At 73.8% G+C, this 57,122-nt stretch carries 50 protein-coding genes (1 of these 50 running past the window's edge); 34 read left to right on the top strand and 16 right to left on the bottom strand.

The window, feature by feature from the left end; genetic code table 11:
- The 5 genes from AC0IVP_RS13805 to AC0IVP_RS13785 all read left to right on the top strand — a co-directional run.
- Window positions 1-963, top strand: the 3' portion of a protein-coding gene (locus tag AC0IVP_RS13805; RefSeq protein WP_471757231.1) for an FtsK/SpoIIIE family DNA translocase. 1,617 nt of this gene lie to the left of the window's left edge; the window shows 963 of its 2,580 coding nt (coding positions 1,618-2,580); its start codon lies off the left edge, out of view; its stop codon occupies window positions 961-963.
- Window positions 964-985: 22 nt separating this feature from the next.
- Window positions 986-2,437 (top strand): 30S ribosomal protein S12 methylthiotransferase RimO, encoded by a 1,452-nt coding sequence (rimO, locus tag AC0IVP_RS13800; protein WP_471757229.1) that lies wholly within the window; start codon window positions 986-988, stop codon window positions 2,435-2,437.
- An 18-nt stretch (window positions 2,438-2,455) separates the two neighbouring features.
- Window positions 2,456-3,127: a CDP-diacylglycerol--glycerol-3-phosphate 3-phosphatidyltransferase gene (pgsA, locus tag AC0IVP_RS13795; protein ID WP_056291497.1), complete on the top strand. Its 672-nt coding sequence runs from the start codon at window positions 2,456-2,458 to the stop codon at window positions 3,125-3,127.
- Window positions 3,128-3,131: 4 nt separating this feature from the next.
- A complete protein-coding gene (locus AC0IVP_RS13790; RefSeq protein WP_471757227.1) occupies window positions 3,132-3,602 on the top strand; it encodes a CinA family protein in 471 nt (156 codons plus the stop codon).
- A gap of 158 nt (window positions 3,603-3,760) precedes the next feature.
- Window positions 3,761-4,123 (top strand): helix-turn-helix domain-containing protein, encoded by a 363-nt coding sequence (locus tag AC0IVP_RS13785; RefSeq protein ID WP_056291502.1) that lies wholly within the window; start codon window positions 3,761-3,763, stop codon window positions 4,121-4,123.
- A 15-nt stretch (window positions 4,124-4,138) separates the two neighbouring features.
- Here the strand turns inward: AC0IVP_RS13785 and AC0IVP_RS13780 are convergent, their stop codons facing one another.
- Window positions 4,139-5,224: a glycoside hydrolase family 6 protein gene (locus tag AC0IVP_RS13780; RefSeq protein WP_471757225.1), complete on the bottom strand. Its 1,086-nt coding sequence runs from the start codon at window positions 5,222-5,224 to the stop codon at window positions 4,139-4,141.
- A 183-nt stretch (window positions 5,225-5,407) separates the two neighbouring features.
- Between AC0IVP_RS13780 and AC0IVP_RS13775 the strand changes: the two genes are divergently transcribed.
- The 6 genes from AC0IVP_RS13775 (at window position 5,408) to AC0IVP_RS13750 (ending at window position 12,208) form a co-directional block, all read left to right on the top strand.
- A complete protein-coding gene (locus AC0IVP_RS13775) occupies window positions 5,408-6,103 on the top strand; it encodes a TetR/AcrR family transcriptional regulator (RefSeq protein WP_471757223.1) in 696 nt (231 codons plus the stop codon).
- 140 nt (window positions 6,104-6,243) lie between these two features.
- Window positions 6,244-7,485 (top strand): DUF4032 domain-containing protein, encoded by a 1,242-nt coding sequence (locus tag AC0IVP_RS13770; protein ID WP_056291507.1) that lies wholly within the window; start codon window positions 6,244-6,246, stop codon window positions 7,483-7,485.
- A 305-nt stretch (window positions 7,486-7,790) separates the two neighbouring features.
- Window positions 7,791-9,092: an extracellular solute-binding protein gene (locus AC0IVP_RS13765; RefSeq protein ID WP_235564574.1), complete on the top strand. Its 1,302-nt coding sequence runs from the start codon at window positions 7,791-7,793 to the stop codon at window positions 9,090-9,092.
- Complete coding sequence (locus tag AC0IVP_RS13760) at window positions 9,089-10,051, top strand: carbohydrate ABC transporter permease (RefSeq protein WP_056291509.1); 963 nt, start codon at window positions 9,089-9,091, stop codon at window positions 10,049-10,051. The genes AC0IVP_RS13765 and AC0IVP_RS13760 overlap by 4 nt, the downstream gene beginning before the upstream one ends.
- On the top strand, window positions 10,051-10,884 hold the full coding sequence (locus AC0IVP_RS13755; RefSeq protein ID WP_056291511.1) for a carbohydrate ABC transporter permease: 834 nt from the start codon (window positions 10,051-10,053) through the stop codon (window positions 10,882-10,884). Before AC0IVP_RS13760 ends, AC0IVP_RS13755 begins: the two co-directional genes overlap by 1 nt.
- A gap of 46 nt (window positions 10,885-10,930) precedes the next feature.
- The gene (locus tag AC0IVP_RS13750) at window positions 10,931-12,208 is read left to right on the top strand and encodes an ABC transporter ATP-binding protein (RefSeq protein ID WP_056291513.1); all 1,278 of its coding nucleotides are present in this window, start codon (window positions 10,931-10,933) and stop codon (window positions 12,206-12,208) included.
- 61 nt (window positions 12,209-12,269) lie between these two features.
- Here the strand turns inward: AC0IVP_RS13750 and AC0IVP_RS13745 are convergent, their stop codons facing one another.
- A complete protein-coding gene (locus AC0IVP_RS13745; protein ID WP_471757221.1) occupies window positions 12,270-13,262 on the bottom strand; it encodes a carbohydrate kinase family protein in 993 nt (330 codons plus the stop codon).
- Between the two features lie 142 nt (window positions 13,263-13,404).
- Between AC0IVP_RS13745 and AC0IVP_RS13740 the strand changes: the two genes are divergently transcribed.
- Window positions 13,405-14,259 (top strand): PspA/IM30 family protein, encoded by an 855-nt coding sequence (locus AC0IVP_RS13740; RefSeq protein WP_056291516.1) that lies wholly within the window; start codon window positions 13,405-13,407, stop codon window positions 14,257-14,259.
- Window positions 14,260-14,320: 61 nt separating this feature from the next.
- Here the strand turns inward: AC0IVP_RS13740 and AC0IVP_RS13735 are convergent, their stop codons facing one another.
- Window positions 14,321-15,172, bottom strand: a complete 852-nt coding sequence (locus AC0IVP_RS13735; protein WP_471757219.1) for a DNA-formamidopyrimidine glycosylase family protein — start codon at window positions 15,170-15,172, stop codon at window positions 14,321-14,323.
- A gap of 75 nt (window positions 15,173-15,247) precedes the next feature.
- Here AC0IVP_RS13735 and AC0IVP_RS13730 point away from each other — a divergent pair, with 75 nt between their 5' ends.
- The gene (locus AC0IVP_RS13730) at window positions 15,248-15,811 is read left to right on the top strand and encodes an antibiotic biosynthesis monooxygenase (RefSeq protein WP_056291520.1); all 564 of its coding nucleotides are present in this window, start codon (window positions 15,248-15,250) and stop codon (window positions 15,809-15,811) included.
- A gap of 40 nt (window positions 15,812-15,851) precedes the next feature.
- Window positions 15,852-16,412: an antibiotic biosynthesis monooxygenase gene (locus AC0IVP_RS13725; RefSeq protein WP_471757217.1), complete on the top strand. Its 561-nt coding sequence runs from the start codon at window positions 15,852-15,854 to the stop codon at window positions 16,410-16,412.
- Between the two features lie 151 nt (window positions 16,413-16,563).
- On the opposite strand, the gene AC0IVP_RS13720 is transcribed toward AC0IVP_RS13725, so the two are convergent.
- A complete protein-coding gene (locus AC0IVP_RS13720; protein ID WP_471757215.1) occupies window positions 16,564-21,210 on the bottom strand; it encodes an ATP-dependent helicase in 4,647 nt (1,548 codons plus the stop codon).
- Window positions 21,211-21,292: 82 nt separating this feature from the next.
- On the opposite strand from AC0IVP_RS13720, the gene AC0IVP_RS13715 reads away from it, so the two are divergent.
- Together AC0IVP_RS13715 and AC0IVP_RS13710 are read left to right on the top strand one after the other, a co-directional pair.
- Window positions 21,293-22,438 carry an acyl-CoA dehydrogenase family protein gene (locus tag AC0IVP_RS13715; protein WP_471757213.1) on the top strand — a complete coding sequence of 382 codons (1,146 nt, stop codon included), beginning with the start codon at window positions 21,293-21,295 and terminating at the stop codon, window positions 22,436-22,438.
- 39 nt (window positions 22,439-22,477) lie between these two features.
- Window positions 22,478-22,672 carry a DUF3046 domain-containing protein gene (locus AC0IVP_RS13710; protein ID WP_471757211.1) on the top strand — a complete coding sequence of 65 codons (195 nt, stop codon included), beginning with the start codon at window positions 22,478-22,480 and terminating at the stop codon, window positions 22,670-22,672.
- 21 nt (window positions 22,673-22,693) lie between these two features.
- On the opposite strand, the gene AC0IVP_RS13705 is transcribed toward AC0IVP_RS13710, so the two are convergent.
- Complete coding sequence (locus AC0IVP_RS13705) at window positions 22,694-23,551, bottom strand: NAD(P)H-binding protein (RefSeq protein ID WP_471757209.1); 858 nt, start codon at window positions 23,549-23,551, stop codon at window positions 22,694-22,696.
- A gap of 90 nt (window positions 23,552-23,641) precedes the next feature.
- Here AC0IVP_RS13705 and AC0IVP_RS13700 point away from each other — a divergent pair, with 90 nt between their 5' ends.
- The 3 genes from AC0IVP_RS13700 (at window position 23,642) to AC0IVP_RS13690 (ending at window position 26,851) form a co-directional block, all read left to right on the top strand.
- Window positions 23,642-24,061, top strand: coding sequence for a winged helix-turn-helix transcriptional regulator (locus AC0IVP_RS13700; RefSeq protein WP_056291533.1), 420 nt, complete (start codon window positions 23,642-23,644; stop codon window positions 24,059-24,061).
- A 205-nt stretch (window positions 24,062-24,266) separates the two neighbouring features.
- Window positions 24,267-25,301 (top strand): recombinase RecA, encoded by a 1,035-nt coding sequence (gene recA, locus AC0IVP_RS13695; RefSeq protein WP_056291535.1) that lies wholly within the window; start codon window positions 24,267-24,269, stop codon window positions 25,299-25,301.
- Between the two features lie 8 nt (window positions 25,302-25,309).
- On the top strand, window positions 25,310-26,851 hold the full coding sequence (locus AC0IVP_RS13690) for a regulatory protein RecX (protein ID WP_471757207.1): 1,542 nt from the start codon (window positions 25,310-25,312) through the stop codon (window positions 26,849-26,851).
- An 80-nt stretch (window positions 26,852-26,931) separates the two neighbouring features.
- Here AC0IVP_RS13690 and AC0IVP_RS13685 read toward each other — a convergent pair whose 3' ends face one another.
- From AC0IVP_RS13685 to AC0IVP_RS13665, 5 genes are all read right to left on the bottom strand, one after another.
- Complete coding sequence (locus tag AC0IVP_RS13685) at window positions 26,932-27,456, bottom strand: hypothetical protein (protein WP_471757205.1); 525 nt, start codon at window positions 27,454-27,456, stop codon at window positions 26,932-26,934.
- A gap of 72 nt (window positions 27,457-27,528) precedes the next feature.
- Window positions 27,529-28,422 (bottom strand): amino acid ABC transporter permease, encoded by an 894-nt coding sequence (locus tag AC0IVP_RS13680; protein ID WP_471757203.1) that lies wholly within the window; start codon window positions 28,420-28,422, stop codon window positions 27,529-27,531.
- Complete coding sequence (locus AC0IVP_RS13675) at window positions 28,419-29,069, bottom strand: amino acid ABC transporter permease (protein ID WP_056291543.1); 651 nt, start codon at window positions 29,067-29,069, stop codon at window positions 28,419-28,421. The genes AC0IVP_RS13680 and AC0IVP_RS13675 overlap by 4 nt, the downstream gene beginning before the upstream one ends.
- A 53-nt stretch (window positions 29,070-29,122) precedes the next feature.
- Complete coding sequence (locus AC0IVP_RS13670; RefSeq protein ID WP_471757201.1) at window positions 29,123-30,049, bottom strand: glutamate ABC transporter substrate-binding protein; 927 nt, start codon at window positions 30,047-30,049, stop codon at window positions 29,123-29,125.
- Window positions 30,050-30,078: 29 nt separating this feature from the next.
- Complete coding sequence (locus AC0IVP_RS13665; protein ID WP_056291548.1) at window positions 30,079-30,834, bottom strand: amino acid ABC transporter ATP-binding protein; 756 nt, start codon at window positions 30,832-30,834, stop codon at window positions 30,079-30,081.
- Window positions 30,835-30,989: 155 nt separating this feature from the next.
- Between AC0IVP_RS13665 and miaB the strand changes: the two genes are divergently transcribed.
- Complete coding sequence (gene miaB, locus AC0IVP_RS13660) at window positions 30,990-32,471, top strand: tRNA (N6-isopentenyl adenosine(37)-C2)-methylthiotransferase MiaB (RefSeq protein WP_471757199.1); 1,482 nt, start codon at window positions 30,990-30,992, stop codon at window positions 32,469-32,471.
- A 61-nt stretch (window positions 32,472-32,532) separates the two neighbouring features.
- Here the strand turns inward: miaB and AC0IVP_RS13655 are convergent, their stop codons facing one another.
- Window positions 32,533-33,999, bottom strand: a complete 1,467-nt coding sequence (locus AC0IVP_RS13655) for a DUF349 domain-containing protein (RefSeq protein WP_471757197.1) — start codon at window positions 33,997-33,999, stop codon at window positions 32,533-32,535.
- Between the two features lie 39 nt (window positions 34,000-34,038).
- Here AC0IVP_RS13655 and AC0IVP_RS13650 point away from each other — a divergent pair, with 39 nt between their 5' ends.
- From AC0IVP_RS13650 to dapF, 3 genes are read left to right on the top strand one after another with little or no spacing between them, the layout of a single operon-like run.
- On the top strand, window positions 34,039-34,788 hold the full coding sequence (locus AC0IVP_RS13650) for a class III extradiol ring-cleavage dioxygenase family protein (RefSeq protein WP_471757195.1): 750 nt from the start codon (window positions 34,039-34,041) through the stop codon (window positions 34,786-34,788).
- A complete protein-coding gene (miaA, locus tag AC0IVP_RS13645; RefSeq protein ID WP_056291551.1) occupies window positions 34,785-35,690 on the top strand; it encodes a tRNA (adenosine(37)-N6)-dimethylallyltransferase MiaA in 906 nt (301 codons plus the stop codon). Before AC0IVP_RS13650 ends, miaA begins: the two co-directional genes overlap by 4 nt.
- The gene (dapF, locus tag AC0IVP_RS13640; RefSeq protein WP_471757193.1) at window positions 35,687-36,574 is read left to right on the top strand and encodes a diaminopimelate epimerase; all 888 of its coding nucleotides are present in this window, start codon (window positions 35,687-35,689) and stop codon (window positions 36,572-36,574) included. Before miaA ends, dapF begins: the two co-directional genes overlap by 4 nt.
- On the opposite strand, the gene AC0IVP_RS13635 is transcribed toward dapF, so the two are convergent.
- On the bottom strand, window positions 36,571-36,816 hold the full coding sequence (locus tag AC0IVP_RS13635; protein ID WP_056291555.1) for a hypothetical protein: 246 nt from the start codon (window positions 36,814-36,816) through the stop codon (window positions 36,571-36,573). The two genes, dapF and AC0IVP_RS13635, sit on opposite strands and share 4 nt — an antisense overlap.
- Window positions 36,813-38,111, bottom strand: coding sequence for an MFS transporter (locus tag AC0IVP_RS13630; protein ID WP_471757191.1), 1,299 nt, complete (start codon window positions 38,109-38,111; stop codon window positions 36,813-36,815). The genes AC0IVP_RS13635 and AC0IVP_RS13630 overlap by 4 nt, the downstream gene beginning before the upstream one ends.
- Before the next feature lie 172 nt (window positions 38,112-38,283).
- On the opposite strand from AC0IVP_RS13630, the gene hflX reads away from it, so the two are divergent.
- From hflX to AC0IVP_RS13615, 3 genes are all read left to right on the top strand, one after another.
- Window positions 38,284-39,780, top strand: coding sequence for a GTPase HflX (gene hflX / locus AC0IVP_RS13625; RefSeq protein ID WP_471757189.1), 1,497 nt, complete (start codon window positions 38,284-38,286; stop codon window positions 39,778-39,780).
- A 90-nt stretch (window positions 39,781-39,870) separates the two neighbouring features.
- Complete coding sequence (locus AC0IVP_RS13620) at window positions 39,871-40,584, top strand: phosphatase PAP2 family protein (protein WP_235564578.1); 714 nt, start codon at window positions 39,871-39,873, stop codon at window positions 40,582-40,584.
- Between the two features lie 28 nt (window positions 40,585-40,612).
- Window positions 40,613-41,668 (top strand): hypothetical protein, encoded by a 1,056-nt coding sequence (locus tag AC0IVP_RS13615; protein ID WP_471757187.1) that lies wholly within the window; start codon window positions 40,613-40,615, stop codon window positions 41,666-41,668.
- 70 nt (window positions 41,669-41,738) lie between these two features.
- Here the strand turns inward: AC0IVP_RS13615 and lexA are convergent, their stop codons facing one another.
- A complete protein-coding gene (gene lexA / locus AC0IVP_RS13610) occupies window positions 41,739-42,569 on the bottom strand; it encodes a transcriptional repressor LexA (RefSeq protein WP_082556655.1) in 831 nt (276 codons plus the stop codon).
- Window positions 42,570-42,849: 280 nt separating this feature from the next.
- On the opposite strand from lexA, the gene AC0IVP_RS13605 reads away from it, so the two are divergent.
- The 3 genes from AC0IVP_RS13605 to AC0IVP_RS13595 all read left to right on the top strand — a co-directional run bounded on the left by AC0IVP_RS13605 (window position 42,850) and on the right by AC0IVP_RS13595 (window position 47,982).
- Window positions 42,850-43,401 carry a LysM peptidoglycan-binding domain-containing protein gene (locus AC0IVP_RS13605; RefSeq protein WP_082556662.1) on the top strand — a complete coding sequence of 184 codons (552 nt, stop codon included), beginning with the start codon at window positions 42,850-42,852 and terminating at the stop codon, window positions 43,399-43,401.
- A gap of 914 nt (window positions 43,402-44,315) precedes the next feature.
- On the top strand, window positions 44,316-44,936 hold the full coding sequence (gene nrdR, locus AC0IVP_RS13600; protein ID WP_471757185.1) for a transcriptional regulator NrdR: 621 nt from the start codon (window positions 44,316-44,318) through the stop codon (window positions 44,934-44,936).
- A 178-nt stretch (window positions 44,937-45,114) separates the two neighbouring features.
- Window positions 45,115-47,982 carry a vitamin B12-dependent ribonucleotide reductase gene (locus tag AC0IVP_RS13595; protein ID WP_471757183.1) on the top strand — a complete coding sequence of 956 codons (2,868 nt, stop codon included), beginning with the start codon at window positions 45,115-45,117 and terminating at the stop codon, window positions 47,980-47,982.
- Between the two features lie 172 nt (window positions 47,983-48,154).
- Here AC0IVP_RS13595 and AC0IVP_RS13590 read toward each other — a convergent pair whose 3' ends face one another.
- Window positions 48,155-48,919, bottom strand: coding sequence for an AraC family transcriptional regulator (locus AC0IVP_RS13590; RefSeq protein ID WP_082556658.1), 765 nt, complete (start codon window positions 48,917-48,919; stop codon window positions 48,155-48,157).
- Between the two features lie 112 nt (window positions 48,920-49,031).
- On the opposite strand from AC0IVP_RS13590, the gene AC0IVP_RS13585 reads away from it, so the two are divergent.
- On the top strand, window positions 49,032-50,036 hold the full coding sequence (locus AC0IVP_RS13585) for an ABC transporter substrate-binding protein (RefSeq protein WP_471757181.1): 1,005 nt from the start codon (window positions 49,032-49,034) through the stop codon (window positions 50,034-50,036).
- 5 nt (window positions 50,037-50,041) lie between these two features.
- Window positions 50,042-51,793 carry a siderophore-interacting protein gene (locus AC0IVP_RS13580; protein WP_471757179.1) on the top strand — a complete coding sequence of 584 codons (1,752 nt, stop codon included), beginning with the start codon at window positions 50,042-50,044 and terminating at the stop codon, window positions 51,791-51,793.
- 48 nt (window positions 51,794-51,841) lie between these two features.
- Here AC0IVP_RS13580 and AC0IVP_RS13575 read toward each other — a convergent pair whose 3' ends face one another.
- Entirely contained in the window at window positions 51,842-52,978 is a 1,137-nt protein-coding gene (locus tag AC0IVP_RS13575) for a glutathione-independent formaldehyde dehydrogenase (protein WP_471757177.1), read from the bottom strand.
- A 196-nt stretch (window positions 52,979-53,174) separates the two neighbouring features.
- Here AC0IVP_RS13575 and AC0IVP_RS13570 point away from each other — a divergent pair, with 196 nt between their 5' ends.
- The 3 genes from AC0IVP_RS13570 (at window position 53,175) to AC0IVP_RS13560 (ending at window position 56,660) form a co-directional block, all read left to right on the top strand.
- Entirely contained in the window at window positions 53,175-54,398 is a 1,224-nt protein-coding gene (locus AC0IVP_RS13570) for a saccharopine dehydrogenase family protein (protein WP_471757175.1), read from the top strand.
- Between the two features lie 95 nt (window positions 54,399-54,493).
- Window positions 54,494-55,870: an NAD(P)/FAD-dependent oxidoreductase gene (locus AC0IVP_RS13565; RefSeq protein WP_471757173.1), complete on the top strand. Its 1,377-nt coding sequence runs from the start codon at window positions 54,494-54,496 to the stop codon at window positions 55,868-55,870.
- Window positions 55,871-55,934: 64 nt separating this feature from the next.
- Window positions 55,935-56,660 carry a hypothetical protein gene (locus tag AC0IVP_RS13560; protein ID WP_471757171.1) on the top strand — a complete coding sequence of 242 codons (726 nt, stop codon included), beginning with the start codon at window positions 55,935-55,937 and terminating at the stop codon, window positions 56,658-56,660.
- Window positions 56,661-57,122: the final 462 nt, after the last annotated feature.

Raw genomic sequence — 57,122 nt, 5'->3', positions numbered from 1 at the left:
CTGCTGCGGGCCACGCCCGACCAGCTGCGGATGATCCTCATCGACCCCAAGATGGTCGAGCTCACGCCCTACGACGGCATCCCGCACCTGATCACGCCGATCATCACCGACCCCAAGAAGGCCGCCACCGCGCTGGCCTGGCTGGTCGAGGAGATGGAGCAGCGCTACCAGGACATGCGCGCCACCGGCGTCCGGCACATCGACGACTTCAACAAGAAGGTCGAGCGCGGGGAGATCACCGCGCCGCCCGGGTCCGAGCGGGTCTACCGGCCCTACCCCTACATCCTGGCGATCGTCGACGAGCTGGCCGACCTGATGATGGTCGCTCCCCGCGACGTCGAGGAGTCGATCGTCCGGATCACCCAGAAGGCCCGTGCGGCCGGCATCCACCTGGTGCTGGCGACCCAGCGGCCCTCGGTCGACGTCGTCACCGGGCTGATCAAGGCCAACGTGCCCTCGCGGCTGGCGTTCTCCACCTCCAGCCTCACCGACAGCCGGGTCATCCTCGACCAGCCCGGCGCGGAGAAGCTGATCGGCATGGGCGACGCCCTGTTCCTGCCGATCGGCGCAGGCAAGCCCATCCGCGTGCAGGGCGCCTACGTCTCCGACAGCGAGATCGAGGCGGTCGTCGAGTTCACCAAGCGGCAGGCCGAGCCCGACTACCGGCAGGAGGTCGTCGAGAAGGCCGGCGGCGAGCAGAAGGAGATCGACGAGGACATCGGCGGGGACCTGGAGCTGCTGGTCCAGGCCGTCGAGCTCGTCGTCACCAGCCAGTTCGGGTCGACCTCGATGCTGCAGCGCAAGCTCCGGGTCGGGTTCGCCAAGGCCGGCCGGCTGATGGACCTGATGGAGAGCCGCGGGATCGTCGGCCCGTCGGAGGGTTCCAAGGCCCGCGACGTGCTGCTCAAGCCCGATGACCTGCCCGGCACCCTCATGCTGCTCCGCGGCGGCGGAGAAGGATGACAGCGGCGCCTACGATGTCCGGGTGACTGTTGTGCCCGCTGGACCTGCCCTGCCTCTCGCCGACCTCCCCGCCGGAGCCCGCAAGGTCGCCATGGTGACCCTGGGCTGTGCCCGCAACGAGGTCGACTCCGAGGAGCTGGCCGGCCGGCTGTCGGCCGACGGGTACGAGCTGGTCACCGACGCCGAGGACGCCGACGCCGTCCTGGTCAACACCTGCGGCTTCATCGAGACGGCCAAGAAGGACTCCGTCGACGCGATCCTGGAGGCCACCGGCAGCGGTGCGCAAGTGGTCGCGGTGGGCTGCATGGCCGAGCGGTACGGCACCGAGCTGGCCGGGGCGCTGCCCGAGGCCACGGTGCTGGGCTTCGACGACTACGAGGCCATCGGCGACCGACTGGACGACGTCCTGGCCGGGCGCCCGCTGGTGCCGCACACCCCGCGTGACCGTCGCACCCTGCTGCCGATCAGCCCGGCCGACCGCACCCGGGCCGCGATCTCGCCGGAGGCACCCGCCATCCCCGGGCACGACTGGCTCAAGCGCACCCGGCTGGCCAGCGGCCCCTCGGCCGCGCTGAAGCTGGCCAGCGGCTGCGACCGGCGCTGCGCCTTCTGCGCCATCCCCACCTTCCGTGGCGCGTTCGTCTCCCGCCCGGTCGCCGAGGTCCTCGGCGAGGCGCACTGGCTGGCGGGCCAGGGCGTGACCGAGCTGGTCCTGGTGAGCGAGAACTCGACCTCCTACGGCAAGGACATCGGCGACCTGCGCACGCTGGAGAAGCTGCTGCCCCAGCTGGCCGCGATCGAGGGCCTGGTCCGGGTGCGGGTGGCCTACCTGCAGCCGGCCGAGCTGCGGCCGGGCCTGCTGGAGACCATCGCCGGCACCCCGGGCATCGCGCCCTACTTCGACCTGTCCTTCCAGCACAGCTCGCCGACCCTGCTGCGCCGGATGCGCCGCTTCGGCGGCACCGAGGACTTCCTCGCCCTCATCGACCGGGCCCGCGCCATCGCCCCCACCGCCGGCTTCCGCACCAACGTCATCCTCGGGTTCCCCGGCGAGACCGAGGCCGACGTCGCCGAGCTGGAGCGCTTCCTGACCGCGGGCCGCCTGGACGCCGTCGGGGTGTTCGGCTACTCCGACGAGGAGGGCACCGAGGGTGCCCGCCTGGACGGCCACCTGCCCCAGCACGAGGTCGACGCACGGGTCGCCCGGATCACCGACCTGGTCGAGGAGCTCACCGCGCAGCGCGCCGAGGAGCGGATCGGCGAGGACGTCGAGGTGCTGCTCACCGAGCCGCTGGCCGGGGAGCCCGGCAGCTGGACCGGCCACGCCGCCCACCAGGACCCCGACGCCGACGGCCAGACCACCGTCGTCGGCGTCCCGCTGGACGCGACCCCCGGCCAGGTCGTGCCGGCCCGGGTCACCGGCACCGAGGGCGTCGACCTCGTGGCCGCCTGTCTCGTCCCCGCGGCCGCCTGACCCGGCAGTGACCCCCCGATGAGCAGCGTCGTCCCGGACCCGGCCGCCACCCCGCCCTCCACGGCGCGGTTGGTGAACCTGCCCAACGCACTGACCGTGCTGCGGCTGGCCGTGGTCCCGCTGTTCGCCTGGCTGCTGCTGGCCGACGGCGGCATGGACGAGGCCCGCCGCTGGTGGGCGACGCTGTTCTTCGCCCTGGCGATCATCACCGACCGCTACGACGGGATGATCGCCCGCCGACGCAACCAGGTCACCGAGTTCGGCAAGCTGGCCGACCCGATCGCGGACAAGGCGCTGACCGGGTCCGCGCTCATCGGGCTCTCGGTGCTGGACCTGCTGCCGTGGTGGGTGACGCTGGCGATCCTGGTCCGGGAACTGGGCGTCACCGTGCTCCGGTTCTGGGTCATCCGGCACGGGGTGATCGCCAGCAGCCGCGGCGGCAAGGCCAAGACGGTGCTGCAGGCGCTGGCCATCGGCTTCTACCTGTCCCCGCTGACCGGGTTCATGGGCACGGTGCGCTGGTGGCTGATGGCTGCGGCGCTGGCCCTGACCCTGGTCACCGGGTTCGACTACGTCGTCCGGGCGCTGCGGCTGCGGCGGACCAGCGCCCGCGCCATGCGGTCCGCGGCCGCGCGCCGGGCCGCAGCGGCCGGTGAGAACGCCACCGAGCGCCGCGACACCGCGGCCTGAGCCCGTGACCACGCCGACCGCCGCCGACCTGCACGCCGCCCTGCTGGGCCGGGGCGAGACCGTCGCGGCCGCCGAGTCGCTCACCGCCGGGTTGTTCTGCGCGACGCTGGCCGGCGTGCCCGGGGCCAGTGCCACGCTGCGCGGGGGAGCGGTGGTCTACGCGACGGACCTCAAGGCCACCCTCGCCGGGGTCGACGCCGACCTGCTGTCCCGGGTGGGCCCGGTGGCCCGGGAGACCGCGGCCGCGCTGGCCGAGGGGATCGCCGCCCGCTGCGGGGCGACCTGGGGCGTGGGGCTGACCGGGGTCGCCGGCCCCGACCCCGTCGACGACCACCCGCCGGGCACCGTGTTCCTCGGTCTGGCCGGGCCCGGGGGCACCACCGTGTCGCTGCTGCGCCTGACCGGCGACCGGGCCGCGGTGCGCGAGGCCACCGTCCAGGCCGCCGTCGCGGGGCTGCTCGACCGGCTGGGGTGAGGGCGGGAACGCCCGCCCCTGCCGTGGCGTTACGCCATCAGCGGACGCGGCACGGCCCACCGGGTCGAGGACCCGTCGTCCGCGTAGCGTGAGAGCACGGTGACACCGACGGCCCGACCGTCGTGTCGCCACTGCATCCAGCGAGACAGGAGACGGCCATGACGCTGCTGCGCACCCAGCTCGGCGACACCCTGCGCGGCCACCGCCTGCGTCAGCGCCGCACCCTGCGCGACGTCTCCGGCGCGGCGCGGGTCAGCCTCGGCTACCTCTCGGAGGTCGAGCGGGGCCAGAAGGAGGCCTCCTCGGAGCTGCTGGCCTCCATCTGCGACGCCCTCGACGTCGAGCTCGCCGACCTGCTCGCCCAGGTCAGCCAGGAGCTCCGCACCGCCGACGAGGCCCGCCGCCCGGTCCGCCCGCTGGTCCCCGCGGCGACCCCCGCCCCCGAGCCTGCGCTCGCGCTGGTCGGTGTGGACGGTCCGGTCACCACCCGGCGCCGCGGCGCGGTCGCGCTCGCCGCCTGAGTGGTCAGGTCGGGGTCATCCGGCCAGTGACACCGCCAGGTCGGGGTCGAACTGCCCCGACACGGTGCCCGCGCCGATGCCGCAGTCCCCGTCGGACTCCCCGGGGGGCTTGACCCACAGCAGCGCGTCGACGTCGTCCCCCAGGCCGGGGGAGGACGTGGGCGGCTGACCGGTCCGCTGGCCCGCGGGGTTGCACCACACCCGGGTGCCCGTGCCGTTGCGGCTGGTGTCCACGACGAGGCCCAGCCGCTGCCCGGTCCGGTCGGCGAGCTCCCGGGCGGTGGCCCGGCCGAACTCCACCGCCGTCGACGTCTCGGTGTAGTTGGACACGCCGAGTGCGATGCCGTGGGCGTCGGCGATGCCCGCCGCGACCAGCCGGTCGGCCAGCTCGGCGGCGGCGATGGACCAGTTGGCGGCCGAACCGTCCAGGTAGACCCGTGCCCGCGGTGCCCGCTGCGCCAGGACGGCGGTGGCGTCGGCCAGCAGGGCCTCCCGCTCGGTGACCTGGTCGCCGGTCAGGCAGTCGAAGTGCACCAGGGAGTCCGGCTCCAGGACCACGACGGCCCGACGGCCGCCCAGCCCGTCGGCGAAGGACCGGATCCAGGCGCGGTAGGTGTCGGCGTCGGCGGCCCCGCCGGAGGAGTACTGGCCGCAGTCCCGGTCGGGGATCGCGTAGGCGACCAGGGTGGGGGTGGCGCCGACGATGGAGGCCGCGTCGACGTAGGCGTCGACCTGTGAGCGCACGGCCTCGGTGGGGTCGGTGAACCAGCGGGCGACCGGCCGGGCGGCGACGGCGTCGGCGACGGCCGGGGTGCGCGGGTCGTCCGGGTGGGCGGCCACCCACTGGAGGGCCTGCGCGTCGGGGTTGCCGTAGAGCCGGGTGCCCGGGGCCAGGGTGGGGGAGTCCCCGCCGGCGAGCTGGCGCAGGGCGAAGGCCCCGGTGTCCGGGCGGGTGCCGAACCACCCGAGGGTCCCCAGGACCGCCACCAGCAGCAGCACCAGGAGCCGCCGTCGGGGACGGTGGCCGTGGTGGCCGTGGTGGCCGTGGTGGCCGTGGTGGTCGGGACGCCGCTGCGGACGGCGACGGTCGGTGCGGGACACGGGGCTCCTCCGGGGGCGCCCGTGGCCGGTCCACCGAGCCCACCCACGCTAGGTGAGCGGGCCCGCTGGGCGCGCCACCCGGGCGGGTGACCCCGTCCCGGGCGGTCGGCCGGGGCCGCGACACGGTCGTCGTCCGAGGCCCCGGTCCTTGACCCTGGGTAGGGGCAATGAGACACAGGGTGCATGCAGCCGATCCCGTTGCCCGACCGCTACGCCCCGCGCCCCGTGGCCGACGCCTCGACGGGCGTGCTCTCGGCCGTCCGCGACCTCGACGGGCCCGCCACCGACGCCGGCGAGGACGCCCCCACCGGCACGCACGCCACCGTCGTCTTCGAGGGCCTCCCGCCGCTGCGCCCGGCCGCCCCCGGCCACCGGGCCGGGGAGCACACCCGCTCCGGCAACGCCATGGGCCGCACCCGCCGCGGGCTGCTCGCCGGCGCCGCCACCGCCTTCGCCGACCAGGGCCTGCGCAAGACCACGATGCAGCACGTCGCCGCCGCCGCCGGCGTCGCCAAGGCCACGCTGTACAACCACTTCCGCACCAAGGACGACGTCGCCGCGGCCCTGCTCGACGACGAGCTGCAGCGCCTGGTCGGCCTGGCCGGCGAGCTGCCCCGTGGGGCGGCCCTGGGCCGGCTGGCCGAGGAGGTCGGCGCGCACCCGGTGCTGCGTCGGCTCGCGGTGACCGAGCCCGAGGTGCTGGCCCGGCTGCTGCTGGCCGAGGACCGGCTCGTGGTGGCCGACCTGGCCCGCGCCCTGCAGGTCGAGCGGGACGCCGCCACGCTGGTGCTGCGCTGGCTGTCGGGCCTGGTGCTCCGCCCGGGCACCGCCGCCGAGCGGGCCCGGCAGGCCGCGGCGCTGGAGCACGTGCTCGGCTGACCCGCGCACCGCGCGCACCGGGCCCGGGCGGCAGCTGCCGCCCGGGCCCGTGACGTGGCACCGTCGTCCCGGGCCCCGTTCGACCGGCCCGTTCGACCGGCCCGTGCGGCCGGCCCCGTCCGACCGACCCCGGAGTCCCCATGCGCTTCCTGTTCCGACCGCCGGCGACGGAGGCAGCGGCCCTGCTGCACCTGCCCTGGGACTCCCCGTTGTCCGAGTGGGACCCCTCGGTGCTCCTGGACGTGCCGCAACGGGGCATCTCCCGGCACGTGGTCCGCTTCGTGGCCACCGAGGGCCGGGTGTACGCGCTCAAGGAGATCACCGAGTCCCTCGCCCGGCGGGAGTACCGCCTGCTGGGGGAGTTCGAGTCCGACGGGCTGCCCTCGGTCTCGGTGCTGGGGATCTGCGTGGACCGCCCCGACGACCAGGAGGCGATCCTGGTGACCCGGTACCTCGAGTACTCGATGTCCTACCGGCACCTGTTCTCCAGCCCCCGCAGCCAGCACTCGACGTCCCAGCTGCTGGACACCCTGGTCGTGCTGCTGGTCCGGCTGCACCTGTCGGGGGTGTTCTGGGGCGACTGCTCGCTGTCCAACACGCTCTTCCGGCCCGACGCCGACGGGCTGACCGCGTACCTGGTCGACGCCGAGACCGCCGAGCGGCACCCGCAGCTGTCCCGCGGGATGCGCCAGCACGACGTCGAGCTGGCCCGGGAACGGGTGGGCGCGGAGCTGCTGGACCTGCAGTTCGGCGGGCTGCTGTCCCCGGAGATCAGCCCGGTCGACGTCGCCGACGCCCTGCCGGAGCGCTACGCCGCGCTGTGGGACGCCGTCACCCGTGAGGAGGTGTTCCGGCTCGACGAGCAGCGGTACCGGGTGGCCGAGCGGCTGCAGTGGCTCAACGAGCTGGGCTTCGACGCCGGTGAGGTGGAGCTGGTGCACACCCCCGAGGGCGCCCGGCTCCGGGTGGACACCCGGGTCGCCGAGCCGGGCCAGAACCGTCGCGAGCTGCTGCGGCTCACCGGCCTGGAGGTGCAGGAGAACCAGGCGCGGCGGCTGCTCAACGACGTCCGCAGCCACCGGGCGTGGCTGGAGCAGAAGGAGGGCCGCCCGGTGCCGGAGGCGGTGGCCGCGCACCGTTGGCTCGCCGACGTCTACGTGCCCGTGGTGGAGGCGATCCCCCCGCACCTGGCCGGTCGCCTCGCCCCCGCGCAGGTCTTCCACGAGGTGCTGGAGCACCGGTGGTTCCTGTCCGAGCAGGCCGGCCGGGACGTCGGGACGACGGCCGCGCTCGCCTCCTACCTGGACCACGAACTGCCCAAGACCCCCGCGGACCAGACGACGCCGTCGGTGCTGGCCTCGCCCGGTGGCGCGTCGTCCTGACCTGACCGATCGACCGGGTCGACGCCCGGCGCGCAGCGTGATCGACAGCTCCGGACGGGGCTCTGACCAGGCCGGACCGAGCACACCCGGACGGGTCCCCACGGACTCCCACACGGCGCTGGCAACGAACTGGCAACAGCCTGGACTCCAGCTTGACGGCGCACTTGACCTGGGTCACAGTCGCCGGACCGGGTGGTGATCAACACGCCGCCCGGCCCGCCGCGGCCCACCGGCCGCTGGACGTCGACGGAGGCGGTTGCAGGGTGCCTGAGAGCGCAGACCAGACCAGGGGACGGCGAACCGCCGTGCCGCGGGGGAGGGCCCGGCGGGCGTTGGGGGCGGGCGCTGCGGCGGTCGTCCTGGCGTCCGGGCTGGCCGCCTGCGGCAGCGGCGACAGCGGGGTCCCCGAGCTCGTCTGGTACACGAACCCCGACTCCGGCGGGCAGGCCGAGCTGGCCGCCCGGTGCACGGAGGCCGCCGGTGGTCGGTACACGATCACCACCTCGGTGCTGCCCCGCGAGGCCAGTGCGCAGCGCGAGCAGCTGGTCCGCCGGCTGGCGGCCAACGACGCCTCGATCGACATCATGAGCCTGGACCCGCCGTTCATCCCGGAGTTCGCCCAGGCCGGCTTCCTGGCCCCGGTGCCCGAGGACGTCGCCGAGCGGGTCACCGAGGACGTCGTGGAAAGCGCCATCGAGGGCTCCACCTGGGACGACGAGCTGGTCGCCGTCCCGTGGTGGGCCAACACCCAGGTGCTCTGGTACCGCACGTCGGTCGCCGAGGCCGCCGGGCTGGACATGACCCAGCCGGTCACCTGGGACCAGCTGATCACCGCCGCGCAGGACCAGGACGTGCTGCTGGGTGTGCAGGGCATCCGGGCCGAGGCGCTGACCGTGTGGTTCAACGCCCTCATCGAGAGCGCCGGCGGTTCGATCATCGCCGAGAACTCCACCGACCCCGAGCAGATCCAGCTGGGCCTGACGTCGGAGGAGGGCATCCGGGCCGCCGAGGTCATGCGCGACATCTCGACCTCCGGCCAGGTCGGGCCGGCACTGTCGACCGCCAACGAGGACTCCACGGCCACCGGCTTCGAGTCCGACCAGGGCGGCTTCATGGTCAACTACCCGTTCGTCTACCCCCGCGGCCTGGCCGCGGTGGAGGCCGGGACGCTGGACCAGTCCGTCGTCGACGACTACGCGGCCGCGGTCTACCCCCAGGTCGACGAGGGCGTCGAGGCCGCCCCGCCCTACGGCGGGATCAACCTGGGCGTCGGGGCCTACAGCGAGCACACCGACCTGGCCTACGAGGCCACCGAGTGCATCACCACGACGGAGAACCAGGCCTACTACTTCGTCAGCAACGGCAACCCGGCCTCCGACACCGCGGTCTACGACGACCCCGAGGTGCTCGAGGAGTTCCCCCAGGCGCCGGTGATCCTGCAGTCCCTGCAGCAGGCCGCACCCCGCCCGCAGACCCCGTACTACAGCGAGGTCTCGGGCGGGCTGCAGCGCGAGTACCACCCCACCGCCGCCATCGACCCCGAGCAGACGCCGCAGGACGCGACCGAGCTCATCGAAGCCGTCCTGCGGAAGGAGCAGCTGCTGTGAGTACGACGACGCTCCCGCCGGCGCCGAAGACCGAGCCGGTCTCCAAGCCCAAGGCGTTCGTGAGCGACCGGGCCAAGGCCGAGCGCAAGCTCGGCTGGATGCTGGCCGGCCCGGCGCTGGCGGTGATGCTGCTGGTCACCGCGTACCCGATCGCCCAGGCGTTCTACGACTCGCTGTTCGACTACCGGCTCACCGACCCGGAGAACCGCTCGTTCACCGGTCTGAGCAACTACCTGGTGATCCTCACCGACTCGCTGTGGTGGACCGCGATCCTCGTGACGGCCTTCATCACCGTGGTCACCGTGGCCGTCGAGCTGGTGCTCGGCTTCGCCCTGGCGATGGTGATGAACAAGGCGCTGAAGGCGATCCGGCCGTTCCTGCGGGCGGTCATCCTCATCCCCTACGCCGTCATCACCGTGGTCTCGGCGTTCGCCTGGCAGTTCGCCTTCGACATCAACACCGGGTTCGTCAACAGCTGGTTCGCCTGGATCCCCGGTGTCGGCGCCGACACCGACTGGTTCGGTGACACCGGGACGTCGCTGTTCGTCATCTGCCTGGCCGAGATCTGGAAGACCACCCCGTTCATCTCGCTGCTCCTGCTGGCCGGGCTGGCCCAGGTGCCCGAGGTGCTGCAGGAGGCCGCCCAGGTCGACGGGGCCACCTGGTGGCAGCGGATGCGCCGGGTCACGCTGCCGAACATGAAGGCCGCGATCATGGTCGCCCTGCTGTTCCGCACGCTGGACGCCTTCCGCGTCTTCGACTCGATCTTCGTGATGACGGCGGGGGCCAACAACACCGAGTCGGTGTCGTTCCTGGCCTACCGGCAGACCATCTCCCGGCTGGAGATCGGGCTGGGTTCGGCGGTCTCGGTGCTGCTGTTCATCGTCGTGGTGCTGATCGCGTTCATCTTCATCAAGGGCTTCAAGGTCGACCTGGCCCAGGCACGAGGGGACGGCTGATGTCGACCAAGGAGAAGAGCTGGTGGATCGTCGCCGGCGTCGCGATCGCCCTCTACGCGCTGTCGCCCATCGCGTGGATCGTGTCGCTGTCGTTCAAGGCGCCCAGTGACCTGGCCAACGGCTCGTTCCTGCCGACGGTGTTCTCCACCGAGAACTACGGCCTGATCCTGAACGGGGAGGCCAGCGACCTGTTCCTGCCGGCGCTGCGCAACAGCTTCGGCATCTGCCTGATCGCGACCTTCATCAGCTGCGTGCTGTCGATGTTCGCGGCCTACGCGATCGCCCGGCTGGACTTCCCGGGCAAGAAGTTCATCCTCGGGACGGCGCTGGCGGTGGCCATCTTCCCGGTCATCTCGATCGTCACGCCGCTGTTCAACCTGTGGCGCCAGATCGGGCTGTACGACACCTGGCCCGGGCTGATCATCCCCTACCTGTCGCTGACCCTGCCGCTGTCGATCTGGACCATGTCGGCGTTCTTCCGCGAGATCCCCTGGGAGATGGAGCAGGCCGCCCAGGTCGACGGGGCCACCACCTGGCAGGCGTTCCGCAAGGTGATCGTGCCGCTGGCGGCGCCCGGGGTGTTCACCACCGCGATCATCGCCTTCTTCATCGCCTGGAACGACTTCGTCTACGGCATCTCGCTGACCTCGACCGGCGCCTCCCGGCCGGTCCCGGCTGCGCTGGGCCTGTTCTCCGGGGCCTCGCAGTTCGAGGACCCCACCGGCGCGATCGCCGCGGCCGCCGTCATCGTGACGATCCCCGTCGTCGTGCTGGTGCTGGTCTTCCAGCGCCGCATCGTCGCCGGCCTGACCAACGGTGCCGTCAAGGGCTGACCGGCCCACCCCTCAGCCCGACCCCCGACCTCGCAAGGAGTCCACGATGGCCTCGATCCAGATGAAGAACATCGTCAAGAAGTACGGCGACGGGTTCCCCGCCGTGAACGACATCAGCCTGGACATCGCCGACGGCGAGTTCATGATCCTGGTGGGCCCCTCCGGCTGCGGGAAGTCCACGCTGCTGCGGATGATCGTGGGCCTGGAGGACATCACCTCCGGCGACATGGTCATCGGCGGCGACCGGGTCAACGACAAGGCCCCGCGGGACCGCAACCTGTCGATGGTCTTCCAGAACTACGCCCTCTACCCGCACATGAGCGTCTACGAGAACATCGCCTTCCCGCTGCGGCTGGCCAAGACCCCCGACGACAAGGTGGACCGCCTGGTCAAGGAGGCCGCCGACGTCCTGGAGCTGCACGAGCACCTGGAGCGCAAGCCGGCCAACCTCTCCGGTGGCCAGCGCCAGCGGGTGGCCATGGGCCGCGCGATCGTCCGGCAGGCCGAGGCCTTCCTCTTCGACGAGCCGCTGTCCAACCTGGACGCCAAGCTGCGCGGGCAGATGCGCACCGAGATCGCCCGGCTGCAGCGCCGGCTGGGCATCACCACCGTCTACGTCACCCACGACCAGACGGAGGCCATGACCCTGGGCGACCGGGTCTGCGTGCTGCGCAAGGGCTCCATCCAGCAGGTCGCCTCCCCGCGCGAGCTGTACGAGCAGCCGGTCAACCTGTTCGTCGCCGGGTTCATCGGCTCGCCGCCGATGAACTTCCTGCCGGCCACGGTGCAGGGGTCCACGCTGACGACGCCGTTCGGCACCATCGAGCTCGACGAGCGCCGGGCGGCGGCGGTCGCCGGTCACGACCTGCTGCTGGTCGGCATCCGCCCGGAGTACTTCGAGGACGCCTCGCTCGTCGACGACGCCAAGAAGCACCTGGGGTCCACGTTCACCGCCCGGGTCGACGTCACCGAGTGGCTGGGCGACCAGCAGTACGCCTACATCCCCTACGACGCCCCGGACACCATCCGGGACCGGCTGCGGGAGCTGTCCAAGGAACTGGACAGCGAGGAGCTGCGCACCCAGGCGATCGTCTCGATCGACGCCTCGAGCCGGATCCGCGAGGGCCGGGACGCCGAGTTCTGGCTCGACAGCCGCAAGGTGCACGTCTTCGACCCGGAGTCCGGGGTCAACCTGACCCGCGACGAGCAGGCCGGGGCCGAGCTGACCCGGATGGCCGACGAGGACCGGCAGGAGCAGGTCGCCGAGGCGGCCGGCGGACTGACCGGTGAGCGCACCGGCGGGTCGGGCAGCACCGCCGCCTGACCGGCTGCACGACGAAGGCCCCGCACCTGCCGGTGCGGGGCCCTCGTCGTGCGTGCGGGTCCTACCCGCGGGCGGCGTCGAGGTCCGCCCGGGTCGGCGGGTCCGCCCCCACCCGGGTGCAGCACAGTGCCGCCACCAGCGCCGCGTCGGCGACGACCCGCTCCAGCAGGTCCTCCGGCACCGCGTCCAGCGCGGCCCGGGTGGTCACCCCGGCCTCCAGCAGACCGGTGAGCAGGCCCGCGGCGAGGGAGTCCCCGGCCCCCACGGTGTCGGCGACGGTCACCGTCGGCGGGGTGTGCCGCAGCAGGGGGCGGCCGGGCCGGGCCACCCGCAGCGGGGCACCGCCATCGGTCAGCACCAGCAGGGCCGGGCCACGCTCGGCCCACCGCTGCGCGGCCTCGTCCAGGCCGGCCTCGTCCTGTGCGGTCCCCGGCTCCAGCCAGGCCAGGTCCTCGGCGCTCACCTTGACCACGTCGGCGACGGCGAGCAGGCGCTCCAGCCGCGCCCGGACGGCGTCCCCGGTGTTGCCGAAGCCCTCGGCCAGCGAGACGCGCACGTTGGGGTCGACGCTGACCAGCGCGGACCCGTCGGCGTGCAGGCGCTCGGCCAGCCCGGCGACGGCCTCGCTGCCCGGTGCGGTCCAGGAGGAGATCGACCCGACGTGCAGCGCGTTGCTCCCGGCCGGCCACGCGGCAGCGACCTCGTCGTCGGTCCACTGCCAGTCGGCGGCGCCGAGCACGTGGAAGCCGTAGTCGGCTGACCCGTCGGGAGCCAGACCCACCACGGCCAGGCTGACCGGGTCGCCGGAGGTGACCGACCGGCTCACGTCGACACCGGCGAGCTCCGCGTGCCGCCGCAGGTTGCCGGCCAACGGCCCGGTGCCGAACCGGGCCAGCAGGTGCACCGGGTGCCCCAGGCGCCCGGCGGCGACGGCGACGTTGAGGGCGTTGCCGCCCGGGCGGGCCACGAACTGCGGGGCGGTGCCCTCGTCCCCGGCGTCGGCCCCGGGCACCGGGATGAGGTCGACGATGAGCTCGCCGAGGACGGTCAGCATGGGCCGGACCCTAGCGGCGCGCCACCCTCCGGGGTGCCGTGGTGGTGCGGGGCCGCGGTGTGCTGGGACGATGGAGGACGACGTCGTCGCCCGCGGCGCGCGCCGGCCCGCCCGGGACGTGTGCACCGGACCAGGAGGAACCATGCCCAACCCGTTCGTGAAGTTCTGGAAGTACCTCACGGCGTCGGCGAACGCGCAGATCGACGAGCGTGCCGACCCCAAGATCCAGATCGCACAGGCGATCGAGGGTGAGCAGCAGCGTCACCAGTCGCTGGCCAACCAGGCCGCGGCGGTGCTGGGCAACCAGCGTCAGCTGGAGATGCGGCTCAGCCGCCAGCTCACCGAGGTCGAGCAGCTGCAGGGCTCGGCCCAGCAGGCCCTGGCCCTCGCCGACCAGACCCGCTCCGCCGGTGACCCCGCCAAGGCCGCCGAGTACGAGAACGCCGCCCAGGCCTTCGCCACCCAGCTGGTCAGCGCCGAGCAGTCCGTCGAGGACCTCAAGCGCAGCCACGACGAGGCCCTCCAGGCCGCCGAGCAGGCCAAGGGCGCCGTCGAGCAGAGCCGGATGCGGTTGCAGACGATCCTGGCCGAGCGCACCAAGCTGCTGTCCCAGCTGGAGCAGGCCAAGATGCAGGAGCAGGTGTCCGCCTCGATCAAGAGCGTCAACGAGCTCTCCGCGCCGGGCAACACGCCCAACCTGGGCGAGGTCCGCGACAAGATCGAGCGTCGGTACGCCAACGCCCTCGGTCAGGCCGAGCTGGCGCAGAACTCGGTCGAGGGCCGGATGCTCGAGGTGCAGAAGGCCACCCTCGACGTCGCCGGTGCCTCACGCCTGCAGCAGATCCGCGCCGGGATGGGCGGGGGTGCCGGAGCGGGCCAGCAGGCCGTCACCGGTGGCACCCAGCCGGCCGGCGCCATCGGCCAGGGCACCCCGCAGGGCCAGCCGGCCGAGCAGCCGGTCGCCCAGCCCGTGGAGCGCCCGGAGTCGCACAGCTGACACCGGTACCGCCCGCGCCGACGGCCGTCGTCCCCTCCGGGGGACGGCGGCCGTCGGCGTCTCAGTACCGGGCCCGACGGGCCTCGGTGCCGGGCAGACCGGTCCGGGCCCGCGGGTCCACCGGCTGTGGCCCGGCCTGGCAGCGGGGGCACCACCAGGTGACCCGCTCCTGCAGGTCCGGGCCCTGGTCGCCGAGCTGGATCGTCGTCCCGCAGCGGCGGCAGGGGCGGCCCTTGCGGCCGGCCACCCAGTGGTCCTGGCCGCGGCGCAGGTCCCCGGTGGTGGCCTGCTCGGGACGGTCGCGGTTGAGCAGCATCAGCGCGCGACCCCGCTCGACGAGCCCGGGCAGGTCCGGGACGTCGGCCACCCGGGCCCACGGGTTGACCCCGGCGAGGAAGAGCGTCTCGACCTTGTAGAGGTTCCCCAGTCCGGCGAGGTTGCGCTGGTCCAGCACGGCGACGCCGATCTGCTCGTCGGGCCGGGCGCGCAGTCGGCGCAGCGCCTCCTCCAGGTCCCAGTCCGGGCCCAGCACGTCCGGGCCCAGGTGGCCGACGACCGAGGCCTCGTCGGCGGTGGGCACGATCGTCATGTCGTGCAGCCGGTACCCGACGCACTGCCACTCGCTGGTGGTCAGCAGGGCCCGGATGCTGAACGCCGGACCACCGCGCCAGGGCGTGCCGGGCCGGTAGAGGTGCCAGCTGCCGTCCATCCGGTAGTGCGTGCGCAGGGTGCGGCCGTCGGCGAAGCGGATGAGCATGTGCTTGCCCCGGGGGACCACCTCGGTGACGGTGGCGCCCGCCAGGTCGACCGCGGCCAGCTGGGGCACACGCAACTCGCCGCGGGTGAGGGTGGCGCCGTGCAGCACCGCGTCCATCCGCTTGGCCGCCAACCAGACGGTGTCTCCCTCGGGCACCGCCCCATGGTCCCCGGGTTGTGAGCCCCCCGACACCCGGGAACGGATGAGGGTCTCTCAGCGCTGAGGCATCTCGTGCGCACCCGATTCAGTGAGAACACCGTGGCGGCCCAGCCCGTCACCGTGACGGCGGCCCGGGTCGTGCGGCCCGAGCGCCGCGAGGCCTTCGAGCAGTGGGCCACCGAGGTGCAGGCGCTGGCCGCCACCTTCCCCGGTCACCTGGGGTCCTCGACACTGCGCCCGGGACCCGGCAGCGACGAGTACCACCTGGTCTACCGGTTCGCCGACGCCGATGCGCTGGCCGGCTGGGAGCGCTCGCCGGAGCGGGCCGCGATGGTCGCCCGGCTCGGCGGGCTGGTGCAGGACGAGCGTTTCGCCCGGGTGTCGGGCCTGGAGGGCTTCTTCGCCGCCGCGACGCCGCCGGCCCCGGCCTGGCGGATCGTGCTGCTGACGGTGCTCGGGGTCTTCCTGCTCACCTCGACGTTCCACCTGCTGCTCGAGCCGCTGGTGGCCGACTGGCCGTGGCCGGTCCGGTTGCTGTCCTCGGCGCTGGTCGTCGTCACCGGCCTGCGCTTCGTGGTGATGCCGGCCCTGACCCGGGTCTCCGGCCGCTGGCTGCGTCCGGCCTCACGCTCCTAGACCCTCCCGGGGAGGTCCGTGCTGGGGGACGCTGTCCGGCGTGCCCCGCCGCCGCTCTCCCGTGCCCGACACCCAGCCGGTCACGGTGACCGCGGCCCGGCTGGTGCGCCCGGACCAGGCCGAGGACTTCGAGCGCTGGGCGGCCGAGATCATGGCGCTGGCCGGCACCTTCCCCGGTCACCTGGGCTCCACCCTGCTGCGCCCGGGGGCAGGTAGCACCGAGTACCACCTGGTCTACCGGTTCCACGACCGCGACGCCCTGGCCGGGTGGGAACGCTCCCCGGAGCGGCACGAGGCGCTGGCGCGGTGCAGCGGCATGGTGGACCGGTCGCGGTACTCCCGGGTCAGCGGCCTGGAGAGCTTCTTCACCGCCCCCGACCGCGCCGACGGGCCCTCCCGGACCCGGCTGACCCTGCTGACGATCACCGTGGTCTTCGGGCTGCAACTGGTGCTGCAGTCCCTCGTCGCACCCGTCGTCGGCCACTGGCCCCTCGTGCTGCGGGCGCTCTTCTACGCCTGCGTGGTGGTGCTCTCGCTGGGGTACGTGTTCATGCCCTTCCTGACCCGGCGGCTGGGTCGCTGGTTGCGTCCCCGACGGTGAGTCGACGGGTCGCCGGACGAGCCCGGTGACGGGCGGTCGGCCGGGGAGCAGTGGGTCCCTCGGGGCCGGCGGGGCACCTGGGGGGAGACGGAGCGCCGAGTCGCCGAGTCGCCGAGTCAAGGTGTCGACGTGTCGACTCGGCGCCGGCGGTTCAGCCGCGCAGTCGCAGCCCCCGGGGGGTGGCGGAGAACCCGGCCGCCTGCAGTGCCTCGGTGAGCGGACCGGACTCGTGCACCGAGGCCCCGTCGGCCTTCTGCACCGTCATCCGGCCCAGCGCGCCGGCGGCGACCGCGTTGGACAGCGCGGTCGCGGCCTCCTTGAGCCGCGTCTCGTCCTCGGTCCAGGACAGCAGGGTCTTCCCGCCGCGCTCGACGTAGAGCGTCAGCTCGCCGTCCACGAGGACCACCAGGGCGCCGGCCTTGCGCCCGGCGCGGTGGCCGGTCTGGGCCCGCTTCTTCGTGGTGCCCTCGCCCAGGTCGACGGCCTCGACGTCCGGGTCGGCAGCACCGGGGGCGCCCGGGGCGCCGGGCCGCTCGGGCCACGGCAGGGCCGCGCCGTAGACGTTGGCCGGGTCGGTCGCGGCCAGCACGACGGCGGGGACCGGGTTCCGGTCGGGGCTGGCGAAGCTGCGCAGCCGGTCGATCGAGCCCGGGGTGCCGAACTGGGCGGCTCCGAGGGTCTCCACGAAGTAGCCGCGGCGGGCCCGGCCGTTCTCCTCGTAGGCCCGCAGGATCGGGTAGACCGCAGAGAAGCCCCCCAGCACCTGCTCGGCCATGACGGCGCCCCGGGTGAGCACCCCGTGCCGCTCCAGCAGCGACTCGGTGCGGGCGTTGTTCCGCTTGGTCGAGTTCGTCTCCAGGTCCGGCAGCCGGGACCAGCGGCCGGCGACCATGGGCGGCCCGGTCCGGCTGGGCATCGCCGGGCGGCCGACCCGGGTGCGTCCGTACCGGGTCCGGTCCAGCCTCGGCCGGGGCGCCGCCGGGGCCTTCTTGTGCGCTCCGCCGCCGGCCAACCGGGCCCGTAGCGGGGCCAGGGTGTCGTTGGTCAGCGCGCCGGCCCACACGAGGTCCCAGACCGTCTCGGCGAACGCCTGGTCGTCGGTGGCACCCACCCGGTCGGACAGGCCGCGGAAGAACAGCGCCTGCCCGCCGGCGAGCTCCTCCAGCACCTGCTGGCCCACCCCGCCCTCGTCCTGGGCGCCGAGCGGCGGCTCGGGCAGCAGCAGGGAGGCCAGGTCGGCCGGGACCAGGGTGATCCAGCCGTCGCCGCCGGCCAGCCCGCCGGCGCCGGCCCACAGCACCTCACCGGCGCTGGTCAGCTCGTCGAGCATCCCCGGCTGGTAGCCCTGCACCCGGGAGGGCAGCACCAGCGACTCCAGCGCCGAGGCGGGCACCAGCGCGCCGGCCAGCTGCTCGACGACGGCCAGCACGCCGTCGACCCCGCGCATCCGGCTGCCCACCGACTGCCAGGACGGCGTGTACCGGGCCAGCGTCTCGATCGGGACGGGCTCGACCTCCTGACGCAGCTTGGCCAGGCTGCGCCGCCGGATGGAGCGCAGCACCTCGGCGTCGCACCACTCCTGGCCCACGCCACCGGGCCGGAACTCCCCGGTGACGATGCGGCCGGTGCCGACCAGGCGCCCGATCGTCGTGGTCACCACCGCGACGCCCAGGCCCAGCCGGTCGGCGACCTCACCGGGCACGAACGGGCCGTGCGTCCGGGCGTACCGGCCGACCAGGTCACCCAGGGGGTCGGCGACCGGCTCGGTGAACACCTCGGGCACCCCGACCGGGAGCGCGGTGCCCAGCGCGTCCCGCAACCGGCCGGCGTCCTCGATCGCGATGTGCCGGTCCTGCCCGGCGATGCGCACCCGCAGCGCGCGCCGGGACACGACCAGTTCCTCCAGCCACTCCTGGCTGACCCCCCGGGCGGCCGCCTCCTCGGTGGTCAGGTCGCCGACCACGCGCAGCAGGTCGGCGCCGGCGTCGACGTCGCGGGGGTGCCGGTCGGTGGGCAGCCGCTGCAGCTCGGCCTCGATCTCGGTGAGCGCGTCGCCGTCGAGCAGCTCGCGCAGCTCGGAGCGGCCCAGCAGCTCGGCCAGCAGGCCGGTGTCCAGCGCCAGTGCCTGGGCGCGCCGCTCGGCCAGCGGGGCGTCGCCCTCGTAGATGAACTGACCGACGTAGCCGAACAGCAGCGACTGGGCGAAGGGTGAGGCGGACTGGGTCTGCACGTCGGCGACCCGCACCCGGCGGGAGCGCACGTCGCTCATCAGCTCGACCAGGCCCGGCACGTCGTAGACGTCCTGCAGCACCTCCCGGACCGCCTCCAGGGTGATCGGGAAGGAGGAGAACTCGCTGGCCACGCTGAGCAGCTGGGCTGCGCGCTGGCGCTGCTGCCACAGCGGGGTGCGCCGGCGCGGGTCGCGGCGGGGGAGCAGCAGCGCCCGGGCCGCGCACTCCCGGAAGCGGCTGGCGAACAGCGCCGAGTTGCCGACCTCGGCGGTGACCTCCCGCTCGACGTCGTCGGGGTCCAGGATCGCGAGGTCGGCCTCGGGCGGCTCGCCGGTGGTGTCGGGCAGCCGCAGCACGATGCCGTCGTCGGCGTGCATCGAGGCGACGTCCACCCCGTAGCGCTCCCGCAGCCGGGCGGCCAGCACGAGGGCCCACGGGGCGTTGACCTGGGCGCCGAAGGGGGAGTGCACCACCAGCCGCCAGTCGCCCAGCTCGTCGCGGAACCGCTCGACCAGCAGCGTGCGGTCGTCGGGCAGGTGGCCGGTGGCGGCCTTCTGCTCGGCCAGGTAGGCCTGCAGGTTGGCCGCGCCCCAGTCGTCCAGGCCGGCGGCCCGGGCCCGCTCGAGCCCGGCGGCCGGGGTGGCGCCGCCGACCTCGCGCAGGAACGCGCCCAGCGCCCGGCCCAGCTCCAGCGGGCGGCCCAGGGTGTCGCCGTGCCAGAACGGCATCTTCCCGGGCTGCCCGGGCGCGGGGGTGACGAGCACCCGGTCGTGGGTGATCTCCTCGATCCGCCACGAGGAGGAGCCCAGCAGGAAGACGTCGCCCACCCGGGACTCGTAGACCATCTCCTCGTCGAGCTCACCGACGCGCCGTCCACCGGTCTCCCCGCCACCGGAGACGATGAAGACGCCGAAGAGCCCGCGGTCGGGGATCGTGCCGCCGCTGGTGACGGCGAGCCGCTGCGCGCCGGTGCGGGGGGTGAGGGTGTCGGTGACCCGGTCCCAGGTCAGCCGGGGCCGCAGCTCGGCGAAGGCGTCGGAGGGGTAGCGGCCGGCGAGCATGTCCAGCACCGCGTGCAGGGCGGAGTCCGGCAGCGAGGCGAACGCCGCCGAGCGGCGCAGGATCCCGGCGACCTCGTCGACCGTGACGCCCTCGCCGGTCTGCGGGGGCACCGCCACGATGGCGACGATCTGCTGGGCGAGCACGTCGAGGGGGTTGCGCAGGTAGCGGATGGACTCGATCTCGCCGGACTTCATCCGCTCGGCCACGACGGCGGACTGCACCAGGTCGCCGCGGAACTTGGGGAACAGCACCCCGCGGCTGACCGCGCCGACCTGGTGCCCGGCCCGGCCCACCCGCTGCAGGCCCGAGGCCACGTTCGGCGGGGACTCGACCTGGATGACCAGGTCCACCGCGCCCATGTCGATGCCCAGCTCCAGCGAGGACGTGGCGACGACGGCAGGCAGCTGCCCGGACTTCAGCGCCTCCTCCACCACCGCGCGCTGCTCCCGCGAGACCGACCCGTGGTGGGCGGAGGCGACCGGCTTGGCGTCCGGCGGCAGCCCGCCGCCACCCCCGGACTGGGCCATCAGCTGCGCCGCGTCCGCCCCGGCGGGGACGGTCTCCCCGGTGGCCCGCTCGTAGGCCAGCTCGTTGAGCCGGCTGGTGAGCCGCTCGGCCAGTCGGCGCGAGTTGGCGAACACGATGGTGGAGCGGTGTGCCTCGATGAGGTCCAGCACCCGCTCCTCGACCGCCGGCCAGATCGAGGTCCGGGGCTGCCCCCCGGCGGCCGAGCCCTCCAGCTCGCCGGCGGGCTGGCCGAGCTGGCTCATGTCCTCGACCGGCACGACGACCGAGAGGTCCCACTTCTTGGTCGACGGCGGGGCGACGACCTGCACGGGCCGGCCACCGGCCAGGAAGGTCGACACCTCGTCGATCGGCCGCACCGTTGCCGACAGCCCGATCCGCTGCGCCGGCTTGTCCAGCAGCGTGTCCAGCCGGTCCAGCGAGACGGCCATGTGCGCCCCGCGCTTGCTGGCGCAGACCGCGTGCACCTCGTCGATGATCACCGTCTCGACCCCGCGCAGGGCCTCCCGGGCCTGGCTGGTCAGCAGCAGGAACAGCGACTCCGGGGTGGTGATCAGGATGTCGGTGGGGCGGCGGACGAAGGCCCGGCGCTCGTCGGCGGGGGTGTCCCCGGACCTGATGCCGACGGTGATCTCCGGCCGGGGCAGGCCCAGTCGGGCGGCCGCCTGGCCGATGCCGGTCAGCGGGGCACGCAGGTTGCGTTCCACGTCGACGGCCAGGGCCTTGAGCGGGGACACGTAGAGGACGCGGCAGCGGGTCTTCTCGTCGGCCGGTGGGGTGGAGGCCAACCGGTCCAGCGACCACAGGAACGCCGCCAGGGTCTTGCCCGAGCCGGTCGGGGCCACGACGAGGGCGTGCTCACCGCTGCTGATCGCCTGCCAGGCACCCTCCTGCGCCGTCGTCGGGCGGTCGAAGGCGCCGGTGAACCAGGCCCTGGTGGGCTCGGAGAACCGGTCGAGCGCGGACGGCTGCTGTGCCACGTCCTCCAGTGTCCACAGGGGTACGACAGGACCGCCTGGTGGAGGGCTGGAAACAGTCAGCGCTGTCTGTCACTCTCGGGCCATGCGCCGTCACCTGTACGAGGCCGACCACGATGCCTTCCGCGACACCGCGCGGACCTTCCTGGAGAAGAACGTCGTGCCCTTCCACGACCAGTGGGAGCGCGACAGCATCGTGCCGCGCGAGGTCTGGACGGCCGGCGGCGCCCAGGGCCTGCTGGGGATGGACCTGCCCGAGGAACACGGCGGGGGCGGGGTCCGGGACTTCCGCTACAACGCCGTCCTCGGGGAGGAGCTGCAGCGGATCGGCGCCAGCGGCGTCGGCTTCACCCTGCACAACGACGTCACCGGCCCCTACCTGCGGGACCTGGCCACGCCCGAGCAGCAGGCCCGGTGGCTGCCCGGGGTGTGCAGCGGTGAGCTCATCACCGCGATCGCGATGACCGAGCCGGGCACCGGCAGCGACCTGCAGGGCATCACGACCACCGCCCGGCGGGACGGCGAGGGCTGGGTGCTCAACGGCTCCAAGACGTTCATCACCAACGGCATCAACGCCGACCTGGTGATCGTGGTGGCCCGCACCGACCCCGACGCCCCGGCGTCCAGGGGCACCAGCCTGCTGGTGGTCGAGCGGGACCAGCCCGGCTTCGTGCGCGGCCGCAACCTGGACAAGGTCGGGCTCAAGGCCCAGGACACCGCGGAGCTGTTCTTCGAGGACGTGCGGGTGCCGGCGGAGAACCTGCTGGGCACCGAGGACAGGGGGTTCCTGCACCTGATGGAGAACCTGCCCCAGGAGCGGCTGTCGATCGCGGTCGGCGCGGTGGCGGCGGCCGAGACCGTGCTCGCGCAGACCGTCGAGTACGTCTCCACCCGCACGGCCTTCGGCAAGCCGGTGGGCAGCTTCCAGAACAGCCGGTTCGTCCTGGCCGAGCTGCAGACCGAGGTGTCGATCGCGCGCACCTTCGTCGACGAGTGCATCACCCAGCTCAACGCCGGTGACCTGACCGCCACGGACGCCGCGATGGCCAAGTGGTGGACGACGGACCTGCAGAACAAGGCCGCCGACCGCTGCCTGCAGCTGCACGGCGGCTACGGGTACATGACCGAGTACCCGGTGTCCAAGGCCTGGCGCGATGCCCGCGTGCAGTCCATCTACGGCGGCACGAACGAGATCATGAAGGAGATCGTCGGCCGGTCCATGGGCCTCTGACGCACGTCGCTGCCCGGGGCGCCCGGGTAGCGTGTCGGCGTGCGACTGCAGGAGTTCTGGACACGGATGCGGGAGCAGTTCGGCGACCTGCGGGCCGAGAGCATCAGCCGGGACCACCACTTCGCCGAGCTCGGTGGCCGCAGCGCGGTGGGCGCCATCGACGCCGGTGTCCCGGTGCGGACGGTCTGGTTGGCCGTCTGTGAGGAGTTCGACGTCCCGGCGCGGGTGCGCTGACCCGCACCGGGACGCCAGGGCTCAGCGGCCCAGGACGATCGCGACGTGCTCGGCCAGCGTGCGGGTGGGGCGGCCGGTGAGGGCGGAGATGCCCTTCCCGCCGGTGTCCAGCTCGCCGGCGGCGATGCCGGTGTCGATCGCGGCCACGAAGCCCGCGGTGCCCTCGTCCAGGCCGACGCCGGTCAGCAGGGCGACGTGCTCGTCGGTGGGCAGGTCCTGGTGGGTGACCCCGGTGCCGGTCTGCCGGCCGATCTCGGCGGCCAGGTCGGCCAGTGCCATGGGGGAGTCCCCGTCCAGCTCGATGGTCGCCGGGGCGACCTCGGGGGCGGTGAGGACGGCGACGGCGGCTGCGGCGAAGTCCGCGCGCGACGCCGGCCAGACGACCCCGCCGTGGGTGCTGCCGGCCAGCCGGCCGGTGGCCGCTGCCTGCCCGATCGTGGCGTCGTAGTTCTCCCAGTACCAGTTGTTGCGCAGCACGACGACCGGCAGCCCGCTGTCGGCCAGCAGCTCCTCGGTGGCCTTGTGCTCGGGGGCCAGGACGAGGGAGCTGGTGAGCGCGCGGGGGGCGGAGGTGTAGGCGAGCAGCTGGACCCCGGCGGCCTTCGCAGCCTCGATGACGTTGGTGTGCTGGGCGACCCGCTGACCGACCTCGCTGCCCGACACCAGCAGCAGCCGGTCGGTGCCGGCGAGGGCGGCGTCCAGCGAGGCGCGGTCGCTGTAGTCGGCGACGGTGACGACGACGCCCAGCTCGCTCAGGTCGCTGGCCCTGGCGGCGTCGCGGACGAGGGCGGTGACCTCGGCGGCCGGGGTGCCGGCCTCGAGCAGGCTGGTGACGACGAGACGGCCGAGCTGGCCGGTGGCTCCGGTGACGGTGATCATGGCACTTCCCTCTCGATGTGCACTAACTCCCGGTTAGTGCTTTCGACGAGAACGTACACTGATCTGCACACCCGTCGAGAGGAGGGCGCCGTGAGCGTCAGCACGTCCGGCCCGCGCCCGTCCCCGGACCGCGCGGCGGACCCCGTCGAGCAGCTCGCTGCCGACGTCTTCTCGCGTCGGTGCACCTCGCGCGAGGCTCTGGAGCACGTCACCGGCAAGTGGTCGCTGCTGGCCCTGACGGCACTGCTGGACCAGCCGCACCGCTTCGGGGAGCTCCGCCGCCGGGTCGACGGGGTGAGCGAGAAGATGCTCTCCCAGAGCCTGCAGACCCTCGAGCGAGACGGCTGGGTGCACCGCGAGGTCCGCTCGACCATCCCGCCGCACGTGGAGTACCGGTTGACCGACGCCGGCCGCGAGCTGGCCCCCCGGCTGCTGGCGCTGATCACCTTCGTCGAGGCGGCCGTGCCCGCGGTGCACGCCGCCCGGGCGGAGCACGACACCCGGGACTGAGCTCCCGCTCCCTGGGCGACACGCCCGTCCGGCGTGTCGCTGGATTCGAACAGGTGTTCGTCCTACCGTTGTCGTCCACAGGCCGATCGTGGATCCACAGATCCCTCCGACCGTCCGGTTTTGTCGGACCCCCGCCCTAACGTCGGTCCCGACCCGCTCAGCAGCTGGACGACTCACCAGCGCGACGAACCCGAAGGTGGACCCCATGGCAACCCTGGACCGCGACAAGGCCCTCGACATGGCCCTCGCCCAGATCGACAAGCAGTTCGGCAAGGGCTCCGTCATGCGCCTGGGCGACTCGCCCGAGGTCGCCATGAAGGTGATCCCGACCGGCTCGATCGCCCTCGACATCGCCCTGGGCGTGGGCGGCCTGCCCCGCGGCCGCGTGGTCGAGGTCTACGGCCCCGAGGCCTCGGGCAAGACGACGGTCGCCCTGCACGCGGTGGCCAACGCCCAGGCCTCCGGCGGCATCGTGGCCTTCATCGACGCCGAGCACGCGCTGGACCCCGACTACGCCCGCGCCATCGGCGTGGACACCGACGCCCTGCTGATCAGCCAGCCCGACACCGGTGAGCAGGCCCTGGAGATCGCGGACATGCTGATCCGCTCCGGCGCGCTGGACCTCATCGTCATCGACTCGGTCGCGGCCCTGGTGCCCCGCGCGGAGATCGAGGGCGAGATGGGTGACAGCCACGTCGGTCTGCAGGCCCGCCTCATGAGCCAGGCCCTCCGCAAGATCACCGGTGCGCTGAGCAACTCGGGCACGACCTGCATCTTCATCAACCAGCTGCGCGAGAAGGTGGGCGTGGTCTACGGCTCGCCCGAGGTCACCACCGGTGGCCGTGCGCTGAAGTTCTACTCCTCGGTCCGGCTGGACGTCCGCCGCATCGAGACCCTGAAGACGGGCACGGACGCCGTCGGCAGCCGGGTCCGGATCAAGGTCGTCAAGAACAAGGTGGCCGCGCCCTTCAAGCAGGCCGAGCTGGACCTCATCTGGGGCACCGGCTTCAGCCGTGAGGGCGGCCTCATCGACATCGGCGTCGAGCAGGGCTTCGTGCGCAAGTCCGGCGCTTGGTACACCTACGACGGCGACCAGCTGGGCCAGGGCAAGGAGAACGCCCGCGGCTTCCTCCGGGACAACCCGGACCTGGCCGACGAGATCGAGAAGAAGATCAAGGAGAAGCTCGGCATCGGTGCTCGGCTGGACGCGCCGGCCGCCGCCGCTCCCGCCGACTTCTGAGTCGGTCCGTGGCTCCCTCGGACCACGACCCCGCCCGGGACGTCGACAGCTGGGACCCCTGGGCCGACGAGAGCCAGGACCCGGCACCGTTCGCCGACCGCGACGAGGACCAGAGCGCGAGCTCCCGTCCTCGTCGCGGCGGGGAACGGGCGGTCGAGCGCGACGCGGACGTGTTGTCCGCCCCGCTGACCCCGTCGGTGTCCGCCGGCGGGGTGGTCGACCTCGACCAGCTCACCGGGGACACCCCGGCGCCCGAGCGGCCGGCCCGGCGTCGCTCGGCCGCGGGCGGGACGACGCGGTCGCGCAAGCCCACCGGACGTCCACCGGCGGCCCCGGTGGACGCGGGGGCAGCGGGCACGTCGGAGGAGTCCGGTCAGGAGGAGCCGACCGCCGCGCCGCGTCGCACGAGCTCCTCCCTCGGCAGCCCGAAGCGGGGCTCGGGCAACAGCTCGTTCGGGAGGCCGAAGCCCGGCTCCGGCAACAGCTCCTTCGCCCGGTCCGAACCGGGTGGCGCCTCCAGCTCCTTCGGTCAGCGCAGTGGCGCGGGGAGCTTCGGCAAGCGGTCCTCGGGCGGCAGCTCGTTCGGTGACGGCGGGTCCTCCGGGTTCGGCCGCAGCGGTGGCAAGAAGAAGTCGCGGCAGAAGACCTGGGGCATCCAGCTCGACGCCGAGGTCGAGGAGCCCACTCCGGTGGACCCCGACGCCCCCCGCGTCTTCGACGCCGCGGCCGCTGCCGAGGAGGAGGCCGCCGACGAGCGGCGTCGTGCGCGGGCCGCCGGCGGTACCGGCGCCGCCCGCGGTCGCTCCGGTTCCTTCGACCGGCCTCGACGACCCGCCGGGGAACCGGCCCCCGAGCTCGAGGACCCCGAGGCCACTGCCCGCCAGCTCTGTCTCACCGCACTCACCGGTGCGGCGAAGACCCGCCAGCAGCTGGCCACCATGCTCGCCGAGCGCGACGTCCCCGAGGACGCCGCCACCGCCGTCCTGGACCGGTTCCAGGAGGTCGGGCTCGTCGACGACGCCGCCTACGCTGCGGCCTGGATCAGCTCCCGGCAGACCGGACGAGGGCTGTCCAAGCGGGCGCTGGCCCAGGAGCTGAAGACCAAGGGCATCGACCCCGAGGTGGCCGCGGTCGCCCTGGAGGCCGTGGACCCGCAGGACGAGTGGGACACCGCTCGCGCACTGGTCGCCAAGAAGGTGCCCTCGATGCGGCGGCTGGACACCGCGACCGCCACCCGGCGGCTCGTCGGGATGCTCGCCCGCAAGGGCTACGGCGGCGGGCTCGCGGCGATCGTCGTCCGGGAGGCCCTGGAAGCCGACGGCCAGGCCGAGGACGCCGCAGCCGTCGCCGACGACGCCCCGCCGGAGCTGCCCGACACCGCCGCGCCGACCGGGGACGTCGACGAGACGCCGGTGCGACTGGGTCGCTGGTCGGGCACGCCGCTGCTCGACGACGACACCGAGGTCGGCGAGGGCCTCACCCAGGACGCGGCCGCCCGGTCGGGTCCGGCGGCCCGGCGACGCAGCAGCATCGGCAACCGCGGCCGCTGACGCCCGACCCCGCCCCAGGCGGGAGGGCGTCTGCGCTGCGCCCCGTCCGGCCGATCAGCTGCCGGCGGGGTGGAGCGGGATCAGTGCGCCAACCAGGCCGCGACGTCGACAGCGGTGCCGGCGGGGGAGTCCTCGTCCGCGACAAGCCACAGCGGGTCGGAGGGGCGGCCCTCGGTGAGCCACTGCTGGATGGCCACGTCGAACGCCGACGTGGTCGCCGCGAGCGCGGCCGTCCCACCGGCCGCCCCGACCGGAGGCGCAGCGGCAGCCGGGCCCAGGAACGTCACGTCGGACTCGTCGCCGTCGGACCAGCGCAGCACCACCCGGCAGCGCGAGCGCCGGTGACGGGCCGGCGGCACCGCCTCGCGGACGACCGCGGACTGGGCACCCGCCGCCGAGGCGAACCCCGGCGCCGCCGACCGTAGCCGGCTGACGAAGAGCTGCTCGGGATCCGCGACCGACCGGCTCGGGAGGGCCACCTCGTCGGTGGCGTGAGCGGGCAGGTCGTGAGCGGGCAGGTCGTGAGCGGGCAGGTCGTGCGTGGGCTGGGCGCGCGGGGGCGGGGCGTGAGCGGGCAGGGCGTGCGCTGCTGGGTCGTCGTCCATGACCGGTCCAGTCTCACCCCGGACACGGCTCGGCCCCGGGAGCGGCGCGCTCCCGGGGCCGAGTGTGTGGCGTCAGACCCGCTGGGTGTCCCCGGCGACCGGCGGCGTCCCGGCGGTCATGTCCACGGCCGTGGTGGCGGCGACCTTGGCACTGCGGTCGGTCCGCTTCTCGATGGCCTTCGCCAGCTGGGACAGCAGCACGTTGACCACGATGTAGATCAGGCCGGCGGCCACGTAGAGCTGGAAGGTGTAGATCGGGCCGAACTGGAAGTTCAGCGTCTCCACCAGGCTCCGCGCGGTCCGCAGCAGCTCCAGGTAGCCCACGATGAAGCCCAGCGAGCTGTCCTTGAGCAGCACCACCAGCTGGGCCACCAGCACCGGCAGCATCCGGCGCACGGCCTGGGGCACCAGCACCGACGTCATGACCTGCCACTTGCGCAGACCCAGGCCGTAGGCGGCCTCGCTCTGCCCGCGGTCCACCGACAGGATCCCGGCCCGGATGATCTCGGCCAGCACCGCCATGTTGTAGAGCGTCAGGCCCAGCGCCAGCGCACCGAAAGCACTGATCGAGACACCGACCTGGGGCAGGAAGAGGAAGCAGAACAGGATCAGCACCAGCAGCGGCACCGCACGGAAGAACTCGATGACCGCGGTCATCGGCACCCGCACCCACACGTGGTCCGACAGGCGGCCCACGGCGAGGAACGCGCCCAGCACGGTCGCGGCGACCATCCCGACGGCGGCCACCTGCAGGGTGTTCAGCAGCGCCTCCAGCAGCCGCTGGGGCACGTTGGTGCGGGTGTCGAAGAGCACCGCCCAGCGGGAGGGGTCCAGCTGGCCGTTGCTGCCCAGCCGCCAGAGCACCAGGCCCACCAGGACGGCCACGACGACGCCGCCCAGGACGGTGCCCAGGCGCTGCCGGCGACGGGCCTTCGGGCCGGGGACGTCGAACAGGACGCTGGTCATCGCAGGACCGCCAGTCGACGCTCGAGGACACGGATCCCCCATGCGGAGGGGAGCGTGATGATCAGGTAGCCGACCACCACCGCGGCGAAGACCAGCACGAGCTGGTCGGCGTTGGCGTTGGCCAGCCGCTGCAGCGTGGCGGTGAGGTCGGTGACCGCGAAGCCGGCGGCGATGGAGGTGTTCTTCGCCAGCGCGATCCACACGTTGCCCAGCGGCGGCACGACGGTGCGGAAGGCCTGGGGGAGCACCACGGTGGTCAGGCTCTGCCGGAAGTCCAGCCCGAGTGCCCGCGCGGCCTCGGCCTGCCCGGGCGGCACGGCGTTGATGCCAGACCGCAGCGCCTCGCAGACGAAGGCGGCGGTGTAGAGCGACAGCGCGGCGACCGCGGTGATGAACCGGCTGGGGAACTGCAGGTCGATCTGCACGATCCCGAACGCCAGGAAGAAGAAGACGACGGTGAGGGGCGTGTTGCGGAAGGTCTCGACGTAGAACGTCGCCAGCCCCCGCAGTGCCACCACCGGGCTCACCCGCATGGCCACCAGCACGGTGCCCAGCACGAGGGCCAGCAGTCCGCTGACCACGGTCAGGGCCAGGGTGGTCAGGAAGGCGTCCCGCAGCAGCGGGAAGTTGTCGGCCAGGAACGACACCCGGGCTCCTCTCGGTCAGTGGGGGTGGCGCGACCGGGGCCGCCGACGACCCGTCAGGTCGCCGGCGGCCCCGGTCGGTGGATCAGTAGCGGTCGACGGTCGACGGCCGGCGGCTCGGGCGCCGGCTCACCGGTGATGGCACCGGCGGTGGCGTCCCAGGCGGCCTCCCACGAACCGTCCTCGAAGGACTGCTCGAGGGTGTCGTTGAGGAAGTCGCGGAACTCGGTGTCGCCCAGGGTCAGGCCGATGCCGTAGGGCTCCTCGGTGAACGGGTTGCCGACGAGCTCGAAGGCGTCCGGGTTCCCGGCGACGAGGCCGGTGAGGATGACGTTGTCCGTCGTCACGGCGTCGACGTTGCCGTTGAGCAGGTCGTCGGCGCACTTGGAGTAGACGTCGTACAGCGTGAGGGTGGCCTCGGGGTAGTTCGTCCGGATGTTCTCCGCGGGGGTCGAGCCCTCGACCGAGCAGACGTTGAGGCCGGCGAGGTCGTCGGGGCCCTCGATGCCCTCGGGGTTGCCCGAGGCGACCATGATGTCCTGCCCGGCCTCGTAGTACGGCCCGGCGAAGTCCACGACCTGCTTACGGGTGTCGTTGATCGTGTACGTCGCGATGACGATGTCGACCTGGCCGTTCTGGATGAAGGGCTCGCGGTTCGCCGACACGGTCTCGGTGAACTCGATCTGGTCCTCGGACAGGCCCAGCTCGGCGGCGATGATCTTCGCCATCTCGACGTCGAAGCCCTCGGGGGTGCCCTCGGTGTTGGCCAGGCCGAAGCCGGGCTGGTCGATCTTGGTGCCGACGCGGAGCACGCCGGCCTCGTTGATCTCGGCCATGGTGGTGCCGGCCTCGAAGGAGACGTCCTCCTGGACCTCGACGGTGTTCTCCGCCGCGTCCTGGGCCTGGTCGCCGGCTTCGCTGGAGCAGCCGGTGAGCACGACGCCGAGAGCTGCGGCCGCAGCCGCGTACCTGGTGAGACGCATGTGTCCTCTTCTCGTGGGGGTGCGGTGGGTCAGTGGTTGAGGATCTTGGACAGGAAGTCCTTGGCCCGGTCGCTGGTGGGGGCCGTGAAGAAGGTCTCGGGGTCGCTGGACTCGACGATCCGGCCGCCGTCCATGAACACGACCCGGTTGGCGGCCCGGCGGGCGAAGCCCATCTCGTGGGTGACCACGACCATCGTCATGCCGTCGGCGGCGAGCCCGACCATGACCTCGAGGACCTCGTTGATCATCTCGGGGTCCAGGGCGGAGGTGGGCTCGTCGAAGAGCATCACCTTGGGGTCCATGGCCAGTGCGCGGGCGATGGCCACGCGCTGCTGCTGCCCGCCGGAGAGCTGGGCGGGCACCTTGTCGGCCTGGTGGCCCACGCCGACCCGGTCCAGCAGTTCCCGGGCGCGCTTCTCGGCGGCTGCCTTGGACTGCTTGCGGACCTTGATCGGGCCCAGCGTGACGTTCTCGAGGATCGTCTTGTGGGCGAAGAGGTTGAAGCTCTGGAACACCATGCCGACGTCGCTGCGCAGCGCCGCCAGCTCCTTGCCCTCGGCGGGCAGCGGGGTCCCGTCGATGGTGATCTCGCCCTGCTCGATGGACTCGAGGCGGTTGATCGTGCGGCACAGGGTCGACTTGCCCGACCCGGACGGACCGATGACGACGACGACCTCGCCGCGGTCGATGGTCAGGTCGACGTCCTGCAACACGTGCAGATCGCCGAACCACTTGTTGACACCGGTCAGGCGGACGAGCGGATCTGTCGTGGTCGGGCTGGTCACGATCGCCGACCCTAGGGTGGCCCCGGTTCCGGGAACGGGCCCTGGCGATCACGAAGCTGTAACGAAGCTGCGGCGTCGTCGTGAGTTCCCGGTGACCACGAGGCGTCGGTCACGCTCTCCCGCCCACGGCTGGGCGCCGTACCCTCGCTGTCGTCATGACGAGCACCCAGACCGAGCCGAGCCACCGCACCTACCGGGTCCGCACCTACGGCTGCCAGATGAACGTGCACGACTCCGAGCGCCTGTCGGGCCTGCTGGAGGACGCCGGCTACACCGCGGCCGGCGACGGCGACGAGGCCGACGTGGTCGTGCTGAACACGTGCGCCGTGCGGGAGAACGCGGACAACAAGCTGTACGGCAACCTGGGTCAGCTGCGGCCGGTGAAGGCCGGGCACCCCGGCATGCAGATCGCCGTGGGCGGCTGCCTGGCCCAGAAGGACCGGGCCACCATCGTGGACCGCGCCCCCTGGGTCGACGTCGTCTTCGGCACCCACAACGTGGGCTCGCTGCCGGCGCTGCTGGACCGTGCCCGGCACAACGCGGAGGCCCAGGTCGAGATCAAGGAGGCCCTGGAGGTCTTCCCCAGCTCCCTGCCGGCCAAGCGGGACAGTGCCCACTCGGGCTGGGTGTCGATCAGCGTGGGCTGCAACAACACCTGCACGTTCTGCATCGTGCCGGCGCTGCGCGGGAAGGAGCGCGACCGCCGGCCCGGGGACGTGCTCGCCGAGGTGCAGGCGCTGGTCGACCAGGGCGTGCTCGAGGTGACCCTGCTGGGGCAGAACGTCAACGCCTACGGCGTCGAGTTCCGCGAGCGGGGCGCCTTCGCCGACCTGCTGCGCTCCGCCGGCCGGATCGAGGGACTGGAGCGCATCCGGTTCACCAGCCCGCACCCGCGCGAGTTCACCGACGACGTCATCGAGGCGATGGCGCAGACCCCGGCGGTCTGCCATCAGCTGCACATGCCGCTGCAGTCCGGCTCCGACGACGTGCTGCGCCGGATGCGGCGCGGCTACCGGGCCGAGCGCTACCTGGGGATCATCGACCGGGTGCGGGCCGCGATGCCCGATGCCGCGATCACCACCGACGTCATCGTGGGGTTCCCCGGGGAGACCGAGGCGGACTTCCAGGGCACCCTGGACGTCGTCGCGGCCAGCCGGTTCTCCAGCGCGTTCACCTTCCAGTACTCCAAGCGACCCGGCACGCCGGCCGCCGACATGGAGGGCCAGCTGCCCAAGGAGGTCGTGCAGGAGCGCTACATGCGCCTCACCGCTCTCCAGGACGAGATCAGCTGGGCCGAGAACCAGGCCATCGTCGGCCGCACCGTCGAGCTGCTGGTGGCCTCGGGGGAGGGCAGCAAGGACGCCGACCGCGGCCGGCTGTCCGGCCGGGCCCGGGACGGCCGGCTGGTGCACTTCGCCTCGGCGCCGGGCGTGCGCCCCGGTGACGTCGTCGAGACGGTGGTGACCGGCGGCAAGCCGCACTTCCTGCTCGCTGACGGCCCCCTGCTCTCGCACCGCCGCACCCGCGCCGGGGACGCCGGGGAGGCCGGCGTGCGCCCGACGACGACGGGGGTCGGGCTCGGCATGCCGGGCATCGGGGTGCCGGCCCCGCTGCCGGCGGCCGTCGGCTGCGCCTGACCCCGGAGACCGACGAGCCCCCACCGGCATCCGGTGGGGGCTCGTCGGGCAGTGCGGGGGATCAGCGGCGGGAGCCGGCCTTCTCCGCGGCGGCCAGGAACTCCTGGCGGCTGGCGAGGTTGGCCTCGGCGTCGGCGATCCGCTTGGCGTCACCGGCGGCGCGGGCCTTGGTGAGCTGCTCCTGCGCCTTCTCCGCCGCGGCGCGCAGCGAGGTCAGCATCGGGTTCTCGGCCACGGCCCGGGGGCGGGAGCCCTCGGCGGCGCCGCGCACCTTCTCCTCGACGGCCTGCATGCGGTCCTCCAGGGAGCGCATGACCTCGCGCGGCACGTGGCCGATCGCGTCGTAGCGCTCCTGGATCTTGCGCAGCGCGGCCTGGGCGCCACGGAGGTCGCGGGTCGGGTCGATCTTCTCGGCCTCGGCCAGCAGCGCCTCCTTCTGCTCCTGGTTGCCCTTCTGCTCGGAGTTGCGTGCCTTGTCGGACTCCGCGCGGGCGGCGAAGAAGACGTCCTGGGCGGCCCGGAACTTCTTCCACAGGTCGTCGTCGGTGTCCCGGCCGGTGCGGGGCACGGCCTTCCAGCGGTCCATCAGCGCCCGCATCGCGGCGCTGGTCGGGCCCCACTCGGTGGAGGTCGACAGCTTCTCCGCCTCGGCGATGAGCTCGCTCTTGGCAGCGCGCGACTCCCCGCGCTGCACGTCGAGGGCGGCGAAGTGCGAGCCGCGACGGCGGCCGAAGGCGTCCCGGGCGGCGGCGAAGCGCGTCCACAGTGCTTCGTCGGTCTTCCGGTCGATGCCCTTGATCGTCTTCCACTCCTCGACGATCGCCTTCAGGCGGTCGCCGGCGGCCTTCCACTGGCTGGACTCGGCGGCGATCTGCTCCGCCTCGGCGGCCAGGGCCTCCTTCTTGGCGATCTGCTCGACGCGGGCGGCGGCCTTCTCGGCGCGGCTCACGGCGGCAGCGCCCTCGGCGGCGTCGATGATCGTGCCGAGGCGGGAGGCCAGGGCCGGGAGGTCACCGACGACGTCGGCGGTCGGCACCTGCTCGGCCAACGCCTGCGCCTTGGTGCGGATCTCACCGGGGTTGCCGGTGTGCGCCCGCAGCCGGGCCTCCAGCAGGCCGACCTCGGTGGCCAGGTCGTCGTAGCGACGGCCGTAGTGGGCCAGGCCCTCGGCGGGCTCGCCGGCCTGCCAGGACCCGACGACGCGCTCGCCGCCGTCGGCGGTGCGCACGTAGACGGTGCCGTCGTCGTCGACCCGGCCCCACGTCGAGGGGTCCGAGGCCGGGGCCTCGGTCGCGCCCTCGGACGAGGCTCCGGTGGAGGCCTCGGTGGGGGCCTCGGTGGAGGGCGGGGCGTCGCTCGTCGGGTCGGCCACCGCGGCGTCCGCGGGGGCGTCCGCGGACGGGGTGCCGGCCTCGGGGGTCACCGCCTCGGACCCGCCCGGGGTCGCCTCGGACGCCGGCGTCACCCCGGTCGTCGACTCCTCGTTCGGCTGCTGCGCTCCGTCTGCGGTGTTCTCCGTGCTCGACACACCCCGAGTCTCCCACGTGCGATCGGCGACACTCCCCCCGTGAGTCCCGACGCCACGTCCTCCCGCCCCGTGGCGGTCGCGTTCTGTCCGCACCCGCCGCTGCTGCTGCCCGCGCTGGAGGGAGCACCGACCCCGGCGACCGACCGGTTGCGGATCGCGTGCTCCGACGTCGTGGCCACCGTCCTGGGGGTGGACCCCGACGTCGTCCTCGTGGTGGGGGAGGGCCCCAACGGGGTGCGGTACGGCGACGGGGACGCCGGGGACCTGCGGCCCTGGGGCGCCACGGGCCGCCAGCCGTTCTCGGGTCGGGTCCGGCCCGGGGGCCGCGAGCTGCCGCTGGCCCACACGGTCGCCGCCTGGCTGCTGGACCGCGCCGGGTACGCCGGGACCCGGTTGGGGGTGGCCCCCGACGACCTGGACGCGGCGCTGCGCGACCTGCCGGGACCGGTGGCGCTGCTGGCGATGGGCGACGGGTCCGCGCGCCGCTCCGACAAGGCCCCCGGGCACCTGGACCCGGCCGCCGAGGGCTTCGACGCCGCGGTCGCCGACGCCCTCGCCGCCGGGGACGCCGGTGCCCTGGCAGCGCTGGACCCGGTCGAGGGGGACCGGCTGATGGCCTCGGGCACCGCGACCTGGCGGGCGGTCGGGGCGGCGCTGGCCGGCGTCCCCACCACGGCCCGGCTGGTGCACGCCACCGCACCGCACGGCGTCGGCTACCTCGTCGCCGACTGGGTGCTGGCGCACGTCCCAGACGGCGTCCCGGGCTGGCTGACCCGGGGGGAGGGGTGAGCGGGCCGCCGGTCGTCGCCGTCGTCGGGCCGACCGCCACGGGCAAGACCGCCCTGGCGGTGGCGCTGGCGCACCGGCTGGGTGGTGAGGTCGTCAACGCCGACTCGATGCAGCTCTACCGCGGCATGGACGTCGGCACCGCCAAGCCGACCCCGGCCGAACGGGACGGCGTGCCGCACCACCTGATGGACCTGTGGCACGTCCGGGAGCCCGCCAGCGTGGCCGAGTACCGGGACCGCGCCCGGGCCGAGATCGACCGGCTCCGCACCGCGGGGACCGTGCCGCTGCTGGTCGGCGGGTCCGGCCTGTACGTGCGGGCGGTCCTCGACGAGCTGGACTTCCCCGGCACCGACCCGGCCGTCCGCGCGCGGCTGGAGGCCGAGCTGGCCGACGTCGGGTCGGGCGTGCTGCACGCCCGGCTGGCGCAGGTCGACCCGGCCGCGGCGGCCGCCGTCCTGCCCAGCAACGGACGCCGGCTGGTGCGGGCCCTCGAGGTCGTCGAGATCACCGGGCGCCCCTTCACCGCCTCGATGCCCCAGCCGCGCCCGCACTACCCGGCGGTCACGATCGGCCTGGACCGGGAGCCTGCCGAGCTCGACGAGCGGGTCGCGGTGCGGGTGGACCGGATGTGGGACGCCGGTCTGGTCGAGGAGGTGACGGCGCTGGCGGCCGACGGCCTCCGGGAGGGGCCGACGGCGTCCCGGGCGCTGGGCTACGCGCAGGTGCTCCGCCAGCTGGACGGCGAGCTGACCCCCGAGGCGGCCCGGGAGGAGACGGTGCGCACCACCCGGCGCTTCGTCCGCCGGCAACGGTCCTGGTTCCGCCGCGACGCCGCCACGACGTGGCTGGACGCCGGCGACCCGGACCTGCTGTCCCGGGCGCTCTCTACGATCGGGGCGTGACTGGACCGCGGGTGCTCAAGGGGCACGGCACCGAGAACGACTTCGTCGTGCTCCCCGACCCCGACGGTGACGTCTGGCCCGAGAGCCGGCTGGACGGCGCGCTGGTCCGCCGGCTGTGCGACCGGCAGGGTGGGCTGGGTGCCGACGGCGCGCTCCGGGTCGTCCGCAGCGAGCACGTGCCCGACGCCGCCGCCGTCCTGGGGGACGCCCTCGGTGACTGCACCTGGTTCATGGACCACCGCAACGCCGACGGCTCGCACGCCGAGATGTGCGGCAACGGCATCCGGGTCTACCTGCACGTCCTGCTCACCGAGGGGCTGCTGTCCCGCGCGGAGGCCCTGGCCGGGGTGCTCGTGGGCACCCGCGGCGGGCCGCGCCGGGTCGGGCTGGGGGAGTCGGGCTACCGGGTGGAGATGGGTGCGGCGCGCCCCTTCGGCCGCGGTGAGGCCCAGCTGGGTGGCCGGCTGTTCCCCGGGATCGGCGTCTCCATGGGCAACCCGCACCTGGCCTGCCTGACCGACGTGGCGGTCGACTCGCTGGACCTGACGGTGCAGCCGCGGGTCGACGCCGCGCTGTTCCCCGAGGGCGTCAACGTCGAGCTGGTCAACGTGCTCGACGCGCAGGAAGGGCCGGCGGGCACCACCGCCCACGTCCGGCTGCGGGTCTTCGAGCGGGGCGTGGGGGAGACCCGCTCGTGCGGCACCGGTGCCTGCGCGGCGGCGTACGCGGCCCTGGAGGCCGGCGGCCGGGACGCCGGCACGGTCACCGTCGACGTGCCGGGCGGCCGGCTGACCGTGGAGGTCGCCCCGGACAGCACGGTGCTGTCCGGGCCGGCCGTCGTCGTCAGCAGCGGGACGCTGACTGCGGAGTGGCTGGGGGCCTAGACCGCGTCCGCGCCGTCCGCGGGGGGCTTGTCGCCGGCCCGGTCGGCGTCGTCCCCGGGGGGCGGGCTCTGCGCGGGACGGCGCTGGCTGCTGCCCGGGTCGTAGCTGCCGTGCTCGGGCAGCGTGCCCGCGGCGGAGAACAGGTCGCGCGGCGGGTCCAGGCCCGCCGGGTCGCGGCCCGGGTCGTCGTCGGTGCCGGGTGTGGTGTCCGGGGTGGTGTCCTCGGTGGTCTCGTCGGTCATGCCGGGGGGCTACCCGGTGACGCCGCGGACGACTCCTGCACCGGCCCGGCGTCCCACTCGTCGGGCAGGTCGCGCATGCCCGCCAGCGGGCTCAGCAGCACCGGCAGGGCGGCCAGCAGCTGGCCGGCGACGGCCACCCACAGCGCCGGGACGACGCCGACCGCCGTCCCCAGCACCCCGCCCAGCAGCCCGCCGACCGGCATGGTGCCGAAGACCAGGAACCGGACCGAGGCGTTCATCCGGCCCAGCAGGCCCGGTGGGCACAGCCGCTGCCGGAAGCTGACCTGCACGACGTTGTAGACCACCACCGCCCAGCTGCCGGCGATGCTGCCGCCCACGAGCAGGGCCAGCCGGACGGTGCCCTCGGCCAGCGACGCGAGCGGGGTGAGGGAGGCGGCGAGCCCGAAGGCCACCGCGGACAGCGGGATGGTCCGGCCGTCCCCGACCCACCGGGCGAACGGCGCCGCCGTGCCGGCGCCGAGCAGGCCGCCGGCGGCACCGGCGGACAACACCAGACCGAGGGTGGACTCCGAGAGCCCCAGCGTCCGCAGGACGTAGATCGCCAGCAGCGTGCCGGTGATCGCCCCGAAGAGGTTGCCGGTGCCGGTGCACGCCACGATCCGGCGCAGCAGCGGGTGGCCCACGACGAAGGCCAGGCCCTCCCGGGCCTCGACCCGCAGCCGGCGGCGGGAGCTGCGCGCGGGCACGACGTCGACGTGGTGGATCCGGCCGACCGCGGCCGCCGACAGCAGGTAGCCCACCGCCGTCACCACGATCAGCAGCGGGGCGGCCACCACCCGCAGCAGGACCCCGGCCAGCCCGGGCCCGGCGACCTGGGCGACGGCCCGGCTGATCTCCAGCTTCCCGTTGCCGTCGGTGAGTTGGCTGCGGTCGACCAGTGAGGGCAGGTAGCTCTGGTAGGCGACGTCGAAGAAGACGGTGGCGGTCCCGACGACGGCGGCCACCACGAACAGCTGCCCGAGGGTCAGCGCGTCCAGCAGGTACGCGACCGGGAGGGTCAGCAGCGCCAGCGCCCGGACGACGTCGGCCCGCACCAGCACCCGTTGCCGGCGCCACCGGTCCACCCACGCACCGGCCGGGAGCGCGATGAGCAGGAACGCCGCCGTCTCCAGCGCCGTCAGCACGCCCATCTCCAGCGGGCTGGCCCCGAGCACCGCGACGGCGACCACCGGGAGGGCGACGCCGACGACCTGGGTGCCGACGTGGCTGGCGGTCTCGGCGACCCACAGCTGCCGGAAGTCGCGGTGCCGCCAGAGGCTGCGGGGGGCGGTCACGGGGGCAGCCTGCTGCGCCGGTCCGGCCACGGTCAACGGGGTCCCCTGGGCTCCGGGCACCCGCTGTACGGGCGCGAGATGCACCCCGTGGGATGACCTGGGAGCTCCCCGGCGTTGTCACCAGCAGGAAGTCAGGTGCCCCGGAGGCCGGGGCGTGACACGCTGGGAGACGATGACGACAGCACAGAACCGGGCCATCCTCGAGGACGCCGCCGCACGCGCCGACAAGGCAGCCGTGACGGCGCTCCCGACCCAGACCCGGCCCGCCCCGCGCGGGCAGTGGGACACCCCCGACGAGACGACCGGCTCCTACGCGCTCGAGGAGCGCGGGGCCCTGCGTCGCGTCGCCGGGCTGTCCACCGAGCTCGCCGACGTCACCGAGGTCGAGTACCGCCAGCTGCGCCTGGAGCGCGTCGTGCTGGTCGGGGTCTGGACCGAGGGGACGGCCGCCGACGCCGACCGGTCGCTCGCCGAGCTGGCCGCCCTGGCCCAGACGGCGGGCTCCGAGGTGCTCGAGGCGGTCAGCCAGCGCCGGGACAAGCCCGACGCCGGCACCTACGTGGGCTCGGGCAAGGCCGCGGAGATCCGCGAGATCGTGGCCGCGACCGGCGCCGACACGGTGATCTGCGACGGCGAGCTGACCCCCGGTCAGCTCAACCAGCTGGAGAAGATCCTCAAGGTCAAGGTGGTCGACCGGACCGCGCTGATCCTGGACATCTTCGCCCAGCACGCCTCCAGCCGGGAGGGCAAGGCCCAGGTCGAGCTCGCCCAGATGCAGTACATGCTGCCGCGGCTGCGCGGGTGGGGTGAGTCGTTGTCCCGGCAGGCCGGTGGTCGTGTCGCCGGCGGTGGCGGCATCGGCACCCGTGGTCCCGGTGAGACCAAGATCGAGACCGACCGGCGGCGGATCCGGGCCCGGGTGAGCAAGCTGCGCCGGGAGATCGCCGGCATGGCGACCGCCCGGACCACGCAGCGCAACAGCCGGGACCGCAACCAGACCCCCTCGGTCGCGATCGCCGGGTACACCAACGCCGGGAAGTCGAGCCTGCTCAACCAGCTCACCGACGCCGGTGTCCTGGTCCAGGACGCGCTCTTCGCCACCCTGGACCCGACGGTCCGCCGGGCCGAGACGCCCGACGGCCGGGACTACACGCTCACCGACACCGTGGGCTTCGTGCGGCACCTGCCGCACCAGTTGATCGACGCCTTCCGCTCGACGCTGGAGGAGGTGGCCGCCGCCGACCTGCTGGTGCACGTCGTCGACGGCTCCGACCCCGACCCGCTGGGCCAGATCGACGCGGTGCACGTGGTGCTCTCCGAGATCGACGCGGCCTCGGTGCCCGAGCTCATCGTGGTGAACAAGATCGACGCGATGGACGAGGACGACGTCCTCACCCTGCGTCAGGCGCTGCCCGGTGCGCACTGGGTCTCGGCCCGCACGGGGGAGGGGATGGCGGCCCTGCGCGACGTCATCGCCGCCCGGCTCCCGCACCCCGACGTGGACGTCGACGTGCTCGTGCCCTTCGACCGGGGTGACCTGGTCGCCCGGGTCCACCGCGACGGCGAGGTCCTCAGCGAGGACTTCTCCTCCGAGGGCACCCGGTTGCACGCCCGTGTCGACGGCGCCCTCGCCGCCGCCCTGGGCGAGTTCGTGGCCCCGGTCGCCTGACGGCGACCGGCTGACCCCGGCACCTCCCCGCCGTCGCCCGGCGGCGGGGAGGTCACGGGATGGTCACGGAACTGCCGGTACGGTGGCGAGGTGACGACCGCCCCTGCCGCTGCCCCGTCCCGGGGACCGGCGGTCATCGGCGTGGGCCGGCCGGCCTGGTGGTCGGTGGGGCTGGCGGTCGTGGTCACCGTGCTCGTGACGGTCGACCTGCTCGCGCGGGGCACGCTGGAGCGGATGGACCTGCAGGTCTCGGAGGTCGTCAGCTCCTGGGGGCTGCGTGACTCGGTCCTCTACTGGCCGGTGTGGGTCCTCACCCAGGCCGGCGGGCGGGTCACCATCCTGCTCGTCCTCGCCGTGCTGGTGGGGTGGACCTGCATCCGGCAGCGGACGATCGTCCCGCTGCTCCGGGTGCTGGTCGCGCTGGCCCTGCTGACCGCGGTGGTCTACGCCTTCAAGTTCGGCACCGGCCGCACCGCCCCGGCCTACCCGGGGTCCTTCTTCCACCGCGACGGCGCCTCGTACCCCTCGGGGCACGTCGCCAACGCCGTCCTGATGTGGGGCGTGGCCCGGTGGCAGGCGGTCGAGTCCGGTCTCCCCGCAGCGGTCCAGCGTGGCCTCTGGGTGCTCAGCGTCTTCGGTCCCGTTGTGACGGGTGTGGCCATGGTGGCCCTTGACTTCCACTGGGTCACCGATGCCGTGGTCGGGGCGGCTGTGGGCCTCGTCCTGCTGGGCGTGGTGCACGCACTCGACGCAATCGTCCTGTCACGCTTCGTACGTGCCCGAGCCGGTCGACCGACTGTCTGAGGCCCCCGTCCGCCGGTCGAGGGCCCTGGTGGCGACCCTCGCGGCCGCCGGCCTCCTGCTCGGCCCCTTCCTCCCCGGGTCCTTCCTCTCCCCGGGGCTGGCCCAGGCGCCCGGCGAGGTCGTCACCGCCGCCGCCGAGGAGACCGTCGCGCCCTACGGCGAGCCGACGACACCGTGTTCGGTGACCGATGCGCGCCTGCCGGAGATCTCCGGGCTGGCCACCTCCGGTGACACGACGCTGGCGATGAACGACGGCGGGGACGCCGTCACCGTGTACGTGCTGGACGCCGCCTGCGCGGTCGTCGCCGAGCGCACGGCCGCCGTGGACCCCTACGACCCCGAGGACATGGCGCTCGCCGCCGACGGGACCGTCTGGATCGCCGACACCGGCGACAACCGGGCCACCCGGGAGACCGTCGCGCTGATCGCGCTGCGCCCCGACGGTGCCGCGGAGGTCTTCAGGCTCTCCTACCCCGACGGCGCGCACGACTCCGAGGCGCTGCTCCTCGCCCCCGACGGCACCCCCTACCTGGTGACCAAGGAGGTGCTGGGCAGCAGTGGCGTCTACCGCCCCGCCACGGCCCTCGACGCCGGCACTACCGTCGCGCTGGAGCGGGTCGGGGACCTGACGCTGGAGCTGACCGGCACGTCGGGCGGCCCGGTGGGCCGCGCCGGGCAGCTGATGGTGACCGGCGGCGCGGTCAGTGCCGACGGCGCCGCTGTGGCGGTGCGCACCTACACCGACGCGCTGGTCTGGCCCCTGGCCGGTTCCGACGTCGCAGGCGCCCTGGCGACGCCGCCGGCCCGGGTCGCGCTGCCGGACTCCCCGCAGGGCGAAGCCGTCACGTTCGCGGCCGACGGGCGCAGTCTCGTGGTCTCCGGCGAGGGGCTCCCGGCCGCGGTGACCGTCGTCCCGGCTGTGGGCGCGCTCGCTCCGGCTGCAGCCACCGGCCCGGCAGCCGTCTCCGCGCAGACCCTGACCGAGGACGGCAGCACCGGCCTGTCGCCCTGGACGGCCGGGCTCATCGCAGCGGTCGCCGCGGCGGTGCTGGTCTGGACGACGGGCAAGCTCCGCCGCCGTTGACCTCCTGGGCCACGGGGCGGACGCCGGTCGAGGCGCCCGACCCGAGGCCGGTGGGGGTGCTCCAGCTGCCTCAGACGCGACGCAGGACGGTCACCACACGGCCCAGGACCGTGGCGTCGTCCCCCGGGATGGGCTCGAAGGCCGGGTTGTGCGGCATCAGCCACACGTGGCCGTCGCGCCGCTTGTAGGTCTTGACGGTCGCCTCACCGTCGATCATCGCAGCGACGATCTCGCCGTTCTCGGCCGTGGCCTGCTGGCGGACGACGACCCAGTCGCCGTCGCAGATGGCGGCCTCGATCATCGACTCGCCGGTGACCTTGAGCATGAAGAGCGTGCCCTCGCCGACGAGCTCCTTGGGGAGCGGGAAGACGTCCTCCACGGCCTGCTCGGCCAGCACCGGGCCACCGGCGGCGATCCGGCCGACGAGGGGGACGTAGGTCGGCACCGGGGCGCTGGGGTCGTCGACGCCGCTGCCGGCGCCCGCCCCGGCGAGCGCGGCGGGGGAGGAGTCGGCGTCGGGGTGGTCCCCGGGCAGCCGGACGTCCAGGGCGCGCGGCCGGTTGGGGTCCCGGCGCAGCCAGCCCTTCTTCTGCAGGACCGAGAGCTGGTGGGCCACCGAGGACGCCGAGGACAGGCCCACGGCCTCCCCGATCTCGCGCACGGAGGGCGGGTAGCCGCGACGCTCGATCGAGTCGCGGATGACCTCCAGGACGCGGCGCTGACGCTGGGTCAGGCCGTCGCCGGCCTCGCTGCGGTCGGGGAACTCCCGCACCGACGCGCCGGTCGCCTCCTCGGCGGCCCCGGTGGTGGCCGGCGTGCGGGCCGCCTTGGCCCGCCGCGTCGCCGTCGACCGCTTGGTCGTCGCCGTGCCGCCGTCGCCCGGTGTGCCCTCGACCGCCACGTGTCCTCCTCGCCGGCTGCGTCCCCGCAGCTCTCTGGCCGACGGCCGGACACCCGTCCTCCGGGCGCTCCCGTGAGGGTCCGCCCGGCGCGACGGTGGCCGTCGTGATCGACACGGACAGTAACCCCCTCGGCGCCGTCGTTCAAACAGGTGTTCGAAGGACACGCCGTGTCCGCTCGATTTTGTCGGACCCCTCGGGTAGACATCGCACAGACGTTCGAATCGAACACCCGTTCGATCACCTCCCCCCGACGTCGGCGACCCACCAGGAGCGATGACGATGGCCACCACGCAGCGCAGCACTCCCTCTCCCCGCGGCAACCACCCGGCCGGCCGCGCCCTGCTCGCCGCGGGGGACCGCCCGGGCGGGGTGCGCGCGGTCGGGTCGGCCCGGGCGGCCGGGGAGTCGCCGGTCGAGCTCCCGGAGCAGGCGGCCCCGGGTGGGGCTCCCGGGACCGGTGAGCGGCTCGCCGAGGTCCTGCCCTTCCCGGTCCGCAGGTCGGACCGCGGGTCCCGGTCGTCGGTCGAGCACGAACCGGTCGCACCCCTGCGACTGACCCGCCGTGGTCGCCGGGTCGTCGCCGGCCTGGTCCTCGTGGGCGGTCTCGGACTGGCGGCCCTGCTGGGTCCGGCCGTCGTCGGACCGCAGGGCCCCGGGCTGGCGCTGGCGGGGGAGAGCAGCGTCGTGGTGCAGCCGGGGGACACCCTGTGGTCGATCGCCAGCGCGATCGCCCCGGACGAGGACCCGCGCGGCGTCGTCGACGCGCTGTGGGCGGCCAACGACCTCGAGGGTGCGGGCCTCGTGCCCGGGCAGGTGCTGCTCGTCCCCTGAGTCCGGCCGGCACCCGCGCGCCGCCCGGTCGGCGCTCCGATCGGGGTTGGAGGAGACGCTGTCACGAGGGCGTGGCCGCGCTGCTCACGAGCCGGGTCCCGGGCCAGGTGAGGCCCCCGGTCACCACCACGTCCTGTCGCCCGCCCTCCCGTGCTCCCGGCTGCCCCACGCTCGCGGCCTGCGCCTCCCTCTGGGAGCACACCTCCACGCGTCCCCGCCACTGGTGCTCGTCCGTCCCGTCGCCGTCCTCGGCCCGGCTCGGGTCCCCGCAGGAGGGCGCTCGGATGGCTGCGATCCAGGCCCCGCTGCTCCGTCCCGCCTCGTTCCGACCCGCCGCGCACCGGCCGCCTCGCTCAGGCCCGCCTCTTTCCGTCACGCCTCGCCCCGCCCCGGCGTGCGCTGTGGCCCGTCGGCCCGGCCCGGCCCTTCCTCCGGGCGTCGGTCTCCTGGTGGTCACACGTGCCGTCCGCCGTGGGCCTCGGGGTCGGTCCCCGGGGCACACCGGCTCGCCTGATGACCGCCCCGGCGCGCGACGCGCCGACGTCCGCCACGGTTCTCGCCAGCCGCGGCGGGGGCTGCTGTCAGGTGCTGTGCGAGCTGCGGTGCAGGTGGGGTCGGGGTGCCTGGCGGGGCGGGTCGACCACAACAGGTAGTGGTGGAAGACGACACGCGCACCAGGGGTTGCACACCAGTAGGGGTGCGGGGCTACTCTCACCACAACATCTAGTAGTTACACAGATGTCGTTCCATCCACAGGGTTGTCCCCAGGAAGCCCCCGGGTTGTCCACCGGATGTCCCCGGGATCGTCCACAGACGCCCCGCGGAGTCGCCCGGGCACGGTGCCACGGCACCTGCCGGAGGACCTGCCCGACACGCCCCCACCGACCCGCCCGGACCCGAGAGGAGACACCGCGATGCGCTGCCCGTTCTGCCACAACCCGGACAGCCGGGTCGTCGACTCCCGGGAGACCGACGAGGGTGCGACGACCCGTCGCCGGCGGTCCTGCCCCGGCTGCGGTCGGCGGTTCACCACCGTCGAGGAGGCCGTCCTCGCCGTCGTCAAGCGCTCGGGGGTGACCGAGCCCTTCAACCGGTCCAAGGTCATCGCGGGTGTGCGACGGGCCTGCCAGGGCCGCCCGGTCGACGAGGACCAGCTCGCCGTGCTGGCCGCCCAGGTCGAGGACGCGGTGCGCTGCACCGGGTCGGCCGAGGTGCCCAGCAACGAGGTGGGCCTGGCGATCCTGCGGCCCCTGCGGGACCTCGACGAGGTCGCCTACCTGCGCTTCGCGAGCGTCTACCGCTCCTTCACCTCCGCGGCGGACTTCGAGAAGGAGATCACCGAGATGCGGCGGGCGCACGCGCTCGCCGCCACCGGGAGCTTCGTGCCCGGCACGGGCCGGCCACGGGCCGTCCCGGACCCCGTCGTGGCAGACCCGGCCGTCGGCACGGACGACCCGGCCGGGACCACCACGCCGTCCGACCGCCCGTCGCCGGAGGCCGCCGCCCCGCCCGGCGCCGGAGGCCCCGGCTCCTGACCGCGCCGGACGTGGACCTCTTCCCCGCCACGTCCGCCCCGGCACCGTCGCCGGGCCAGCACCTGCACGCACGAGACCAGCACCGCAGCGCGCCAGCTCCACCGAAATGTCAGCAGCACCCGCTAGAACACCAGCCCGGGGCCCCGCCCCGGTGCGCCACACGACCCCAGGGGGAGTCTTGACCGAGACCACCGACCGCATCTCGTCCGGCCGCAAGCGTGCGAGCAAGGCGTCCGACCGCAAGGGCCTGAAGATCGCCCGGGTCTTCACCACCGAGGGCGTCCACCCCTACGACGAGGTGACCTGGGAGCGTCGTGACGTCGTCATGACCAACTGGCGCGACGGCTCGATCAACTTCGAGCAGCGCGGCGTCGAGTTCCCGGCCGAGTGGTCGATCAACGCCACCAACATCGTGACCACGAAGTACTTCCGTGGCGCCGTCGGGACCCCGCAGCGGGAGACCAGCCTGCGTCAGCTCATCGACCGGGTCGTGCTCACCTACACCGAGGCCGGCCGCGAGCACGGGTACTTCACGACCGAGTCCGACGCCGAGCTCTTCGAGCACGAGCTGACCTGGATGCTGCTGCACCAGGTGTTCAGCTTCAACTCACCCGTCTGGTTCAACGTGGGCACCTCGAGCCCCCAGCAGGTCAGCGCCTGCTTCATCCTCGCCGTCGACGACACGATGGACTCGATCCTCAACTGGTACCGCGAGGAGGGCCTGATCTTCAAGGGCGGCTCCGGTGCCGGCCTGAACCTCTCCCGCATCCGCTCCTCCCAGGAGCTGCTGTCCTCCGGTGGCACGGCCTCGGGCCCGGTGTCCTTCATGCGTGGGGCCGACGCCTCCGCCGGGACCATCAAGTCCGGTGGCGCCACCCGCCGCGCGGCGAAGATGGTCGTGCTGGACATCGACCACCCCGACATCGAGGAGTTCGTCGAGACCAAGGCGCGCGAGGAGGACAAGATCCGCGCGCTGCGCGACGCCGGCTACGACATGGACCTGGGCGGCCGGGACATCACCAGCGTCCAGTACCAGAACGCCAACAACTCGGTCCGGGTGAACGAGGAGTTCATGCGCGCCGTCGAGGACGGCACCCCGTTCGGGCTGCGCTCGCGCACCGACGGCTCGGTCCTGGAGACCGTCGACGCCAAGGAGCTCTTCCGCAAGGTCACCACCGCCGCGTGGGAGTGCGCCGACCCGGGCATCCAGTACGACGACACGATCAACGACTGGCACACCAACCCCGAGACCGGGCGGATCAACGCGTCCAACCCCTGCTCGGAGTACATGAGCCTGGACAACAGCTCGTGCAACCTGGCCTCGCTGAACCTCATGAAGTTCCTGCGGGCCGACGGCACGTTCGACTCCGAGCGGTTCACCCGTTCCGTCGAGCTGATCATCACCGCGATGGACATCTCGATCTGCTTCGCCGACTTCCCGACGGCGCCGATCGGCGACACCACCCGGGCCTACCGCCAGCTGGGCATCGGCTACGCCAACCTCGGCGCGCTGCTGATGGCCACCGGCCACGCCTACGACTCCCGCGGTGGCCAGACCCTGGCCGCGGCGATCACCTCGCTGATGACCGGCACCGCCTACCGCCGCTCGGCCGAGCTGGCCGGTGTCGTCGGTGCCTACGAGGGCTACGCCCGCAACGCCTCGGCGCACGCCCGGGTCATGCGCAAGCACTCGGCCGCCAACGACGCGATCCGCCCCGTCGGCGCCGACGACGCCGACGTGCTCAAGGCCGCCACCGCCCAGTGGCAGGACTGCCTGGCGATCGGTGCCGAGAACGGCTGGCGCAACGCACAGGCCTCCGTGCTGGCCCCCACCGGCACCATCGGTTTCATGATGGACTGCGACACGACCGGCATCGAGCCGGACTTCTCGCTGGTCAAGTTCAAGAAGCTGGTCGGCGGCGGCTCCATGCAGATCGTCAACCAGACGGTCCCGCGGGCGCTGAAGAGCCTGGGCTACCAGGACGAGCAGGTCGAGGCGATCGTCGAGTACATCGCCGAGCACGGCCACGTCGTCGACGCCCCCACGCTGCGCCCCGAGCACTACGAGGTCTTCGACTGCGCGATGGGCGAGCGGTCCATCTCCCCGATGGGCCACGTCCGGATGATGGCCGCGGTCCAGCCCTTCATCTCCGGTGCCATCTCCAAGACGGTCAACATGCCCGAGTCGGCGACCATCGAGGACGTCGAGAACATCTACTTCCAGGGCTGGAAGCTCGGCATCAAGGCCCTCGCGATCTACCGCGACAACTGCAAGGTCGGCCAGCCGCTGTCCGGGGGCAAGGGCAAGAACGACGGCACCAAGGCCGAGGTCGCCGAGGTGGCCGCCCCGGTCGCCGCGACCATGGCCCACCCGGTGCGCAAGCGCCTGCCCAAGAAGCGGACCAGCGTCACGACCTCGTTCTCCGTCGCCGGGGCCGAGGGCTACATGACCGCCGGCATGTACGAGGACGGCAGCCTGGGCGAGGTCTTCCTCAAGCTGGGCAAGCAGGGCTCGACCCTGGCCGGCGTCATGGACGCCTTCTCGATCGGCATCTCGCTGGCGCTGCAGCACGGTGTGCCCCTGGAGACCTACATCTCCAAGTTCACCAACATGCGCTTCGAGCCCGCCGGCATGACCGACGACCCGGACATCCGGATCGCCCAGTCGGTGATGGACTACATCTTCCGTCGCCTGGCGCTGGACCACCTGTCCGTCGAGAAGCGCGCCAACCTGGGCATCTTCACCGCCGAGGAGCGCGCCGCGCAGGTGTCGGGCTACGGCTCGGCCTCCACCACCTCGGTGGAGGAGGAGGTCGACCTGGAGGCGCTGCGCGGCTCCGCGCCGACCGAGGTCGCCAAGGTCGAGGCGCCCGCCGCCAAGGCCCCCACCTCGATCAAGGAGGCCCACTCCTCGGCCGAGCTGCTCGAGCTGGTCACCGGGACTGCCACCGACGCGCCGCTGTGCATGACCTGCGGCACGAAGATGCGCCCGGCCGGCAGCTGCTACGTCTGCGAGGGCTGCGGATCCACCAGCGGCTGCAGCTGACCTCCTGATCGACCGGCGCCCCCGGTCCCGCGACTGCGGGACCGGGGGCGCTGTCGTGCGCGGGTCAGGATGACGAGGCCGTGCGATCGGCGGGGTCCGTCGGGCCGAGGTCGTCGAGGGATCCGGTGACCTCCGCGGTCTGCTGCTGCCGTGCGCCGCGTGGTGGGACCGGTCAGGTCCCGGTGACGGCCGGTGCCACGACGTACGCCAGCACCTCACCCGCCGGCAGCCCGCACTCGCGGGCAAGCGCCTTCACCAGGCCCTCCCGGGTGGTGAACCCGGAGGCGTCCAGCGCCGCGGGCACCCCGCGGCCGGCGCGCAGCCGCGCGATGGCGGCGTTGAGCCGGGCCCGGGTCCGCCAGGTCGCGAACGACAGCCCGGTCTGGTCCAGGAAGAGCCGCTGCACCTGCCGGGCGGACAGGAACTCGCGGTCGGCGAGCTGGGCCAGCGTGCCGCGCGACCGGACCACGTCCGCCGCGATCGCCCGGGCCGCGGGGTGGGTGGGCAGCCGGAGCGAGAACTGCTCGCCGGTCGCGGCCACCAACGCGATCTCCAGGGCCCGGCGGAACACCTGCACCTCGTCGCCGTCCCGGGGTGCGACGCTCAGCAGGGTCACCAGCACCCGGCGGACCCCCGGGTCCGCCACGCGCCGCGGAGCGCCGGACGGCGGGTCCAGACCAGGGGACAGCAGAGGCCCGAGCACGACCCCACCGGCTTCCAGGGTGAGCGCGTGCTCGACCCCGGCAGGTACCCAGACCCCCTGACCCTCGGCCAGCTCCACCCGCTCTCCGGCGATGTCGAGCGTCGCGCGGCCCAGCACCAGGTGCACCAGCTGAGAGCGGTCGTGCCGGTGGGGGGGATGGCCGTCGAACCGGACGACGTCGTCGGTGCCGGGCCCGTCGGCGGCGCGGCGGCGGCCCACCTCGGTCAACAGCACAGGCCCTCCGGTGACGTGTCGTCCTGGTCGACGGACACGTCACCCCCGTCGACTTAGGGCAGCCTAACGTCAGGTCGTCCGCCCCCTGGGGCCCGCCCAACCAGAAGGTCACATGCCTGCCACTCCGCGCCCCCGCCCCACCCTGACCCTCACCGCCCTGGGTGCCGCCGCCCTGCTGCTGGCCGGCTGCTCGTCCTCCGACTCCGCCGACGCGGACACCGCCCCGAGCGCGGCCGCCGACGAGACGCGCGTGGTCACCACCGACCAGGGCGAGGTCACCGTCCCGGCCGATCCGCAGCGGATCGTCGTGCTGAACTCCGCGCTGGCCGGCTACCTCTACGCCCTCGATGTCCCGGTGCACGGCGCGATCCCGCTCAACACCCAGACCGACGAGTTCCCCGAGGCCTGGGCCGAGGAGGCCGCCGAGGACGGCACCGTGATGATCCCGTGGACCGACGCCGGCTTCGACATCGAGGCCCTCGCCGCCGAGGCGCCCGACCTGATCATCGGGGGCGGCCAGGGCTTCCCGGCCGTGCAGGCCGAGCAGGTGTACGGCCAGCTCAGCCAGGTCGCGCCCACCGTCCTGGTCAGTGCCGACCTCACCACCTGGCAGGGCCAGCTGGACCACCTGGCCACCGACGTCCTGGGCGTCCCCGACGCCGAGCAGGAGCTGCTGGACGCCTACGACGAGAAGGTCGCCGAGGTCCGCGACGCCATCGACCTGCCGGCCACCCCGGTCGGCTACCTGCTGATGCTCGCCGACGGCACCCCGTACTCGATCCCCGAGGACGCCCAGCTGCCGCAGACCCTGGCCGAGGTGGGCCTCGAGCCCGCGCCGGTCATCGCCGACAACCCCGACTTCCAGACCTACGGCTCGGGGGACTCCTTCGAGTTGTCCCGCGAGCAGGTCGGCGTCGTCGTCACCGCTCCGACGGTCTTCGTGCTCGGCTTCCAGGCCGACACCGTCACCGCGGAGTCCCTGGCCGCCGACCCGGTCTTCGCCGCGCTGCCGGCCTTCCAGGAGGGCTCGGTGTACGACCTGCCCGCGACGGCGAACCGGGCCGACTGGTACGCCACGATGGACCTGCTCGACGTCGTGCAGGCCCAGTTCGGCTGACCGGCATGGCCCACCACGCGTTGCGCACCCACCCGTTGGTGCTCCGGCGTGTCCACGTCGTGCGCGCCGTCGACGTCACCCCGCGGATGCGGCGGGTGACCGTCGCGGGCCAGCAGCTGGGGCCCTTCGTGCACGAGGGGCTCGAGCTGCCCGGCTTCGTCACCGAGTCCTTCGACGACCACGTGAAGCTGGTCTTCGCCGCCGACGGCGACATCGCCGCCGTCCTGCCGGTGCAGCGGGCCCGCAGCATCGACTGGCCGACCGCCGAGCACCGGCAGGCCCGGGACTACACGCCCCGCCGCTTCGACCGGCTCACCCAGGAGCTCGACCTGGACTTCGTGCTGCACGGCGACGGGCCGGCCCAGGCCTGGGCGCGGACCGCGAGCCGTGGCGACCCGTTGTGGTTCGCCGAGCCGAAGTCCTCCCTCGTCATGCCCGACGGCGTCGACTGGGTGCTGCTGGCCGGGGACGAGACGGCGCTGCCCGCGATCGGCCGGTACCTGGACGAGCGCCCGCTCGACGTCCCGGTGCAGGTGGTCGTCGAGGTCGGGGACCCGGCGGCCCGTCAGCCGCTCGCCGTCCGGGACGGGGACACGCTGACCTGGCTGACCACCCCGGACCGGGCGCCCTCCCGGCTCGCCGACGCGGTCCGCGACGTGACGTGGTGGCCGGGCGTCCCGTACGTGTGGGCGGCAGGGGAGAGCCGGTCGCTGCTGCCGCTGCGCCGGTGGCTGCGCGTGGAGCGGCACGTTCCCCGGGACCACCTCGACGTCACCGGGTACTGGCACGCCCAGGTGGAGGCGACCCCCGACGCAACCGCGGTCGACGTCGAGACGCTGCTGAGCCCACTGCCGTGGGCCACCACCCGGATCGCCGTCCGGACCGGGCTGCTCGACACGCTCACCGACACCCCCGTACCGGTCGCCGAGTTGGCCTCCCGGCTCGGGCTGGACGCCCCGGCGCTCGGGGTGGTGGCCGCGCAGCTCGCCGTCGACGGGGTGGTCGTCGCCGGCCCGAGCGGGCTGTCGTTGGGACCGGTGGGCGCGCAGCTGCTCGACGACGACCACCTCCGCCAGGAGCTGTTCGGGTCCGGCTGGGACGCCCGGGTGCTGGCCGCCGTCCTCCGGCTGTCCGACGGGGTCCCGGCGGGGACGTCGGCGTGGGCACAGGTGCACGGAGCCGCAGCCGCTGAGCAGCTGGACGCCGACGCCGGGCTGTACGCCGACCGCGCTGCCGCGGCGGGCGGGTTCGCCTTCGTCGCTGGTGGCGTGCCCGACCTGCCGGCCTGGACGTCGGCCTCGACCGTCGTCGTCGGCGGCCCGGGTGCCGCAGTGCTGCTACGCGCAGCTGCCGACCGCGAGGCTCTGCCGGAGGCGGCGCTGACCGGCTCGGCGACGGCGGTGCGGGTGCTGACCTGCGAGGTCGCCGACCTCCCGGTGTCGGACACCGCGCCCGACCGGTCGGACCTCGCAGTCAGTGCCCTGGACACCGCGCACCGCACCGACGACGAGGTGCTCGAGCTGCTCCGCGTGCTCGCCTGCCGCTCCGACCGGGCCCTCGTGGTGGACGTGCTCACCTTGACCGGCCCGGGGGGTCCAGAGGCCGCGGCTGAGCACGCCGTCGCCATGCTGGCGGTGACCGGCCGCCCACCGCGGACGGTCGCCGGACTGGAGGAGCTGGCCCGCCGGACGGGATGGGAGCCGGTCGGCGTCACCGCACTGGGCTGGGACCACCAGGTGCTCGACCTGCGCCGGTGAGGTGCCCGGGTGGGGAGTCCACCCGGGCACCGCTGCGGGCAGGCCCGGTCAGGGCTTGAGCAGCACCTTGGTCCAGCCCTCGTCCCGGGCGTCGAAGTGCTGGTACCCCTCGACGGCCTGGTCCAGCGGGAGCTCGTGGCTGACGATCGCCCCGGGGTTGGCCTTCCCGGCGATGATCAGGTCGCGCAGCTGCCGGTTGTACCGCTTCACCGGGGCCTGCCCGGTGCCCATCGACTGGCCCTTGGTGAAGAAGGTGCCGTACTGCCAGGGGATGCGGCCCTCCTTGGCCAGGTCGCTGCTGGCGCCGGGGTCGGAGGGCATGTAGACCCCGACGACGCCGATGCCGCCGGTGGCCCGGACGACCTGGGTGAGGTTGTCCAGCACCAGCTCGGGGTGCTCCTCCCCGGTGCCGTCGTGCGCCTGGTAGCCCACGGCCTCGACGCCGCGGTCCACCCCGCGCCCGCCGGTGGCCTCCAGCAGCTGCTGCACCGGGTCACCGGCGGAGAAGTCGACCGCCGTCGCGCCGAAGCCCTCCGCCAGCCGCAGCCGGTCGGGCTCCTTGTCGACCAGGAACACCTCCGAGGCTCCTCGGATGACGGCGCTGTGTGCGGCCATCAGCCCGACCGGCCCACCGCCGAAGACGGCCACCCGGTCCCCGACCTGGAAGCCGGACAGCTCGACGCCGTGCCAGCCGGTGGGGAACACGTCGGACAGCATCGTGAAGTCGTTCTCGTGCTCGGTGCCCGGCGGCAGGGTGAGCAGGTTGACGTCGGCCCAGGGCACGCGCAGGAACTCGGCCTGCCCGCCGTCGTAGGGCCCCATGTTGGCGTAGCCGTACGCGGCGCCGTCCATGCCCTCGGTGGGGTTCGCACGCAGGCAGAACGACGTCCACCCGGTCTGGCAGTTGCGACAGGTGCCGCAGGCGATGTTGAACGGCACCGACACCCGGTCGCCGACCCGGATGCGGTCGACGCCGTCGCCGACGGCCTCGACGACGCCGGTGTTCTCGTGCCCCAGGACCTTGCCCTCCTCGACGGAGGTGCGGCCCTCGTACATGTGCAGGTCCGAGCCGCAGATGTTCGTGGTCGTGAGCCGCACGACCGCATCGGTGGGGGACTGGACCGTGGGGTCCGGTCGTTCCTCGACGGCGACGGTGTGCGGTCCGCGGTAGACGACGGCCTTCATCAGGGGCCTCCTCGTGTGCTGGACGCGGCTCGACACGGTCGGGAGCTGCCCGGGGCTGGGGCCGTCGACCGGCGCCGCGCGTCCGATCGACCCCTACCCGGTCGCCCGCCACCCACGCGGAGGGTGGGCGTCGGGGACCACGGGTAGGGGACGGTGCCGACGGGTGCCGGTCCGCGCGCCGGGCGAGGATGGGGCGATGACCCGCGCACACGACGTCGTCCTCTACGGCGCGAGCAGCTTCGTCGGCCGGCTCGTCGCCGCCCACCTCGCCGAGCACGCCCCCGCCGGCACCCGGATCGCCCTGGCCGGTCGCAACCGGGCCCGCGTCGAGGCCGTCCGGGCGCAGCTGCCGCCGGGCGGCCGCGGCTGGCCGGTGCTCACCGCGGACTCCGACGACCCCGCCTCGCTGGCCGACCTGGCCGGCAGCACGGCGGTGCTGGTCACCACGGTCGGGCCCTACGCCAAGTACGGCCTGCCGGTGGTGGAGGCCTGTGCCCGCGCCGGCACGCACTACGCCGACCTCACCGGCGAGGTGCTCTTCGTCCGCGACGCCATCGCCGCCACCGACGCCGTCGCCCGGGAGACCGGCGCCCGCATCGTGCACGCCTGCGGCTACGACTCGATCCCCTCCGACCTCGCCGTCGCCGAGCTCGCCGCCCGGGCCGCGGCCGACGGCACCGGTGGCCTCACCGACGTGCAGACCGTGGCGACGGCGAAGGGCGGTTTCTCCGGCGGCACCGTCGACTCGCTGCGCACCCAGGTCGCGGCGATCGCGGCGGACCCGTCGCTGCGGCGCGTCGTCGGGGACCCCTTCGCGCTCAGCCCCGACCGGGACGCCGAGCCCGCCACCCGTCAGCCGCGAGACGGCGCCAAGCCCTCCCGCGCGGCCGACGGCCGGTGGTCGGCGGCGTTCGTGATGGCACCGTTCAACACCCGCGTCGTCCGACGCAGCAACGCGCTGCAGGACTGGTCCTACGGCCGCGGCCTCTCCTACGGCGAGGTCATGGCCACCGGCCGCGGCGTCCCAGGAGCGGTCGCCGCGGGCGTGGTCACCGGTGGGCTGCTGGCCGCGGTGTCGGCGATGGCCTTCGGCCCGACGGCGTCCCTGCTGGACCGGGTGCTGCCCGCCCCGGGCTCCGGCCCGAGCGAGGAGACCCGGCGCAACGGGTTCTTCCGGATGGTCACCACCGGCGCCACCGAGTCCGGACGCCGCTACCGGTCGGTCGCCTCCGGCCCGGGGGACCCCGGCTACGCGGCCACCGCGGTGATGCTCGGCCAGACCGCCCTGGCGCTCGCCCTGGACGCCGACCGGTTGCCCGAGCGCGCCGGGTCCCTCACCCCGGCCACCGCGCTGGGTCCCGTCCTGGTCGAGCGACTGCGCGCCGCCGGGCACACCTACGAGGTCACCGAGGTGGGGTGACCCAGCAGACGGGTTGACCCGAGACGGGGCGGGGCAGGAGGAGGGTGTCGCAGTGCCGCGGCGCCCCACCCGCACCCGCTGTCGAGGAGCACGTCATGAGCCAGTCCCGCCCGGTGGTCGTCGTCGTCGGCGGGGGGTTCGCGGGCTTCCACGCCCTCCGGAAGGTGGAGAAGACGCTCCCGCCCGACGCCGCGGAGCTCGTCCTGGTCAACCCCAGCGACTACCTGCTCTACAGCCCGCTGCTGCCCGACGTCAGCGCCGGCGTCGTCGAGCCCCGGCACATCGCGGTCTCGCTGCGCCAGCAGCTGCGCCGCACCCGGGTCGTGCTGGGCAGCGTCACCGACATCGACGCGCAGGCCAAGACCGTCACCGTGCGCACCACCGACGACGGCGGGGCCACCGACGGCACCCTCACCCAGCCCTACGACCGGCTGGTCCTGGTGCCCGGGTCGGTCACCCGCCAGTTCGACATCCCCGGGGTGGCCGAGCTCGCCCACGGGGTGAAGACCCTCGTCGAGGCCCAGTTCCTCCGCGACCACCTGCTCCGCCAGCTCGACCGGGCCGACGCGCTCCCGGAGGGCCCCGAGCACGACGCCGAACGCCGCGAGCGGCTCACCGTCGTGGCCGTGGGCGCCGGGTACACCGGCACCGAGATCGTCGCCCAGCTGCAGTACTGGCTGGGCACCATCGCCTCCCGCTGGGCCCGGGTCCGCCCGCAGGACATCCAGTGGGTGCTCATCGACCTGGCCGAGTCGGTGCTGCCCGAGCTCGGCCCGGACCTGGGCAAGGTAGCGATGGACGCGCTGCACCGCCGTGGCATCGACGTCCGGCTCGGTGTCACCGTCAAGGAGGCCCGCGAGGGCGAGACCCTGCTGACCGACGGGTCCACGATCCCCAGCCGCACACTGATCTGGGGTGCCGGCGTCGCCGCGAGCCCGCTGGTCGGGGCGCTGGACCTGCCGCTGCAGAAGGGCCGGCTCGTCGTCGACGCCGACCTCGCCGTCCCCGGAGCCGACGGCGTCTTCGCCGGTGGGGACGCCGCCGCCGTCCCCGACCTGGCCAGCCCGGACTGGTCGCCGGCCGGCACCGGCCAGCCGCAGCCGGTCACCCCGCCCACCGCGCAGCACGCCCAGCGTCAGGGCACCGCCCTGGGCCGCAACGTCGCGGCCAGCCTCGGCTTCGGCCGGGCCAAGCCCTACAAGCACCGCGACCTGGGTCTGGTCGCCGACCTGGGCGGTCGGGACGCCGTCGCCAAGCCGCTGGGGATCAAGCTGCACGGGCCGCTCGCCAAGCTGGTCGCCCGCGGATACCACCTGTACGCGCTGCCCTCGATGAACAACCGGGTCCGCGTCGGCACCGACTGGCTGCTGGCAGCCCTGCTGCCGGCCCAGTCGGTCGAGGTGTCCCGGATCCGTCCGGACCAGGCGCTGGTCAGCACCGCTCAGCAGTCCCAGCCGCACCTGACGCGCTGACCTGCTTCCCCGCCGTCCCCCGACGTGGCACCCTCCAGGCTCGGAACGGGTCACGGGGGGTCACGTGCGGGGTGCGGCGCTGCGGTCCCTGGGTGCGCTGGGACTGGTCGGGGTCCTGACGTCGGGCTGCGGCTTCGCCTCGGCGCTGGCCGACCCGCAGGCGGCCGCGGCGTCCCGCGCCGCCGAGGCGTCGGCGGCCACGCCCACCCCGACGTCGCCGGCGGAGCCCGTGGCGCCCCTCGGCCCGGTGACGCTGGCCGGGGTGGACATCGCCACCGCGGACGGCCGGCAGTCCGACCACCTGTCCGTCGTCCGGCGACCCACCCAGACCGGGCTGGTCCCTCCTCTGGAGGGGTTCACCGAGGACTGCGACCTGGACTCCACGACGCTCCAGTACGTCGCCGTCACCATCGACTTCGACCGGGACGAGCTGGCCGGGCACCTGACCGTCGAGCCGACGGCGGAGACCCCCACCGACATCGGGCCGATCGGTGTCTTCTTCGACGGCGCCGCGGAGCCCTACTGCCAGGACGACCCGCCGCTCCAGCTCACCGACACCTTCTGGTGGCACGGCTCCTCCGGCGGGGAGGTGGTCGCCTACCTGGTGCTGCAGGACGCCGTCGACGCCACGCACCCGGAGGGGCGGCCCGAGGCGTTCTCCACCCTCGACGTCCGCATCGACCAGCTCCGGGTGCACAGCCGGGACGACGAGCCCTTCCGGCTCTCCCCGCCTCAGCAGGGCCAGCTCTGCGCCGACGACCCCGACGCGCTGTGCCTCTCCCTGCCTTGAGCGTTGCCCGCCTGACTGACCGCGAGCTGGCTGGTGGTCGCCGGGCGCCGCTGGGTGTGACATCGGGCTGGGTCGTGGCTGTCGGGTGCTGCCCGATGTGACATCGAGCTGGGTCGTGCCAGCTCGTCACCGCTCGACGTGACATCGGACGAGGTCCCGGCTGTCGGGCATCGCCGGGTGAGCGGTGGGTTGGGGCGCGGCTGCCGGGTACCGCCCGATGTGACATCGAGCTGGGAAGTGGCTGTCGGGCACCGCCCGATGTGACATCGAGCCGGGTCTCGACTGCTGGACGCCGCCCGATGTGACATCGAGCTGTTCTGCGTCGGGCACACCGGTGGCCCGGTCGTCCCTGGGTGGGACGGCCGGGCCACGGGTGCCCTGTGGGGGTCTTACTGGTGGGTCACCCGGCGGCGGGTGCCGAGGGTGAGGGCGGCGCCGAGCAGGAGGGCGAGCAGGCCGGCG

The organism is Klenkia sp. AC732 (genome assembly GCF_979256525.1).
The sequence above is the reverse complement of the archived record's forward strand: the minus strand, read 5'-3'. Positions and strand labels throughout refer to the sequence as shown.

Coding starts and splice junctions, on each gene's coding strand:
- pgsA (WP_056291497.1), top strand. CDS start 2,456: ATGAGCAGCGTCGTCCCGGACCCGGCCGCCACCCCGCCCTCCACGGCG.
- AC0IVP_RS13785 (WP_056291502.1), top strand. CDS start 3,761: ATGACGCTGCTGCGCACCCAGCTCGGCGACACCCTGCGCGGCCACCGC.
- AC0IVP_RS13775 (WP_471757223.1), top strand. CDS start 5,408: ATGCAGCCGATCCCGTTGCCCGACCGCTACGCCCCGCGCCCCGTGGCC.
- AC0IVP_RS13770 (WP_056291507.1), top strand. CDS start 6,244: ATGCGCTTCCTGTTCCGACCGCCGGCGACGGAGGCAGCGGCCCTGCTG.
- AC0IVP_RS13755 (WP_056291511.1), top strand. CDS start 10,051: ATGTCGACCAAGGAGAAGAGCTGGTGGATCGTCGCCGGCGTCGCGATC.
- AC0IVP_RS13750 (WP_056291513.1), top strand. CDS start 10,931: ATGGCCTCGATCCAGATGAAGAACATCGTCAAGAAGTACGGCGACGGG.
- AC0IVP_RS13745 (WP_471757221.1), bottom strand. CDS start 13,262: ATGCTGACCGTCCTCGGCGAGCTCATCGTCGACCTCATCCCGGTGCCC.
- AC0IVP_RS13740 (WP_056291516.1), top strand. CDS start 13,405: ATGCCCAACCCGTTCGTGAAGTTCTGGAAGTACCTCACGGCGTCGGCG.
- AC0IVP_RS13715 (WP_471757213.1), top strand. CDS start 21,293: ATGCGCCGTCACCTGTACGAGGCCGACCACGATGCCTTCCGCGACACC.
- AC0IVP_RS13705 (WP_471757209.1), bottom strand. CDS start 23,551: ATGATCACCGTCACCGGAGCCACCGGCCAGCTCGGCCGTCTCGTCGTC.
- recA (WP_056291535.1), top strand. CDS start 24,267: ATGGCAACCCTGGACCGCGACAAGGCCCTCGACATGGCCCTCGCCCAG.
- AC0IVP_RS13685 (WP_471757205.1), bottom strand. CDS start 27,456: ATGGACGACGACCCAGCAGCGCACGCCCTGCCCGCTCACGCCCCGCCC.
- AC0IVP_RS13680 (WP_471757203.1), bottom strand. CDS start 28,422: ATGACCAGCGTCCTGTTCGACGTCCCCGGCCCGAAGGCCCGTCGCCGG.
- AC0IVP_RS13670 (WP_471757201.1), bottom strand. CDS start 30,049: ATGCGTCTCACCAGGTACGCGGCTGCGGCCGCAGCTCTCGGCGTCGTG.
- miaB (WP_471757199.1), top strand. CDS start 30,990: ATGACGAGCACCCAGACCGAGCCGAGCCACCGCACCTACCGGGTCCGC.
- AC0IVP_RS13635 (WP_056291555.1), bottom strand. CDS start 36,816: ATGACCGACGAGACCACCGAGGACACCACCCCGGACACCACACCCGGC.
- hflX (WP_471757189.1), top strand. CDS start 38,284: ATGACGACAGCACAGAACCGGGCCATCCTCGAGGACGCCGCCGCACGC.
- AC0IVP_RS13605 (WP_082556662.1), top strand. CDS start 42,850: ATGGCCACCACGCAGCGCAGCACTCCCTCTCCCCGCGGCAACCACCCG.
- nrdR (WP_471757185.1), top strand. CDS start 44,316: ATGCGCTGCCCGTTCTGCCACAACCCGGACAGCCGGGTCGTCGACTCC.
- AC0IVP_RS13585 (WP_471757181.1), top strand. CDS start 49,032: ATGCCTGCCACTCCGCGCCCCCGCCCCACCCTGACCCTCACCGCCCTG.
- AC0IVP_RS13580 (WP_471757179.1), top strand. CDS start 50,042: ATGGCCCACCACGCGTTGCGCACCCACCCGTTGGTGCTCCGGCGTGTC.
- AC0IVP_RS13575 (WP_471757177.1), bottom strand. CDS start 52,978: ATGAAGGCCGTCGTCTACCGCGGACCGCACACCGTCGCCGTCGAGGAA.
- AC0IVP_RS13570 (WP_471757175.1), top strand. CDS start 53,175: ATGACCCGCGCACACGACGTCGTCCTCTACGGCGCGAGCAGCTTCGTC.
- AC0IVP_RS13565 (WP_471757173.1), top strand. CDS start 54,494: ATGAGCCAGTCCCGCCCGGTGGTCGTCGTCGTCGGCGGGGGGTTCGCG.